Genomic DNA, 56,268 nt, shown 5'->3' with positions numbered 1-56,268 from the left:
ACTCACCCCCGGCCCACTCACCCCGCGCGAGGGTGCGACTCTGCGGCCGACGGCCCGGTTCCGCCGCACAACGACACCCTCAGGCCACAGCCCGGCGAGGTTGCGACCGTCGAGCGTGCGATCCTGCGGCCGACGACCCGGTTCCGCCGCACAACGACACCCTCAGGCCACAGCCCGGCGAGGTTGCGGCCGTCGAGGGTGCGATTCTGCGGCGGACGGCCCGGTTCCGCCGCACGATGACACCCTCAGCCGCATCCCCGACGGTCGCGGCCGCCGAGGGTGCGATTGTGCGGCCGACGGTGCCGATGCGCCGCACGATGACACCCCGGCGGGTGGTCGGGCGACGTCGGCGGTCAGCCGCCGGAGACGCTGAGCTCGGCCTCGGCGAGCATCGCGCGCAGACCGGCGTCGATGGCGCGCGAATCCAGCCAGCCTTCCGGCACGTGCGGCACCTTCGGGGTGCCGGCGCGGCCGCGCGGCCCCTCGGCGCCCTCGCCCGGGTACGGCTGCGCGAGCTCGAGTGCGCCGAGCCGCTCGTCGAGCTCGTCGAGGCTGGAGACCATGCCGAGCGCAGCCCTGGCCTCACCGCCCACAACGTAACCCTTGAGGTACCAGGACATGTGCTTGCGCAACTCCCGCAGCGCCTTCAGCTCCTCGCCGAAGTGCGCCACCATCAGCTCGGCGTGCCGGCGGACCACGGACGCGACCTCGCCGAGGCCCGGCTGGATCCGCGCGTCCGAGCCTGCGAACGCGGACACGAGGTCGGCGAACAGCCACGGCCGCCCCTGGCAGCCCCGCCCGACCACGACACCGTCGCAGCCGGTGTGGGCGACCATCGCGAGCGCGTCCTCGGCGGACCAGATATCCCCGTTGCCGAGCACCGGCACGTCGGTGACGGCCTCCTTGAGGGCGGCGATCGCGTCCCAGTGAGCGGTGCCGGAGTAGTAGTCGGCGGCGGTGCGCGCGTGCAGCGCGACGGCGGCCACGCCCGCGTCCTGGGCGCGTCGGCCGGCGTCGAGGTAGGTGAGGTGGTCGGCGTCGATGCCCATTCGCATCTTCACCGTGATCGGCACGTCCGACCCTTCGGTCGCCTCCACGGCGGCGCCGACGATCTTCGTGAACAACTCGCTCTTCCAGGGCAGCACCGCTCCCCCGCCCTTGCGGGTCACCTTGGGCACCGGGCAGCCGAAGTTGAGGTCGATGTGGTCGGCGCGGTCCTCGGCGACCAACATCCGGGTGGCCGCGCGCACGGTGGCCGGGTCCACGCCGTACAGCTGCACGCTGCGCACGCCCTCACCCTCGTCATGGGAGATGATCCGCATCGACTCCGGGGTTCGCTCCACGAGCGCCCGCGACGTCACCATCTCGGCGACGTACAGGCCCACCGGCGCCGGGTTGCCCTCGAGCTCGGCCGCCCGCTCCGACGGCAGCGCACCGGCGGCAGCGTCCCGGCACAGGGTCCGGAACGGAGCGTTCGTGACCCCCGCCATGGGCGCGAGGATCACCGGGGTGCCCACCTCGATGGGGCCGATCTGCAGGGACGTCACCTTCCGATTGTCTCAGGTGCCGTCGTCGATGCCCGACGGCGGTGGCCGGCACCTGCTGTGATGTTCGCCGCGGGCGGGGCTCGCCCCGGCGATCGTCCGCCCGCCGCCGGCTTCCCCCGGCACCGCCGTCCGCCTGCCGAGGCAGCGGGATCCTGGTGAACCAGAGCGGTGCAAACCGCTGGCTCACCCCGATCCCGCTGACTCAGGGCGCGACGCCAGGGTTCGGCGCGGACGCGGCGCCCGGCGCGGCTCGTCGCCACGCCGCACCCGTCTCAGCGGCTGATCGTGAATCCGCCCTCGACCACCCGGACCTGGCGGCCCGCTCGCATCTGGCCGCGCTGTCTCCCGGAGCCGGTGTACGCGCGGGCGGTGCCACCCGCAAGCGCGGGCGTCAGGGTGACCCGGTCGCCGGCGTTGACGTAGAGGACAGCGTCGGTGCCCGTGGTGGCGTAGTGCGCGGTCGTCACCAGGGGGCGAAGCAGCAGCGCGTCGAGGCGCAGGTCCCCGTCGCTCTCGCACCGGACGGTCACGACGCCGGCCGGGACAACGTCGTCCAGGCCCTGTGGCACGAGACTGCCTGGAACCTCGGTCAGACCCGCCGCGCCGGTGCCACCGTTGGCCGTGACGCCCAGTGCCGCACCGCCGACGACGCTCCACCGGGCGGTGCCCGCCTCGGCGTCCGTGCGCCACACGATCGGATACGCGAGCGCGGCCTGTTCGGCATCGAGATCGAACTCGACCCACTCCCCCGCCGGTACCTGCAGGTAGGCGCCACCGGAGAGGTTGCCCTCGCCCATCCAGGCACCGCCGCTGGGGGTCACCACCGTGCAGCCGGCACTGAACCGTGCGGTCTCGGCGTCGACGGCGCTGAGTCCTTCGAACGCGTGCAGGGAGGTGATCGAGCGGGCCAGGGCGGCGACGTCGGGGCGGGTGTCCAGGGCGAGCATGGTGAGCTGCCCGTGGATCGTGGACTCCGCGCCGGAGTTCCGGTTGATCCGCCCGTCCGTCTCGACACCGTCGAACGTGACCCCGGTCGCCGGGTCGTAGACCGCGGTGCCCGCGGTGTTCGCCCCGAAGAACCACCCGGCGGCCAGCCCGGCGAGCTCACGGAGCCCCGGTCCGCCGTCCGCGTCGGCCGCGGCCAGGGCGGCGGCCACCCGCCCGTGGGCACCATAGGCGATCTGGGCCTCGGCAGGCAGGGGCGCCCACGCGTTGTTCGGTCCCCCGCAGGCGAGCACCAGCGGGGTGAAGGTGCCGGCGTCCGTGATCGCGACGTCGATCAGGTCGTCGCGGCCCAGGGTCTCGCCCGCCCGGGCGAGGGCCTCCGGGGCGGCGCCACCCCACGCGTGCCAGAAGCCGAGCGACCCGGTCCACGGCAGGACCGCCCCGAACGGCCACCCAGCGGTTGCGGTACCCATCGCGGCGATCCCCTCGGCGTAGCGCTCGAGGGCGCTGCCGACCCGGTCGTCGGGCATGGCGGCCTGCGTCGCCGCCAGGCCGAGCACGGCCTCTGCCGTCGCGTCGGCGCCGCCGCCGATGAGCCATGCGGGCAGATCGACGCCGTCGCTGGTGACGAACTGTCCGTACCGCGAGAGTGACTCCTCATCGAGGGCATCCAGTGCCAGGTGCAGGCGTTCGGACAGGAACGCGGCAAAGCCGTCATCCTCGCCGCTGAACGCCGCGTAGCCCTCGCCCAGCGCCCAGACGGTGCGAGCCAGCCAGTAGGACTCCGCCGAGTCCGAGGGGTCGGGCAGCTCGACCGGCTCGGCGCTCGGGTTGAGCGAGCCGTCGAACTGCTGCCAGAGCACCACCCGGCCGGTGTTCGGCCCGTCGACGGTCTGCAGGTAGGCCAGCGCCCGCAGGTTCTCGTAGGCGTGGCCGCGGCTGCGCACGTCACCCGAGGCGTGCCAGTCCCGCAGGAACACGACGGCGGCACGGGCGATGTCGTCGGCGTTGAACGCACCCTGGCCGTAGTACCCGGTCGCCGGATCGAAGGCGCCGCCGCCCACCCGACGGAACGATCCGCCGTCGGCATCGGCGTACGTCCATGGCGCCAGAGCGACCGGCTCGGCGTCGATGCGGTAGGTGGTGTGCGCCGTCGACGGCGTGAGCGGCACCTCGCCGAGGAGGAAGCGCAGGTGGTCGAGGTTGGCGAGCCGGGCGTTGCCGCCGGCTCGCGTGACCGGAGCGGCGACGGCGGTCGGGGCCGTGGCCACGACGGCGCCGGCGGCGGCCAGCGCGCCCAGGAAGGCGCGGCGGGAGGTTCTCATCTTCGTGTCTCCTTCGACTCGAGTGCGGCGCGCACCTGCGCACCCCAGGGCTGGGCGGGGTCGTGCACGGCGACCGCGAGGGTGGTGTCGGACTGCCCGTAATAGGCGAACCACTTGCCGCGGAAGGAGACCAGGCCCTCGACGAAGGTCACGTTCGAGACGAGGCCATGGCGATCCTCGAAGGTCTGCGGCCGCAGCCACGGCACCTGCATCCGGGCGATGACGGTGGTCGGGTCCTCCGGGTCGATGGCGATCTGACCGCAGCGATAGTCGACGTCCACGCGCCCGTCGGAATGCACCGTTCGCGTCGCCCCATTGGTGAGGAAGACCAGCAGCCCGTTGGACGACAGGACCGGGGAGGTGCCGATCTCGACGAGGTCGGCATCGAAGGAACCGGGTGTGGGCGAATACATCGGTTCGGTGTCGGGCGTGCCGGGCGTCCAGTGGATCAGGTCGTCACTGGTCGCCCAGTAGATCGCGCCCTCGCCGAAGTACATCCACCACCTGCCCTGCATCTGCACCGGGACGATGACCCCGGCCTTGGACCAGTTGTGGCCGCGCGGGTCCACGGTCGCGAACGTGTCGAAGTCGGAGAAGATCGGGCCGTGCCGCGTCCAGGTGTGCAGGTCGGTCGAGGTGGCCAGGCACAGCTGCGCACTGTGGCGGTCCCAGCCGGTGTAGGTCAGGTAATACACGCCCTCGATGAGGACGATCCGTGGGTCCTCCGCGCCGAACCGCTCGTAGTCCTCCTGCGGAGAGAACACCGGGGCGTCCTCGCGTTCGAAGGTGTAGCCGTCCGAGCTCCGGGCGAGGCCGATGTGGGACACGATGTCCTCGGCGTGCGCCCGGTACAGGAGCACGACCTCGTCGCCGTCCACGAGGGCGGCGGGGTTGTACAGGTTGGACGACTCCCAGCTGTTGCCCTTCGGACGCAGGATCGGGTTCCCCTCGTACGGGACGAACGGTCCGAGCGGGAAGGTGGCATCGGTAAACATGGGTTCCTCTCAGCCCTTGACGGCGGAGCCGATCTCGGACGCGGTGAAGTAACGCTGGAAGATGCAGAACAGGACGACCACCGGGAAGGCCAGGGTGGTGGCGCCGGCCAGGATCGCTCCGTTCGGGTTCGCCGTGGACTGGGCGACGTTGCTGATGTAGTTCGCGAGCGAGACCGCCAACGGCTGCATCGTCACGTCCTTGGTGATCAGGAACGGCCACAGGAACTCGTTCCACGGCCCGATGAACGTCACCAGAAGCACGGTGACCAGGGCGGGGCGCACGAGCGGGACGGCGACCGAACGCAGGATCCGCAACTCACTGGCGCCGTCGATCCGGGCGGCCTCGAACACCTCCTGCGGGAGAGCGCGGAAGAACTGCGTGAAGATGAACACGGCCGTTGTGTTGATCGCGAACGGCAGGATCATCCCAAGGTAGCTGTCCCCGAGCCCGTAGGTCCGGGTCACCTGCACGTACAACGGGATCATCAACAGTTGGAACGGCACCATCTGGATGAGCAGCATCAGCACCCAGGTGGCCGCCTTGCCGCGGAAGTCGAGGCGGGCCAGGGCGTAGCCGGCGAGCAGGCCGAACACGACCGTGCCGAGCAGCACCCCGGTGGTGAAGATCAGCGAGTTCAGCAGCGAGCCGCCCAGATCCAGCCGGCTGTCGATGGCCGAGAAGTTCTGGGTGGTCCAGCCGTCCGTCGGGAACAGCGAGGACGGCGAGTTCGTCGGGTTGACCTGGAACGCACCGACCACCATGAAGTAGAACGGGAACGCGAACACGAGTGCGGCAAGGGTGAGCGGCAGGTAGCGCCACCAGCGGATCTTCGTCCTCATCTCACTTCTCCCGGTTCAGTCGGCTCGCGGCCATGGACAGCAGTCCGACAACGATCACCAGGAGCATCCCGATCGCCGATGCGGTGTCCGGGTTCTGCTGCTGGATGCCCTTCTGGTAGACGAGCAGCACCGGCGTGGCGCTGGCGCCGTCCGGGCCGCCTCCGTTGGTGAGCAGGTAGGGCTCGGTGAACAGGTTCGCACCGAGGATGATCGCCAGGATCAGCACCAGGGTGGTCGTGGCACGGACGCCCGGCACGGTCACGTTCAGGAACCGCTGGCGCAGGTTCGCGCCGTCGGTGGCCGCGGACTCGTACAGTTCCTTCGGGATGTTCTGCAGCGCAGCCAGGTAGAGCAGGATGTAGAAGCCGAGCTGCTTCCAGGTGACGTACAGCGCGATCGTGGGCATCGCCAGGCCCGAGTTGATGAGCCAGGACGGGCTCGGCGCGAGCGGCCCGAGGATCGTGTTGATCAGTCCGTTCTGAGCGAACAGCAGCATCCAGACGCCGACCAGGGACACGCTCGCGGTCAGGTACGGGACGTAGAACGCGACCCGGAAGGCCGAGACGAACCGGATCCCCGCGTTCAGCGCCGTCGCGAGGATGAGGGAGAGCACCACCGTGAGCGGCACGAAGATGACGAGGAACACCCCGGTGTTGCGGAACGACTGGAGGACCTTCGGGTCCGTCAGGACATCGGCGAAGTTGTCGAACCCGACGAACGGCGTGGGAACCGAGACGCCCGGAGCCGTGAAGATGTAATCGTGGAAGGCGATGTACACCGCGAAGCAGAGCGGGTAGACGAACACCACGGCCACGAACACCAGGTACGGCAGCGCGAACAGGGTACCGATCGGCTGCACACCCCACCACGGACGGCGTGGGGTGCGCAGCTGGGTCGTGGTCACGTCAGTCCCCGACGAGGCCGTTGATCTCGGTCTCGGCGTTCGTGAGGAAGTCGTCCACGGACTGGCTCCCGAAGATCACGGCCGAGGAGTACTCGTCGCGGAACACCTGCCAGACCTCGACCGAATTGTCGATGCTCGGCACGTCGGCCACCCGCTCGGTCTGGCTGGCGAACGCCTCGTACATCGGGTTGGCCGCGAAGTAGTCGCTGAACGTGGCGGCCAGGTCGGTGCGGATCGGCATCTGCCCGGTGTTCTCCAGGAGCAGGCCGTCGTTCTCCTCGCTCGTGGTGAACTTCAGGAACTCCCAGGCCGTGCCCTGGTTCTCGCACGAGGTGAACATGGAGATGTTCTTGGAGTCGGCGAACGTGAAGACCTCGTCGGCGCCACCGGACGTCGGCACCGGCATGAAGCCGACATCGACACTGTCCGCGTAGGAGGCGATCGCCCACGGGCCGGCGAGCTGCATCGCGGTGGTGCCCGCGGACATCGCATCGTCGGTGGACGCCTCCTGTGGCGAGAGACCCTCGGAGTACATCGTCGCCCAGAACTCCCCGACGGCCCGGCCCTCGTCTGTGTTGAAGGTCGACGCGCCGTCCTCGACGAGCATCGTGCCGCCGGTCTCGGCCAGGTAGAGCGGGTAGAAGTCGAACCAGGGCTGGTAGAACTCGCTCGTCGGCGAGGGCCAGATCGCGCTGGCCGCCGCACCGGAGGAGACGATCTGCCGCGAGCCGTCGAGGAACTCGTCGAAGGTCGCCATCCCCGGGTTCTCCGGGTCGAGCCCGGCCGCAGCGAAGACTGTCTTGTTGTACATCACCATCACCGGGTTGGACTTCCACGGGAGCTGGTAGTACGAGCCATCGGTCTGATAGCTCGCGACGTTCTCGCCGCCACGGTCCTCGATGTAGGAGGCACCGTCCTCGAATTCGGACAGGTTGACCAGGCCGCCCTGGCGGACCCAGCCCGACACCGCGGCGTTCGCGATGTTGTACACGAGGCAGGGTGCGGTCCCGGCCGTGATTGCGGCGGTGATGGCCTCCTCCGAGGAGGCACCGGCGGGGATCTCCTGGGCGGTGACCTGCTCGTCCGGATGCTCGGCGTTCCAGGCATCGACGACTGCAGTGGCCCAGGCGAGCTCGGCCTCGTTGTTCGACGTCCAGATATCGATCGGGCCGGTGGCGCCGGCGGCGCCGTCGCCACCTCCACCTCCACCTCCGCCATCGTCGCCGTCGCCGCCTCCGGAGCATCCAGCTGCGAACAGGGCCACGGCCCCGATCACCGCGAGGGTACGTGTGGTGGTCTTCATCGGTCTCCTCCTTGAGCGATTGATGGTGCTGGTGCGGCTGTGCTGGCGCGCAGCCGCAGTTCGTTGCAGTCGATCTCGACGGACCCGGGGGTGGCCCCGTCGATGTCGGCCAGGAGTACCTCCGCCGTGATCCGACCGCGCCGGAACGGGTCGGTCGCGACGGAGGTCAGGGCCGGGGACAGGTGCGCGGAGAGGTGGTCGTCGTCGAAGCCCGCGAGGGCAAGGTCATCGGGCACCCGGAAGTCCCGGCTGCGCGCGAGGGACAGGCCCGCGATCGCCATCGTGTCGTTCGCGTACAGCACCGCGGTCGGCCGGTCCGTCAGGTCGAGCAGCTCGCCGGTGAGGTCGCGTCCGCTGGCCGCTCCGAAGTCACCCTCGCGGAGCAGTTCCTCCGATCCGATCTCCTCGACGTAGGCGCGTGCGCGGGCGTGGGAGTGCACGTAGCCGAGCGGGCCGGTGACGTGGGCGATGCGCTCGTGCCCGAGACCACGCAGGTGCGTGATGAGGTCTCGCATCTGGACGGCGTCGTCGCTGCGCACGCAGGAGAACGGGCTCTCCTGCTCGTAGGCGCCAAGGAGCACCGCAGTGAGTCCGAGTTCGGCGAGGAAGGCCACCCGCCAGTCCGAGCGGTGCAGGTCGATGACGATCACTCCGTCCGCCTTGCCGTGCGCCATCGACCGGTAGGCCCGCTCCTCGGCGGACCGCGAGGCCGCCACCTGCAGCAGCAGAGCCACCTCGGCATCGGCGAGACCGGACTCGAGACCGGCGATGAAGGCCGGGAAGAAGGAGTCCGAGGCGATCACGCCCGGATCGCGGGCGATGACCAGGCCGACGGCGTTCGCGCGCCGGGTCGCGAGGGCACGAGCACTGTGACTTGGCACCCAGCCGAGCGACTCGGCCGCCTCGAAGACCCGGGCCTTCGTCGGCGCCGAGATCGAGCGCTTGCCGCTGTAGGCGTGCGAGACCGTGGCACGGGTGACCCCCGCGACACGTGCCACATCGCCGATCGTCGGCTTCGCCATCTGGATTCCCTCGACTCTGAGTTCGACCTGAGGGCCTCAGGTTAACCGGTTTGACGATGGAAGGTCAACCGGTTTGACGATGAGAGTTCGACGAAGACGTTCGACGACGCCGGGCACCCACTCGCCGCCCGCCACGTCCGCTCGCCGCCCCAGGCACAGCCGCTCGCCGCCGCGGGCACTGCCACTCGCGGCCGCCTGCCGACCGTTGCGTTCGACACCGACGCGCACGACCTCGGGTCCCCGCAGTGGCGCAGCCCCTCGCGAACTACCGGTCGACGGCGTCCGGTCCTGGTGGGCCCGCGGCCGCACCATCGTTGCCGGTCGGCTCGGCACGGTGCGCGCCAGCAGTACCACCGCGGTCGCGACGCCGCTCGCGAACGGCGCCACCGCCGTCGGACGTTGTCTCGCGACCCGCACCACCGCCGTCGGACGTTGTCCCGCGAACCGCACCACCGCCGTCGGCGAGCTCTGCTGGAACCGCACCAACACCGTCGGGCGTTGCGAGTACCGCGAACCGGTCGCGCGCCCTGGACGAGGCGACCAGGAGAGTCGCGATCGCCGTCGTGGCGGGGATGGCGAGCACGAGGCCGATCGAGGAGACCAGCGTGCGCACGACCTCCTCGGCGATCTCGCCCGCGGTCAGCGTGCTGCCGAGCGAGCGGTCGTAGAGCATGACGATCATCAGGACCGGCAGCGCCGTGCCGACGTAGGCGAACGCGAGCGTGTAGACGGTGGAGGCGATGTGGTCGCGACCGATCCGCATGGCGCGGCCGAACACCTGCCGCAGCGGAGCGTTCGGGGAGGCGGCGCGCAACTCCCAGACGGCCGACGCCTGCGTGATCGTGACGTCGTTGAGGGCGCCGAGGCCGGCGATCACGATGCCGCAGAGCAGGATGTCACGCAGGTTCACCCCGGGCAGCACCGAGCTCAACACGAGCGAGGAGTCGGAGTTCGCCCCGGTGAGGCTGGCCGCGCCGGTGGCCCACGCCGCCAGGGCCGTGGTGGCGGCAAGGCCGATGAACGTGCCGAGCAGTGCCGTCGTGGTCCGGATCGAGATCCCGTGCGCGAGATACACGGCGAAGAACATCATCGCGCTGGTGCCCACGAGCGTCACCAGCAACGGCGGGCCGCCGCCCATCAGCGCCGGGATCAGGAACACACCGACCACGCCAAGGCTGGCGAGCAACCCGACGATCGCCATGAATCCACGCAACCGGGCGACGGCGAGCACCACCAGCGCATAGACGATGCCGAGGATGATCAGCGGCACATCACGGACGAAGTCCACGAAGACGTACGGACTGCCGGAGCCGAGCGCACTGGCGGTGAAGAAGACCCGCATCTGCGAGCCGACCTCGATGCCGGACTCGACGATCTCCGGCGGCACCTGGACCGGGACGATCCTGCCGGTGCCGTCGTGCAGCTCGGCGCGGACCTCCTCGCCGATGACGCCGGTCACCTCCACCACGGTGGCCGTGGTGAAGTTGGGGCCCTCGACCGGGTTCTCGAGCGAGCCGATCGGGGTGTCGCCGCCGGGCCAGAGCGCGATCAGGCCGACGATCGTGGCGATGAGCAGGGGTAGGACGCACGCCGCGAGGATGCGGCGGGCCCGACGAGCACCTAGGACGCCGAGGTCGCGATCAGGATCGAGTTCGGTGTGCTGGTGGCTCATCGGGCCCGGGTGCTCAGGCGCCGACGAGGCGCGCTGCGAGGTAGCCGGAGACCTGGTCGAGCGCGACCCGCTCCTGCGTCATGGAGTCACGCTCGCGGATGGTCACGGCCTGGTCGTCCGCGGTGTCGAAGTCCACCGTGATGCAGAACGGGGTGCCGACCTCGTCCTGGCGGCGGTAGCGGCGACCGATCGCACCGGCGTCGTCGAAGTCGACGTTCCAGTTCTTGCGCAGTTCAGCGGCGAGGTCCTTGGCGACCGGGGAGAGCTGCTCGTTGCGGGACAGCGGCAGCACCGCGGCCTTGACCGGCGCGAGGCGCGGGTCCAGGCGCAGGACCGTGCGCTTGTCCACGCCGCCCTTCGCGTTCGGGGCCTCGTCCTCGTAGTAGGACTCGACCAGGAACGCCATCAGCGAGCGGGTCAGGCCGGCCGCGGGCTCGATCACGTACGGCACCCAGCGCTCACCGCTGGTCTGGTCGAAGTAGGACAGGTCCTGGCCGGAGTGCTCGGTGTGCGTGGTCAGGTCGAAGTCCGTGCGGTTCGCGATGCCCTCGAGCTCGCCCCACTCGCTGCCCTGGAAGCCGAACCGGTACTCGATGTCCACGGTCCGCTTCGAGTAGTGGGAGAGCTTCTCCTTGGGGTGCTCGAAGTGGCGCAGGTTGTCCCGGGCGATGCCCAGGTCGGTGTACCAGTCGGTGCGGGCATCGATCCAGTACTGGTGCCACTCCTCGTCCGTGCCGGGGGCGACGAAGAACTCCATCTCCATCTGCTCGAACTCGCGCGTGCGGAAGATGAAGTTCCCGGGGGTGATCTCGTTGCGGAAGGACTTGCCGATCTGGCCGATGCCGAACGGCGGCTTCTTCCGGGCGGCGCCCATCACGGTCGCGAAGTTCACGAAGATGCCCTGGGCGGTCTCCGGGCGCAGGTAGTGCAGCCCGGACTCCTCCTCGACGGGGCCGAGGTAGGTCTTGAGCATCATGTTGAAGTCGCGCGGCTCGGTCCACTGCCCGCGCGTGCCGCAGTTCGGGCAGGCGATGTCCGCGAGGCCGTTCTCCGGGGCACGCCCCTTCTTCTCCTCGAACTCCTCCTCGAGGTGGTCCGCACGGAACCGGCGGTGACAGGACATGCACTCGGTGAGCGGGTCGGTGAACACGCCGACGTGACCGGAAGCGACCCAGACCTGCTTGGGCAGGATCACCATGGAGTCGAGGCCGACGACGTCATCACGGCCGCGGACCATGTTCTGCCACCACTGCCGCTTGATGTTCTCCTTCAGTTCGACGCCGAGCGGCCCGTAGTCCCAAGCGGACCGGGTACCGCCGTAGATCTCACCGGACGGGAACACGAACCCGCGGCGCTTCGCGAGATTGACGACGGCATCGAGACGGGACGGCTCCTTGGCCAACTGACTCACTCCTGGATGTGTGTCCGGTCCTGGCTGGTTCCGGACGTGCGGGCCCGAGCCTGGCTGGCCCGGGCGAGACCCATCGGACAGGCTACCTGCCGGTGGCGGAGTGTCTGGTTCTGCGGGTAGGCCGAGCAGTGCGGGCGACACCCGGCTGGGACCCACCCACCGGACCCCCGGCGAGCAAGAGGGATGCGGGTGAGGAAGAGGGGTGCATCCCTCTATCTCACCCGGAAGGCTCTGTGCCACGGTGCTCGGGATGTCAACGTCGACCGGGCGACGGCATGAGTGCGGGGCGCGGGTGCAGGTCAGGGCGAACCGGTGCCGGGAATGCTGCCCGCATCCGGGCCACCGCCGCGGCTGGATCCATGAGGTGATGGTGTACGAATCTCTCCAGGTGGACGCCTGCCCGACCGAGGGCATCTGCTCTGACCTTCTCGGCGTACAGGGCGTCGTCCCTGAACCCTTCGTGCCTGCGCTCCGAGCCCTGATCGGGGCGATACTTGGCCTTGCCGTCATACTCGGCGCCGACACGGTACCCGAGCCTGCGCCCGTCGGGGCTGTCCTGTACCCGCATCAGCCAGCCTACGTCGAGGTACTTCACACCCTGGTCCGTGGGTACGCGCATCTGAGTGATCGGCTCGGGAAGCCCACGGGCAAGCGCGATGTATCGCAGTATCGACTCACCAGGAGACTCGCTCAGGGGGTCGGCGTGAGTGAGGATCGCACGTGCGCTCACGAGCCCACGACGCCCCGGGGACTCCTCCAGTCGCTCCATCAGGCCGGCGCGGACCGCCACGAGCCGAATCGCATGACGTTCGGGGTGGTCCCGCCGCGGGTTCAACAGGATTCGGAGCAGGCTGTCCACGGCGGCGAGCGCACGGTCGGGCTGAAGTGCCAACGCGCAATCGATCATCGTCCGTTCGAAACTGGTCACCGGAAGTCCATGGATCTCGACCACGTCACCGTTCCTGAGCCAGGGCGCGTGGTGCCGGCGCAGGTCGGAACCCCTCACGATGTTGGGCGATGACCACTGGCTGATGTGGACGAGATCGTCAGGATGGTCGATCCAGCCGCCGTGGAGGAGGACGGCCGTCTCATGGCTGAAGGCGAAACGGCAGGACAACTGTGCAGCCACGGCGGCACAGCGCGCAAGGGTGAGGTGATCAGCCCGTTCCCATGAGGCCCCCGACTCACTCGTCCGGACGAGCGCTCCGCGCCGTACCCGCGTGTGTGCACCGCCGCGGTGGAACGTCGCCAGATTCTCGGCGCCACGTTCGTGCGCCAGGACGACTTCCGGTGGGGTAGGCGGGCCGGGCAGCGTGGACATCTCCCCACCATTGACGACATTGGTCCCGTCAACGAGTTGCGCCGACCGATCTGGGGACAACTTGGCGTAACGCGAATCTGTGCATGAGCATCCGAACCCTCGGGACCCGTCCCTGCCGCCGCCCTGTCCGGCTTGAGCCAGCGGGTTCCGGGTGACCCAGAGCACCGGAACCCTCTGGCTCACCCGGAACCCTCTGGCTCACCTCCGGGCCGGTCACGAACGGCGCCAGGACGTGGGCGGCACGTACCGGCGTGACGAGGACCACTCGTGACCGGCACCCGCAGTCTTTGACACCACCCCGCCCGCAAGTGAGAATGGTTCCCATGCACAGACTTCCCCGCGGGTACGTCCTGACCGCTCTGACCGCCGTGACCGCCCTCGCACTCGCCGGGTGTGCCGGTTCGTCGGACGGGGACGAGAGCTCGGCGGGCGGTGGCCTGACGGTGCTGACCACCTTCTACCCGCTGCAGTTCGTGGCGGAGCACGTCGGTGGCGACCTGGTCGAGGTGTCCAACCTGACCCCGGCCGGCGCCGAACCGCATGACCTGGAGCTGTCCCCCGTCGACGTGCTGACCCTCGAGGACGCGGACGTCGTGGTGTACCTGTCCGGCTTTCAGCCCGCCATCGACGATGCGCTGACCGGGACGTCCGGACCTCTGATCCTGGACACCGCCGACGCCGCCGACCTCGTGATCCATGGCGGCGCCGAGTCGGAGGGAGCCGCCGGCGATGAGCACGACGAGGCCGAGGACGGCCACACCGAGGACGACGGTCACGACCACGGCCTCGAGGGCGAGGACCCGCACTTCTGGCTCGACCCGACCCGGGTCGCGGCCGTCGCCGAGGTCGTCGCGGACACGTTCAGCGAGGCCGACCCGGACAATGCCGACACCTACACCGCGAACGCGCAGGCCCTGACCGCCGAGCTGACCGGCCTGGACGAGGAGTACACGGCGGCGCTTGGCACCTGCGAGCGCGACGTCATCGTGGTCTCACACGCCGCGTTCGGCTACCTCACCGACCGGTACGGCCTGACCCAGGTGGGCATCTCCGGCCTGGACCCCGAGAGTGAGCCCGCCCCCGCCCGGCTGACCGAGATCGGCCACATCGTCGAGGAGTCCGGCGTCACCACCATCTTCACCGAGACCCTGATCAGCCCGAAGGTCGCGGAGGTCCTGGCCGAGGATCTCGGCATCGACGTCGGCGTCCTGGACCCGATCGAGGGCCTGACCGACGCCGAACAGGACTATCTTTCGGTGATGCGGACCAACCTGGACGAACTCACGGGGGCGCTCGGCTGCGCATGAGCGACCTCATCAGTGTGACCGATCTGCGGGTCGACCTGGGCTCGGCGACCATCCTGCGCGGCATCGACCTGACCGTCGGCGAGGGGGAGGTCGTCGCCCTCCTCGGCGCGAACGGGTCCGGCAAGTCCACGCTGATGCGCGCGATGCTCGGCCTGGTCCCGATCTCCGGCGGCGACGCCAGCCTGTTCGGGATCTCCGTGCGCAACCAGCGGCGGCAGGTCCCCTGGCCGCGGGTCGGCTATGTGCCGCAACGCGCGTCCGTCGGGTCCGGCATCCCCGCCACCGCCCTTGAGGTGGTCCTGACCGGGCTGCTCAACGACCGCCGCTGGCACGTCCCACGCGGTGGCCGCACCCGAGCCCTGGACGCCCTGGCGGCGGTGGACCTGGCCGACCGCGCGAACAGCCCGCTGCACCAGCTCTCCGGCGGGCAGCAGCAACGGGTCGCCATCGCCCGCGCGCTCGTACGGGCGCCGGACCTGCTTCTGCTCGACGAGCCGATGGCGGGCGTGGACCGCCCCACCCAGGCCACGTTCGCCAGGCTCCTGACGACCCTCCAGTCCGAAGGGACGACCGTGGGCATCGTGCTGCACGAGCTCGGCCCGATCCGCCCGCTGATCCAGCGGTGCGTGGTGCTGCGCCACGGCGTGATCGCCCACGACGGTGGCGCCCCGGCCCCCGCACCCGGCCACGGCGCCGCGGATCACGAGCACGTCCACCTCGACCACGGCCGCCACGAGCCGACCGATGTGCATGAGACCGTCACCCCGAGGTCCCTTCCATGAGCCTGATCGACAGCCTGATCTCCGTCGTCTCCAGCCCGATGCTGCAGCGGTCCCTGATCGCCGCCCTGGTGGTCGGCCTGGCCGCACCCGTGATCGGCACGTACCTGGTGCAGCGACGGCTCTCACTGCTTGGCGACGGCGTCGGTCACGTCGCGCTCACGGGCGTCGCGATGGGCTGGCTGGTCGGCTCCTGGACCGGCGCCGAACCGAACGACGCCTACGCCGTCCTCGGCGCGGTCATCGCCGCCGTGATCGGCGCCATCCTCATCGAGGTGGTCCGCTCCCGCGGCCGCACCAGCGGCGACGTCGCGCTCGCGCTGCTCTTCTACGGCGGCATCGCCGGCGGCGTCGTGATCATCAGCCTCGCCGGGGGCACGAACGCGAACCTGACCGCCTACCTGTTCGGATCCCTCGCCACCATCACCACCGGTGACCTGGTCATGACCATCGTCATGGCGGCCGTCATCATGGCCGTCGGCATCGGGCTGCGGACCGCTCTGTTCGCGGTCTCCCAGGACGAGGAGTTCGCCCGCTCCACCGGGCTGCCGGTGCAGGTGCTGAACATCCTGATCGCGGTGGTCGCCGCGCTGACCGTGACCGTCTCGATGCGGGTCGTCGGGCTGCTGCTGGTGAGCGCGCTGATGATCGTGCCGGTCGCCATCGCGCAACTGGTCACATCCTCGTTCCGGCGCACCATGTTCACGGCGATGGGCGTCGGCGCCGCCGTGTGCGTCATCGGCCTCGTCATCACCTTCTTCCACCGCCTCGCGCCGGGCGCGACGATCGTTGTCCTGGCGATCTGCGTCTACGCTGTGATAGCGGCCGTCCGCCCCCTGCTGGGCGCCGGGCGGGGGCGAGCCGCCGATCCTCATCCGGACATGGATGACGACGTGAACGTCAGCAACGCCGGTGCTCAGGAGTGACGATGCAACGCATGACCCGCCAGCGCGCGGCCGTGAGCGAGGTCCTCGCCGACACCGAGGACTTCCGCAGCGCGCAGCAGCTGCACGACATGCTCCGTGAGGCCGGCCACTCGGTCGGCCTGGCCACCGTCTACCGCACCATGCAGACCCTCGCCGAGAACGGCGACGTGGATGTCCTGCGCAACGCCGAGGGCGAGTCGCTGTTCCGCCGCTGCCGCAAGCAGGTGCACCACCACCACCTGGTCTGCCGGGTCTGCGGGCGGACCGTCGAGCTGGACGCCGGCATCGTGGAGCAGTGGGCCGCCGAGGTCGGGCAGTCGCACGGCTTCGTCGACGTCGAACACACCGCCGAGTTGTTCGGCACCTGCGCGGAGTGCACGGCCGCGGGGGCGGTGGGCACCCGGGATGCCTGACTTCCTTGCCGAACTGCCGTTCTGGCTCATCATGCTCCTTCTCAGCTGCGGCGCCATGCTGCGCGGGCAGGGCATGTACTGGGCCGGGCGGATCGTCACGGAACAGGCGCTGCGGCGCACCCACCCGACGCAGGGTTGGACCCTCAAGGCGCATGCCTGGCTACAGGCCGGCGGCGCGGACGCCGGCATCCGGGCGATCCGCCGCTGGGGCCTGTTCGCGGTGCCCGTGTGCTACCTGACCGTCGGGTTCCAGTCGATGGTGCAGGCCGGCGCGGGTGTGCTGCGGATCACCTGGTGGAAGTACACGCTGGCGCAGATCCCCGGCGCGATCGCGTGGGGAGCGATCTACGCGACGATCGGCTTCGCGGTCTGGGAGGCGGCCCTCGCCGCCGCCGCGGGCAGCCCGCTCGGGCTCGCCGTGATCGCCGCGCTCGTGGTCGCGGTCGTGGTGGCTGTGGTCGTGCGGCGGCGGTCGCGGCGCCCTGCCGGGCCGGCCGCCGCAATCCAGATGCCCGACGGCGGAGCGGACGACGGCGTCATCGACACCTTTGCCGAGGTGGTCGGGTCAGAGACGGACACCCCGGCGGTGCCGGCGGCTGAGCAGTCCGGAGCCGAGCGAGCCTGATCGGTCGCACGGATCGCGTGTTGCCTGGTGGAGGGACGCCGGCCCCGCCGCTGGCGCCTTCGGGTTCCAGGCAGCACGCAGCGGCGGGACGGGCGGTCACCCCTCCCGTGCCAGAACGGTGGCCCTTGCGGGCATCCGCCGGGCCACCAGCATGCCGATCCCGAGCCCTCCGCCGGCCAACACGGTGGCTACGAGGAACGGATCAGCGGCATGCAGGGCCGGTGCGAAGCCGATTCCCACGCAGACCGCCACGCCGGCGGAACCGCCGAGCTGGTCGGCCGCCCGTTGCACCCCCGAGGCTGTCCCGGCATCGTCATCGGTCACCCCGCTGACCGCCTGGTACTGCAGGCCCACCAGGCCGAGGCCCATCCCAGCCGCGATCAACAGCATTGCAGGGACCATCGCCACCGCGCCCGCGCCGAGGACGCTCACCACCGCGATCACGGCCAACGCGGCCGCGGTCAGCGCGAGGCCCGCCAGCACGCACGTTCGAACTCCCCACCTGGCCAACAGCCGCGGGACAAGCATCGTGAACGCGATCAGCGCGACCGCCAGCGGCAACATCGTCATTCCGGCACCCATCGGACCGATGCCCAGGCGATCCTGCAGGTAGAACGTGAAGAGCAGGAACGAGGTCGACAACGCACCGCTGAGCAGCATCGTGGTCACATTCGCTGCCACCCGTGCCCGGTTCGTGAAGAACCTCAGCGGAAGCAGCGGGTTGCGCGAGCGCGCCTCCACCAGCACGAAGCCGATACCGGCCAGCGTCGCACCGGCCAGTGCTGCCGGCGCGACCCACAAGGGCGTGCCCCGCTCGCCTGCTTCGACGACACCGAGGGTGAACAGCAACGGGCAGGCGGTCAACAGCAAGGCACCAGGAACGTCCAACAGTGCGGAACCGCGGGACACAGGCCGGTCGCGCTCGACCAGGAAGAACGCTGCCAGCAGCACAACAAGGATGAACGGAACCGAGATCAGGAAGATCCACCGCCACCCCAGGTGGGCGGTGACGATCCCGGACAGGACGAATCCGAGTACCAGCCCGCAACTGGCGACTGCGGCCCATACGCTCAGCGCCCGCGACCTGCGCGGCCCTTCGGGAAACGTCAGCACCATGCTCGCCATTGCCGCAGGCAGGGCGATCGCCTCACCGGCACCCTGGAGCAGACGTGCGAGTACCAAGATCTCGAAGGACTGGGCCAGGCCCGCCAGCAAGGACGAGGCACCGAACAGCGCCGTGCCCACCAGCAGCATGCGGCGGCGACCCAGCAGGTCGCTCAGGCGACCGCCGAGCATCAGCAACCCGCCGCCGGTGATGGTGTAGCCGACCACGACCCAGGTCAGGGAATGGGCATCAACACCGAGGTCGGCGCCGATCGAGGGCAGCGCGATATTGACCACGGTCACGTCGACCGCGATGAAGAACTGCAACATCGACATCGCACACAGAATCATCCATGCGCGTGCCGAGGCCGGGCCGTGCCCGCGTGAAGAAAGAAGACTTGAGAACACCAAGGTGGTACTCCGTCGCTCAGAGAGGTTCCGAGCGGCACGAAAGGTGCCGCTCCGGTCTGGTCACGGAGCGGCTGGACGTCTCGAGAGAGTCTGTGGGACGTCCCGCCGCTAGCGGGGCGTCCTGGTCACTGCAGCGCAGGCGGCTGCGGAAGCTGCTGACATGACACCAACGCTATCAGCGAGAACGACCGACGTAGCTGCCGGCCCCATTCCTCGGTGACCCGGCCGGCGCCTCAGCCCTGCGACTCGGCCGAGCCGCTCGCGCCCGGTTTGTCGACGGCCCCGCCGTAGCGCCGGTCCCGGCGAGCGTAGGTCACCACCGCGTCCCAGAGGTCGCGGCGGTCGCAGTCCGGCCAGGGCTTGTCGATGAACACCATCTCGGCGTAGGCGGACTGCCAGATCAGGAAGTTCGAGGCCCGCTGCTCCCCCGAGGTGCGCAGGAACAGGTCCACGTCCGGCATATCGGGTTCGTCCAGGTGCCGGGCCACGGTGCGCTCGGTGATCCGCTCGGGGTCGAGCCGGCCGGCGGCCACCTCGCGGCCGATGGCCCGTACCGCATCGGTGATCTCGGCCCGCCCGCCGTAGTTCACACACATGGTCAGGGTGCAGGTGGAGTTCCCGGACGTGAGGCGCTCGGCCTCCTCGAGTTCCTTGATCACGGACCGCCACAGCCGCGGCCGACGGCCGGCCCAGCGCACCCGCACGCCCCAGGAGTTCATCACATCCCGGCGTCGGCGCAGCACGTCCCGGTTGAAGCCCATCAGGAACCGGACCTCGGACGGTGACCGCTTCCAGTTCTCGGTGGAGAACGCGTATGCGCTGATGTGGGTGACACCCATCTCGATCGCGCCCGCGACGACGTCAAGCAGCACCGCCTCCCCCGCGGCGTGACCCTCGTTGCGGGTCAGCCCGCGGGCGTTGGCCCATCGGCCGTTGCCGTCCATCACGATGGCCACGTGCTTGGGGACGAGGGCGGCGGGCACCTGCGGCGGACGCGCCCCGCTGGGGTGCGCCGGCGGGGCGACGGGCGCTGCCCTCACGCGCGCTCCACGTGCCGCAACGACTTCAGCTGACGCTCCAGATGCCACTGGGTGTACACCGCGACCAGGCCGGAGGCCTCCTTGCGGTGCCGCTCGTGGCTGACGTCCGCGTGGCCCCAGTCCCCCGCGAGCAGCGCACCGAGCAGACCCACCGTCTCCGGGGCGGGTGCTGCGGCGCCGGGCGGACGACAGTTCGTGCAGATGATGCCGCCCAGCGGGGCGGAGAAGGACCGGTGCGGGCCGGCGGCGTCGCAGCGGGCGCACTCGGTGAACGTGGGTGCCCACCCGGCGATCGCGAGGGCGCGCAGCAGGTAGGAGTCGAGCACCAGGCTGGAGGGGTGCACCTTCTCGGCCAGGGAGCGCAACGCCCCGACGAGCAGCAGGTACTGCTGGGTGGCCGGCTCGCGCTCGATCTCGGTGAGCCGTTCCGCGGTCTCGACCATCGCCGTCGCCGTGGTGAACAGGCCATAGTCCCCGCTGATGGCGCGACCGTGCGGGGCGAGCGTGTCCACCTGCGTGACGACGTCCAGGTTGCGCCCGTTGTACAGCTGCAGATCGATCACGCTGAACGGCTCGAGGCGGGCACCGAACTTCGAGGAGGTGCGGCGCACCCCCTTCGCGACGGCGTGGACCTGCCCGTGCGTGCGGGTGAGCAGCGTGAGGATCCGGTCCGCTTCCCCGAGCTTGCGGGTACGCAGCACCACGGCCTCGTCCCGGTAGAGCTTCACCCGGACATTGTCCCCCATCGCGCCGACAACGGACCGTCCCGACGCGCCCCGTGGCCCAGCGGCGCACCGGGGCATGGCGAGAGCGCCGCCCGATGGCCGGATGGGCCGGGACGGCGCTCTCACGCGGGTTCCGCACGCGGGGCCCTGGGGTGGTAGGCCTCAGCGCGAGGAACCCGCACCGGTCCACCCGCCTGGATGCGACGGGTGCCGGTGGCTGGGTGGCGCGGGCTCAGCGCACGGCGCGGTTGACCGCCGAGATGATCGCCTTGAACGACGCCGTCGTGATCGAGGGGTCGATGCCGACGCCCCAGATCACCTGGCCGTCGACCTCGCACTCGACGTACGCGGCCGCGGCGGCGTCCCCGCCCCCGGAGAGCGCGTGCTCGGCGTAGTCCAGCACCGACAGCTCGACGGAGCGCTGCGCGAGGGCGGCGACGAACGCGGCGACCGGGCCGTTGCCGCGGGCCTGGACGGTGACCTCGTCCTCGCCGTCGCGCAGGGTGGCGGTGAGCACGTCGTCGCTGCCGTCGCCGGCGGAGGAGACCTGGGTCGCGTGCAGCGCGAACCGGCCCCACGCCGTCAGGCCGTTCTCCTCGGTCGCGGGCAGGTACTCGTCGGAGAAGATCTCCCAGAGCCGCTCCGCGCTCATCTCGCCGCCGTAGGCGTCGGTGTGCCGCTGCACGATCCGGGAGAACTCGATCTGGAGCCGACGAGGCAGGTCGAGGTTCCGCGAGCTCTGCAGCAGGTACGCGACGCCACCCTTGCCGGACTGGGAGTTCACCCGGATCACGGCCTCGTAGCTGCGGCCGACGTCCTGGGGATCGACCGGCAGGTACGGCACGGTCCAGACGACGTCCGCGTCGTCCCCGCCGGCCTGCTCGATCTCCTTCTCCCGGACCGCGAAGCCCTTCTTGATCGCGTCCTGGTGTGAGCCGGAGAACGCCGTGTAGACGAGGTCGCCGCCGTAGGGGTGGCGGGGGTGGACGTCCATCCGGGTGCAGTACTCGACGGTGCGGCGGATCTCGTCGATGTCGGAGAAGTCGATGAGCGGGTCCACGCCCTGGGAGTACAGGTTCAGGCCGAGGGTGACCAGGTCCACGTTCCCGGTGCGCTCGCCCTGGCCGAACAGGCAGCCCTCGATCCGGTCCGCGCCGGCCATGACGGCCAGTTCGGCGGCGGCCACGGCGGTGCCCCGGTCGTTGTGCGGGTGCACGGACAGGGACACGTTCTCGCGGCGGCTCAGCTGCCTGCTCATCCACTCGATCTGGTCGGCGTACACGTTCGGCGTGGCCCGCTCCACGGTGGCCGGCAGGTTCAGGATGATCTCCCGCCCGTCCTCCGGTCCCCACACGTCCATGACCGCCTCGCACACCTCGAGTGCGTACTCGATCTCGGTGTCGATGAAGATCTCCGGGGAGTACTCGTACCCGAACTCGGTACCCGGGTCGAGCAGCTTCTCCGCGTAGTCCATGACGTGCTGGGTGCCCGCCGTGGCGAGTTCCTTCGTGGCGTCCTTGTCGTTGCGGAACACGATGTCCCGGAACACCGGCGCGGTCGCGTTGTACAGGTGCACTGTGGCGTGGTGCGCGCCGATCACGGACTGCACGGTCCGCTCGATCAGCTCCTGGCGGGCCTGGGTGAGGACGGAGATCGTCACGTCCTCGGGGATCGCGTCGTCGTCGATGATCGACCGGACGAAGTCGAAGTCCGTCTGTGAGGCCGACGGGAACCCGACCTCGATCTCCTTGTAGCCCATCCGGACCAGGAGGTCGAACATCTTGCGCTTGCGCTCGGGGTCCATCGGCTCGATGAGTGCCTGGTTGCCGTCACGCAGGTCGGTGGACAGCCACCGCGGGGCCACCTGGATCCGCTTGCCCGGCCAGGTGCGGTCCGGCAGGTCCACGGCGTTCGTGTCGTGGAACGGGATGTACTTCGCTACGGGCATTCCGTAGGTGGTGCGCTTGCTCATGATGGTCCTGTCGCTCGTTCGGCTGTGGGGGCCGGGCACCACAACTCCGCGACGAGGATCGGCCTAGAGGGCCTCGCCGCGGCAGGGAAGGAGCAAGCGGACAACTGCGCGCATGTTCGGCAGTGTAACCCACCCGGCGCGCGGGCCGTCCGGACGTCTCAACCCGCCGTCTCGTCCAGCAGCACCGACAGCACCACGTGGCCGAACTGCACCTCGCCTCCGACGGGAACGAGCGTCTCCTGCCACGGTTCCAGATCGGACTCCTCGCCCCCGGGCCCCTTGACGGAGGTCCCGTTCGTGGACGCCCGGTCGGTGACCCAGACCTTGTTGCCCTCGATCCGCACCGCCAGGTGGGTCTTGGAGACGGCAGGATCGTCGACCTCGAGCAGCCCTTCCACCTCCTCGCTCGAGCGTGCCTGCGGCGCGCGGCCGAGCAGGGTGGTCGCGTTCAGCGGCAGGTGCCGGCCGTCGGAGAGGAGCACCTGGATCTGCGCGGCGCGCACGGCCCGGGTCGCGTCCTCCCGGACCGGGCCGGGCACGTTGCGGTGCACGAGGCGGGTGTGCTCGACGTCGTCGAAGTCGTCGTCCTCCATGGTCGGTCCGGCGGGCGGAACGGCCGCCGACGGCGGGGGCACCGGTACGCGCGGACCGTCGCCGTCCGTAGCGGGTTGCGCGGGCAGCGCGGCGGGCGGGGCCGCAGCCTCGGCGGGCGGCTGCGCCCAGGCTGCGACGCCTGGCTGCTCAGGATGGGTGGGTGGCTGGGCCCACAGCTGCGGGTCGGCGTGACCCGGCGGGGGCACCTGCCCTGGTTGCGGTTGCTGGGCCCACGGCTGCGGGTGGGCCTGACTCGGCGGGGGCACCTGCCCTGGTTGCGGCCGCTGCGGCCACGGCTGATCGGCCATCCCCTGTTGTGCCGGTGGTGCTGCCCACTCGCCCGGCTCAGGTGGTCCGGACTGCGGCGCCTGCGCCCATGGCTGCGCGTCCGGCTGCCCCGCCTGCGACTGCTGCACCCACGGCTGCGCATCCGAATGACCCTGCTGCGGCGACTGACCTGGCTGCTGCGGCCAGGCGCCCGCTCCGGGCGCGTCGGCCATGCCCGGGTGACCTGCGGGCTGCCCCCGATCGGGTTGCCACTGCTGTGGGTCGGCCACGGCAGACGGATCCGCTGGGGTGTACCCACCCGGCGCGAACTGGCCGGCCCCGGTCGCGGCCGCAACCGGGGCCGCCGGGGCGCGCTGGCCGAGCACGACCGCGAGCAGGGAGCCGAGCACACCGAGCCCGGCGATCAGCCCGGTCGCGATCACGGCGACGGCGCCGACGGTCGGCAGGCTCGTGTCGGGATTGATCTGCCGGACGATCAGGACGACCGCGCCGGCGAGGGCGAGCACGGCGCCGACCACCCGTACGGCGAACGCCGCAGTGAACAGGGTGCCGGGCGTGAGCACCCGATCCTGGGGCCGGATCCGGCCCCACGCGGACATGGCGGCGACCAGCCGCAAGCCGGTGAACAGCACGTACCCGCCGGCGGCCATCGCGGCGACGACGAGCACGAACCCGATGATCCGTTCGGCCAGCCCGCCCATGGTGATGGCGTCGTGTCCCAGGATCAGGAGGAACCCGCCACCGGCCCCGAGCAGGACGGCCAACGCCGCGGCCATGGTGCGGGGCCACCCGCAGTACACCCGCGCGAGCGCGCCGAGCGCGTCCCGGCGGATCCGCTGCAGGGTCCAGGTGTCCGGCCAGAGGCTGCGGTCCGCGGGCGCGGCGAGGTATTCGGCCGCCCCAGCGGTCAGGCTGAGGCGGGCGCGCGGGGTTCCGGGTGCGGTTTGCAGGGTCGGCCCGCCGTTCAGGAGTGCTGCTCGTGTTCGGCGCGCTGGGACAGCTTCTCCCGCGTGGCCCACAGGCCCGCCGACGGCGTCGAGATGTAGAAGACCCGTTCGCCGTCCGGCATCGTGTTCCAGCCGTCCTGCATCACCGCCGGGTCGTAGCGAGCCAGCGCCTCGGACAGGTCGAGGTAGCCGTAGCCGACCGACTCGATGTCCTCCTTGGTCAGGTGCCCGGGTGCGTAGGTGATCGTGAACCGGCCCTCGGAGGAGCCGTGCACCAGGTGTGCGGTGCCGTGCGGGATGTCCTGCATGTCCGCCTCGGTCTTGTACAGCTCGAGCACCTCGCTCTTGCTGAGGTAGCCGTACTTGCGGATCAGCGCATCCACCTCGGGCTGTTCCCCGAACCGCTCGACGCCGGGCGCGATCACCACCAGCTCACCGCCGTCGGCCATCGCCATCCGGGTGCGGTACACGGCCTTGTTCGCGACCCAGGTGGCCCGGAACTCGTCCTCCTGCATGACGGCCACGATCTTGTCCACCGGCTCGTCGAACTGGGTGATGTTCTGGCCAAGGCTGGAGCGCGCGGCCGCGAAGTAGGTCTCGACGTCGTCGCCGACGAACACCCCGGAGTGTGCGAGCGTGCCGTCCTCGGCGTAGTCCATGACGACCTGCAGGTACACGTCCGGCAGGTCGGCGAGGAAGTTCTCCTCCGCGTAGTTGAAGCAGGCTCGCACCGGGGTGAGCAGGTTGCCGAGGTTGTTCTCGATCCCGTACACGGCCGAGGCCATGTGCGAGGCGCCCAGGGTGCGCTTGCCGCCGAGCCCGATGAAGTAGTTCTTGTTGTGGTTCGCGAAGCCGAGCACCTCGTGCGGGACCACGTGCCCGATGTTGATGATCAGATCCCACTTCTCGGTGACCGTCATCGTGTTCAGGTCGACCGGGATCTCCCAGTCCACGGCACCTCCGGTGCGCTCGGCGACGAACTCCGCGGGCACCGTGCCGACGTTCGTGACGCCGTTCTTCCAGTCGTGGGCGTGGATGCGCTCCTCGGGGATGGACCCGAACATCCAGGTGTTGTCCTGTGGCGTGTGTGGCACGTGCTGGCCGAGCGTGGGGATCACGTGGACCTCGGCGCCGACCTCGTCGAGGCGGTGATAGAGGTACTCGGTCATCCAGCCGACGCCGGCGTGCGCCCGGGTGATGTCCGGCGGCAACAGCAGGACCCGCTGGTAGGAATCGATGCCGAGCCGCGCCTTCGCCTCCGCCAGAAGCTTGTCGCAGAGGACCTCGATCTCGGGACGGGAGATCCACCGCTTCTGAAGTTCGAACCACACCATGGCGCCACCTTAGCCGGACCGGCGGGGCCCGTCGGCGACGGTCCGGTCTCAGGTCCGACGGCGCAGCGAGCGTAGCGAGAAACGTGCCCGCAGGCGCTGGCGCCGGTTCACTCCGTGCCGGAGCCGGTCGGTGGCCGTGCCGACGTCCTGCCAGTACGCCACGGCGTCGGCGTCCTCGGCGGTTTCCGGCGCGAACACGCTCGCGTCCGCACGCCGGGCGAGCGCCACCGTCGCCGCAGCCGGGAAGGCCTCGTCGAAGCTCGCCGCGGCCTCGCGCCGGGTCGACCCGCGCCCGTGCGTGACACCGAGGTCGACCGCCTGGTCCTCGACCTCGGACCAGCCTCCGGCGATGCGCTGCACGGGTGCGCCGCGCACCCGACGGCGCTTACGCCGTCGGGCCTTGAGCGCAGCGATCACGAGGAACGGGCTGAGCAGCACCAGGATCGGCACGCCGACGGCGGCACCGATGAGGAGCCAACGCACGAAGGACTGCTCCTCCTTCATCTGCTGGTCCTCGACGTCGGCGTCATCCCGGTCCTGCGGCGGCACGTCCGGCGGCTCCTGGGGGGGCGGCGGCGGCTGGAGCACCTGCGGCTGCGGCCGGTCCACCGGGTCCGGGTCGTCACTCTGCGGGATCTGGTCCTCGTCCGGCGTCGGGAAGAACGGCAGCCAGCCGGCGCCGTCGAACGGCACCTCCACCCAGGCGGTCACGTCGTCACCGGTGATCGCGACGGAGCCCGAGTCGGACCCGGTGGGGACCTCGAAGCCCATCACCACCCGAGCCGGGTAGCCGAGCTCGCGGATCATCAGCGCCATCACGGCGGCGTACTGCTCGTCGTCGCCGACCATCTGCTCGCCCTCGAACATGCTCAGCAGCCGGGCGGCACCGTGCCCGGGACGGGACGGCACCTCCCCGACGAGCCCGTGCGAGAAGAAGCCCTGCGTGCTCAGGGCGCTCGCGATCGCCTCGACCTTGGCGTAGTCGGAGTTCGCGTCCGCGGCCCACTGACCGGCCAGGGACCCGATGATGTCCGGAACGTTGCGTGGCGCGGGCTGGGCGATCCGGGACGCCACGAGCTGGGTGACGTCCTCGGGCTCGGCGCCCGCGGGGGTGGAGAGCAGGTCGTAGGCGTCGCCCTCGGTCAGCCCCGCGGTGACCAGGCCGGTGTCGGTGGCGGAGTTGTAGTAGAAGGAGTCGGTGAGCGCGTCGGTGTCGCCGGCGGTGAAGTCGACGTCCAGGGTGTTGCCCACGTTCGGAAGCCACACGCCGCGGTAGTCGCCGACGGCCACCGAGGTGCTCGCGGCGTTCTCCGGCACGTCGACGGCGATCCGCTCGCCTGTGCGCATGAACGCGCCGGTGCCCGCACTGTCCCCGCCGGCGACGTTCCAGACCGTGCCGTTGTAGGCGTCCAGGGCGGCCAGGCGGATCCGTTCGGTGCCGCCGGGCAGGCCGTCCACCGTGAACACGGTGTCCTCGGCCTGGTCGTCGACGAAGTTGCGGAACCCGGCCAGGGGGCTGGAGTAGTCCTGCGGGTCCGGCGGCGGGTCCACGAAGTCACGCAGCACCACGCGGGGGGTGCTCGGGGCCGCGAACACCGACGCGCTCGTGCCACCGAGGGCGGCCAGGCCGAGCACGATGGAAGCCGCGAGCACCCGGTTCGGCTCGAGGCGGTCCGCGCGCCACGCGACCCAGGTCAACGAGATCAGCACCCCGGCCACGCCGAGCACCCCGGCCAGCACGGAGAGCCGGGTGCCGAACAGGATCGAGGCGATCAGCACCAGGGCCGGCGGGATCAGGGAGAGGCTGTAGTGCTTGGCGCGCAGCGAGATGGTGACCGAGATCAGTGCCCCGAAGAAAGCGAGCACGTAGGGCAGCAGGAGCAGCCCGCCACCGGTGCCCAGCGGAGGGTCCAGGGTGAGGACGGACTTCCAGACCGTGACCATGCCCAGGCCCATCACCCGCCAGGTGGTGGGGGTGGGCAGGATCCCGGCGATCGCGGTGGTCGGGGCCGCGAGCGCGCCGCACAGGAAGAACGCGACCAGCGCCACGGCGAGCACGGTCAGGGTGCTCAGCCGGCGCATCGCACCGAGGACGGCGATGCCAGCGCCGAGCACCAGTCCCCCGATGACGGTGATGTACAGGTGGCCGGTCAGGTAGACCTGCTGCAGCGGCGCCAGCGCCATCGCGAGCAGCACCACCGGGACGACGGCGTTGATCACCCTGGCTCGGGTGAACCAGTTGAACACGGGCAGAGGGCCGTTGCTCGGCTCGGGCTCGGCCACCTGGACCGGGTCCATCACGGGGGCGCTCATCGTTCGAGCTTCCGGAAGCCGCGGGGCAGGTCCTCCAGGGCGCCCAGCTCGAGCACGGTGACCGAGCCGAGCCGGTGCACGGACGGCTCGGCGCCGAGGCGGGCCTGGATCGCCAGCGCGCGCACCCCGACGGGCAGCACGGCGCCGGCAGCACGGATGTCCCGTGCGGACACGCTGGAGCCGCAGATCAGCACCGCGACCGTGGCGCGCAGGACGTCGCGGGTGATGGTGCGGGCCATCTCCACGACGGTGGTGGGCGACTTCACGGTCTCGAGCCGGGTCAGCTCGTCGAGGAACAGCCGCGGCGCGGAGGTGCGGAGCACCTCGTGGGAGGTCATCGCGGTGAGCTGCTTCTCGCTGTTGAGGGCCTGCAGGCCAAGGGACCCGACGGCGGAGATCGCCAGCTCGAACTCGTCCGGGTCCGCGTAGTCGCGTTCCTGGGCGGAGATCGCGAGGACCAGGTGGGATCGGCGGGTCTCCTCGAACTGGCGCACCATGAGGGTCCCGGTGCGGGCCGATGACCGCCAGTGCACGTAGCGGCGGTCGTCGCCGGGGACGTATTCCCGCAGGGCGTGGAAGGACAGGTCCGCGTTCGTGATCTCCCGGGTCTCGCGGCCCTCGAGGTCGTGCAGGAAACCGGCCGCGGAACCGCCCATCCGGATGGTGCGCGGGTGGACGTAGAGCTCCTCCGGCTCGGTCCACAGCACGGAGCGGCGGATCAGCCCGAGCGGGTCGCCGCGCACCGAGGACACCGGTCCCACGACGATGACGCCGCGGCGGGTGGTCGGGATCGCGAACAACTCGTCGTGCTCGCCCTCGGGCGGCAGCCCGGGCAGGGCGAAGCTCGCGCGGGTGGTCCCGACCGGGAGCTCGATGCGCGCCGGCAGAACCGCGGAGGTGGAGGTGTTGCGGATGTCGATGCCGCCCATGGCCCGTTCGCCGACCACCACGCGCCCCTCGCGCAGGCGCAGGCTGATGGCGTAGGGGTGCCGGCCGATCGCGAAGATCGCGGCCCCCAGCAATGCGAACACGAACCCGGCGCCGAGGACGATCAGCTCGATCCAGTTCAGCGAGAACCCCGCCACCAGTGCGACGATGCCGGCGCCGAGGACCACCCAGGCGGCCCGGGTGATCCAGGTGAGGACGCTCGAGGTCCGCCTGACCTGGGTCACCAGACCCGCCACCACCCGGGTGACCGAGCTGGTGGTGGAGTTGATCGAGCGCGGGGCGCCCTCGGTACCGAATCCGCTCACGTCAGGAGGTCACCGATGCCCGCTGCGCCGGCGGTGCCACCTCGGCGAGGATGCGGGTCAGCGAGGTCCCGGCCTGGGCACCCTCGAACTCGGCCTCGGCGTCCAGGACCAGCCGGTGCGCGAGCACGGGCTCGGCGAGGGTCTTGACGTCGTCCGGGATAACGTAGTGGCGGCCCTGCGAGGCGGCCCAGGTCTTGGCGGCGCGGACCAGTGAGAGCGCCCCACGCACGGACACCCCGAGGGCGATCTCCGGGGCACGGCGGGTGGCCTCGGCGATCTGCGTGACGTAGGAGAGCACGGCCGGGTCGACGTAGACCGAGGCGGCGAGGTCGGACATGTCCACCACGGCCGAGCCGGTGATCACCGGGCTCAGGGTGGCCGAACGGTCCCGGATCGCGCTCCCGGCCAGGATCGCGATCGTGGCGTCGGTGTCCGGGTAGCCGATGGAGGAACGCATCAGGAACCTGTCCAGCTGGGCCTCGGGCAGCCGGTAGGTGCCGGCCTGCTCGATCGGGTTCTGGGTGGCCAGCACGATGAACGGGCGGCCCACCTCGTGCGGGATGCCGTCGACCGTGACCCGGCCCTCCTCCATGACCTCCAGGAGCGCGGACTGTGTCTTCGGGGAGGCCCGGTTGATCTCGTCCGCGAGGACGACGGAGGCGAAGATCGGCCCCTTGTGGAACTGGAACTGGTGGGACTCCTGGTCGTAGATCGTCACGCCGGTGACGTCAGAGGGCAGCAGGTCCGGGGTGAACTGGATCCGGCTGTGCGAGGCCTGCACGGTCGCCGCGAGGGCGCGGGCCAGGGACGTCTTGCCGGTGCCCGGGTAGTCCTCCAGGAGCAGGTGCCCGCTGCTGAGCAGGCACGTGAACGCCAGGCGCACCACGTGCGGCTTGCCGAGCACCGCCTGGGAGACGTTGCCGACCAGCCGTTCGAAGGTCTCCGCGAACCAGCCCGCCTGTTCGGCGGTCAGGGGGGCGCGGGTATCAGTTGCGGTCATGAGTCCTTCTGAGGGTGATCGGTTGGTCGGAGCGGGTCGGGCGTGACCCAGCTACCAGTTGCTCGTGCCGTTGTAGTCGTGGCTGTTCCCGTTCAGGGTCCAGTGGATCTGCCCACCACAACCCTGCCCATAGTGCGCGCCCGGCACCACGTTGCCGGTGCCGCTCAGTGACCGCCCCGCGTAGTTGCGGTCGATGGAGCACCCGGTAGCACCGCTGGAGTAGAACGAGATTGCATAGTTATCGGAGGGCAGGTTCTGGTAATTGATGCGGATCTCATAGCAGCTGCCGCCACCTTGTTCGCAGGTGATCGGATTGCCATGCACGACGTTGATCGACACCGGCGGCGTCGGGTCCGCACCGGCCCGTTGGGTCTTCTGGGCCGTGTTCGTACTCCACTGCTGGTGTTCGTTCTGGACCTCAACCTGCAGGGTGTGTTCCTGCTCCCAGTTGCCCGTCCTGGTGGCGGAACCGGTGCGGCCGCTCACGGTGGTCCAGGCACCCGACGTTCCCCACCGCCACCGAGTCGCGGTGATCTGTGCGCCGTTGTCGGACGCGGGTGCCGTCCAGGAGAAGTTGACCCGTTGCCCGTTCGCGGAGGAGGTGATATTCACACCGCTGGCACTCGGCGGACCGTATGTCGAGAACGACCCCGACGCCGCGCTCCACGCCCCGCAGTAGTTGTTGCAGGCACGCACTCGCACCGTGTACGACGTGCCGTCGGCGGGCACGGTGATGACACCGCTGCTCGGCAGCGACTGGGCGCCGCCCCCGGAGAGGCTGTACTCGTACCGGCCGATCGCCTGCCCGTTGTCCGCCGGCACCCCGTGGCTCACCGTCGCCCGCTGATCCTGACCCGTGGGCGCCGCGCTGACCCCTGTGACCTGACCCGGCTGCCCGAAGGAGGTCACCCGGTTCGACGGCGCGGACGCCGGAGACGGGCCGGACCGGTTCTCCGCGACCACGGTGAACGTGTAGTCGTGGCCGTTGTCCACCTGCACCTCGCGGGAGGTGACCGAACCGGACAAGCTGATCGGGGCCCCGGGGTTCCCGTCCTGGATCACGGTCAGGTAATACGCGCTGATCGCGTCACCGTTGTTGTTCGGCGGCGTCCAGCTGACCGTCAGTCGACGCCCGTCGGGGTCGTCGACCCGGTTCGCCTGCGGGGCCGCCGGCTGCAGCGGCGGTCCGGACGGGTACTCGCCCTGGGACCAGCCGGACCAGTCGCCGGGATCGGGCGCGTCGTTGATGGCACGCACCCGGAACGTGTAGGTCTGGCCGTTCGTCAGCCCGGTCCACGTCATCGAGGTGCCGGTCACCGACTGCTGGCTGGTACCACCCGTGGCCGGGGAGATCTGCACGTCGTAGCTGGTGATCGGGGTGCCCTCGTTGACCGGCGGGGTCCAGTTCACCACGAGCTCGCCGTCGCCGTACTCAAGGGTCGGCGGTGCCGGCTGCTCCGGCTTCACGTCGGGGATGGCCTCCCGCGAGGCTGCGCTCGCGTCGGAGTCCCCCACCTCGTTGGTCGCCACGACGGTGAACGAGTACACGTTTCCGTTCGTCAGGCCACCGATGGTGCAGGTGGTGGTCGCGCAGGTCTGGCTCACCCCGCCACCGGAGACGGTGTAGCCAGTGATCGGCGCGCCGTTGTCGTTCGGGGCGGTCCAGGACAGGACCACCTCGCGGTTGCCCTCGGACTCCACGAGCGGCACGTACGGCGGGTCCGGCCGGCCGAGCACCGCGGCGCTGATCTGGGCCTCGACGACGCGGTCGGGGTCCCCCGTCACGTCCACCACGGTGTAGCTGGCGAGCAGCCGTCCGTTGTACTCGGGGGCCGGCGTGATGACCACCTGGTTGCCCGAGACCGTGGCCGTCCCGGAGCCCTGGATCACCTGCGCACTCAGGATCGTGCGCTCTTGGTCGGGGAACGGGTTCGAGTCGTTCGCCAGGACGTCCACGCCGGTGGACTCGCCCTGGTGGATCTCACCCGCGTCGTCGTCGTTGGCGACGATCAGCTCGCGGGTGCTCCCCGTCGCCGTCAGGGTGACGGTGCCGGTGACCGGCTCACTCTCGCCGTCGGTGACGCTGATGATCAGGTCGACGACCGCGCCCTTGGCGGTGTCGTCGTGGGCGCTGACGGTGAGGATCACGCCGTCGGTGATCTCGGCGTCGAACCCGTCGACCTGATCGACGATCGTGTAGTCGAGGAGCCCGGAGTCGCCGTCGGGGTCCTCCGCCAGCCGGGACAGGTCGAGCGAGACCTCCTCGCCGCCGACCTCGGCGGACAGGGAGCCGGCCCGCATCCGCGGCGGCTTGTTCTCGTCGGAGGTGACGGTGATGTCGAGCGTGAGCACCGACGTCAGGATGCCGTCGGCGTTGATGTCCGCGGCGTCGGTCACCTCGAACGTCAGGGACGCGGCGCCCACGTAGTTCGGATCCGACGTGTACTGCAGCGTGGTCGCGTCCACGACCGGGTTCGACCCGTCGGAGTTCGTGGCCCGTGCGTTGGTGGTGTCCGCGAGCTGCACCGGGTCGCCACTGAGCGCGACCACGTAGTCCTCGAGCGGCAGGTCGATACGCTCGCCGGCCAGCACTTCGATCGCCGGCGCGTCCGGCCGCAGCACCGGGCCGGTGTCGAGCAGCCCGGGTACGTCGATGAACGCGTAGGAGCTCAGTCCGTCCTCGTCCGTCACCTGGTAGGTGACCACCTGACGGCTGTCCGCGAGCTGGATCCGGACGTTGTTCCCGACGGCCTGGGCGGAGTCGTTGCCGGCCGGGATCGAGACGTCCAGGCCCTCGACGGACCCGTCCGGGTCGGTGTCGTTCTCCAGCACGATCACATCCACGACGGTCTCGCCGAGGATCGCACTGGCCGGGACCACGTCGTCGACCGCCACCGGGGGCTGCGGGGCGTGGTCGGGGTCGACGATCACGGTGAGCGCACCGGTGTCGGAGCCGCCGTGCCGGTCCGTCACGTTGTAGGTGACGATGTAGGTGCCGGGCTCCGTCGGGGAGTCGAACGCGACCCGGCCGTCCACGAGGGACAGCTCGAGCCCGCCCATGTCGGCGAACGCGGGGTCGTCGAAGTACAGCTGGTCGCCGTCGGGGTCGGTGTCGTTCGCGAGCGGGTCCGCCTGGATCGCACGCCCGGGTCGCACGGTGATCTCGTCCGGCACGGCCACCGGGTCCCGGTTGGAGTCCGGCGGCGGGATCACGCCGACCGTGATCGGCGCGGTCGCGACGAGGCCGAGCCGGTCCCGGACCGTGTAGCTGAAGGTGTCCGTGCCGGCGGAGTCCGTGTACGGCTGGTAGTCGAGGTAGGTCGGTCCGGTCGCCACGATCCGGCCGAGCTGGGGCCCCTCGTTGACGCCGAGCAGCTGCACGGAGTCGCCGTCCGGGTCGATCCCGTAGGTGTTGATCGGGATCCGGATCCGCTCCCCGGAGAACGCCCGGGTCTCCACCGGCTCGGGCACCGGCGGGCCGTTCGCGTCGTCGGAACGTGCCTGCACATAGATGGTGATCCGGGCCGAGCCGACCCGGCCGGCCTCGTCCACGATCGTGTAGACGGCGGTCACGGTGCCTGCCTCGGCCGGGGCCTGGAACCGGACCACGTCACCGGCCACGAACATCAGGCCCTGGCCCTGCGCCGGGGCCTCCTCGAGCTCGGGGACGAGTTCGAAGGTGAGGCCGTTCGGGTGGGTGTCGTTGGCCAGGACCGGGATGGTCACGTGGTCCCCGGCGCGGACCCGGGCGACGTCCTCCTCGGCCACCGGCGGCTGGGAGACGTCGGTGCCCGTCATCGGGAGCACCTGCACCTGGCCTGGCGAGCTGGCGAGACCGTTGGAGACCGTGTAGCCGATGGTGAACGGCGCGCTCACGGTCCGGGTCGCGGTGACCCGCAGGATCCGGTGCTCGAGCACGGCGACCTGCAGGCCAGGGATGTTCGGGACGTCGATCTGCTGCACGGCGAGCACCCCGCCGTTGGGGTCGGAGTCGTTCTGCAGGACGTCCACGAGCACGGAACCCAGTGGCGGCAGCAGGGCGGTGTCCGCCACCGCGATCGGCGGGGTCTCCTCCGGTGCCCGCACGTTCACGCGGATCAGGCCGGTGGACTGTTGGCCGTCGTCGTCGGCGAGGATGTAGGTCAGGTAGTAGTCCCCCGCTGCCTCCGCGGTGAACGTGAACGTGCCGCCGTCCATGTCCGGGACGATGACGGGGCCGCCGTTGTCCGCGGTCACGTTCGACATACGCAGCGGCCGGTTGTTCGGGTCGAGGTCGTTCACCAGGGGCTTGACCGTGATGGTCTCGCCGACGAACGCCGTGGCGAAGTCGAACACCGCCTGCGGTGGCGCCGGCGCGTCCGGGAGCACCTCGACGTCGATGGTCACCTCGGCGGTGTCCCGGCCGTCGCTGACCAGCACGACGACCTGCTTGATCCCGGTGGCAAGACCCGGATCGGTGATCGTGACCGAACCGTTCGGGTTGGCCAGCACCACGAGGCCGGCGGCCTCCCGCGTGCCCTCGACGAACATCGAGTCGCCCTCGGGGTCGCGCACGTCGTTCATCACGTTCACCGTGACGCTCTGCCCGGCGGCCACCCGCGCCGTGATCTCCTTCTGCTGCTCGGGAGCACTGTTCACCGAGTTCGGCTGCACGGTCAGCTCGACCGTGGCGGTGTCGGTCCCTCCGGTACGACCGTCGTCGGCCGTGTACTGGAAGCTCGCGGAGCCGCTGGCGCCGTCGGCCACCCGGATCTGCAGGGCCCGCCCACCGAGGATCGCCTCGACGGTACCGAACGTCTCCGGGACGGCGTCGAACGCCGACGCGATCAGCAGGTCACCGTCCGGATCGGAGTCGTTCTCCAGGACCGGCAGCACGACCGTCGCGCCGGCGCGCACCCCGAACGAGTCCGGCTCGGCCGACGGGGGCCGGTTCTCGGCTTCGCGGTCCAGTGGGACCTCCTGCTGCTCGAGGTCCTGGGACTCCTCCTCTTCCTCCTCCTGGTCCTGCGGAGGGGTGACGTCCTCCCAGTTGTCGACCAGGATGAGGGCGTCCTCGATCATCCAGGAGTTGCCGCTACTGAGCTCGTTGAGGACCACGTGGCCGCGGTTGGTGCGGAACTTCAGCTCGCCGCCGGTAACCCCGTCGATCGGGAGCTCGACGGGTGCCGCGTCGCCGCAGGTGCGCAGGTAGGTGCCCGCGCCTCCGGCCCAGGCGCCGTGGGTGCACCCGGAGATCTGCATCGGCGCGGCCGGCTCTCCCGGGGTCTCGACCGGCAGCACCACGGGGTCACCGCCCCGCAACGGAACCCGCACGAGTGCGTCGGAGGTGGCCAGGGCCACCGAGTCGCCGCTCGGGCTGACGCTCTGCAGCGTCGCGGAGGCCGCGTCGATATCCAGGCCGGACAGGTCGACGGCGTCCCGGCCGGGCTGCAGGAGGGTCAGGCTGCCGTCGTCCTCGGCGTAGGCGAGGATCACCGGGTCGGTGCCGACCGCGGTCATCTGCACGTCCGCGCCGCTGAGGAGTTCGGAGTCGATCTCGGCGACCTCGGGTTCGTCACCGGCGGCCCGGCCCTGCGCAGTGAACGTGTGCAGGGTGCCGTCGAGGACATCCAGGCCGAAGGCGGTGCCGTCGTCGGCCACGGCCTGCACGGCGCCCTCACCGAGGACGGCGGTCGGATCCTCGGTCGACTCCTCGAGCACGGCGAGCTGGTCCAGGCCGAGGACCCGGTACTCCCCGGTCTCCTCGATGAGCACGCCGAGCGTGTCGTCACCAAGGCCGACGGTCGAGCCGGACGGCAGCTGGACCACGCCGCCACCGACGGCCACGTTCGCGGTCGAGACCCGCTGCAGGGTGTTCGAGTTCAGGTCGCGCAGGAACACGACGTCCTCGCGCTGCAGCACATCGATGTTGGAACCCGGCGCCGCAAGGCTCGCGTCGATCGCCTCGATCGGGTAGTTCAGCCGGCCGACGAGGATACTGTTGTTGTTCGAGACCCAGACCCCGCCGTCGTTGAGCTCGACGTCGGCCGTGGCGACACCCTCGTAGTTGAGGCTGAGTGCGACGACCGTGCCGACCACGAGGGAGATCACGGTGGCGCTCGCGATCTGGCGCTTGTTGCGCGCCAGACGTGACGTCAGTCTCAAGGTTGTCCCCCCACAGGTACCGGATTCGTCGGAGACTGGCCGAGTCTCCGGGGCATAGGGTACCTGCCGCTGCTGAGTGCGCCCAAGGGTGAGACGCCCGATCGGGCGCGATCTCGGTCACACCGCGTCGAACCGGTGCCGAATCGGCCCGGCCCGGCGGTCGCGAAGGCTCAGGTGGCGCTCGTGGCGCTCGCCGCGCTCGCGGCCTTCTCCTTCTCGGCCTGTTCCGCCTTCTCGGCCTGCTCGGCGGCGTGCGCCTCGGCGTTCGCCTCGAGGAGGTCCAGGTCCGCGGCCACCACGATCCGGGATGCGACGGCGTGCTCGACGAGCCGGGCCCGACGGTTCACGGCCAATTGCTGCTGCCCGCCGCGCAGCCCGCGCACGCCGTGCCGGGACAGCTTCTCGCAGACGTTGTCGAGCTTCCGGTTGAACCGGGTGATGACCCAGCCGAGCCGGGCGGCCGCCTGCGCGGAGGTGGGGATGGACGCCGTCGAGCCCCTTCCGCGCAGCACCGGTTCGGCGAGCGCGATGATGAGCAGCTTCTGTGACTCGGTGAGCGTGACCGGCCCGATCGTGGTCTCGCCGACCTGCGTCCGCTCGGGAGTGGAGGACTCGAACGTGGGCGAGTCGCCGACGATGCCGAGCTCATAGGTGGTCGGTCCGGCCGTGAACAGCACCGTCGTGTGCGCGAACACCAGCGGCAGTCGCGCACCGGGCGCGAGCCAGGCCTGCATGTTGCCGTCGGAGTCGGACACGGTCGCCGAGAGCCGGCTGCCGACGTTCTCCAGCCACCACAGGTCATCGTGGTGGGAGATCGTCAGGAACCGGCGGTGCAGGTACGGGTTGTCGTCGATCTCGAGGTTGCCCTCGCGGCCGATCTGGAAGGTGTCATCCTCCTCGACGCCGAACCATTCGCCACAGAATTCCACCTGCATGCTCATCTGGGGCCCCCATCGTTGCGCCGCACTACGCGCATCCCTCAACACTCTCGTTCGAAACGGTTCGGGTCTCGGTGTATATCGAGATCACACTGATACAAACATAGTCCGCGGCTCCGGGCACGCTCACCGACGTGGCGCCGAACGTGTCACGTGTCTCACCGCTGTCGTCCGCAGGGGCGCCACGGGTGAACATCCAGGCGTAGGTGACCTCCGCGTCGTCCTCGACGGGCGCCCAGCTGAACGTGACGGTCCCATCCGCCTCCCGCGTCCCCTCTACGCCCGCCGGCGCGGGCGGGTGGGCCGCGGCGCTCGGTTCGTCCGGTGACGGTGTCGCGGTCACCGTGGGGGTCGGCTCCGGCGCATCCGGGGCGTTGAGGGCGCCGATGATGACCCCCGAGGCCACGATGGCGATGACGCCACCCACCGCGGCCCACACCGGCCAACGACGGCGGGTGCTGGGTGCGTTCGCGGCGCCCGGTCGGCCCGGGGTCGCCTCGGCGCCGTCGCTTCGCGCGTCCTGCTGCGGCCCCGTTCCGGGCTCGCCGTGCTGACCCGGCCCACCAGCCTGACCCGCCTGTCCCGCGTCCGGCAGGGCGTACCCACCCGCCCCCGCGCCCTGGTGCGGGGCCTGCGGGCGGCTCGTTCCGCCGTCGGGCGGGGTCTGCGGCACCACCTGCGGACGCAACACGGTGCGCTCCCCCGCGAGCGGGTCGCCCGTGGTGGCCGGGGCCTGCGGGTTCACCGTGACCACCGAACGGGCCCGGGTACGCAGGTCCTCGCCAACATTGTCCGGGACCTGGATCCAGGACGTGTCCGGCACGTCCAGCGTGGTCTGCGACAGGCGCAGTTCCTGCTCGACGCGCTGGATCGCGCGGGCGAGGTCCGCCGCCGTGGCGAACCTGTCCCGGGCGGACTTGGCCATCCCGCGGGCGAGCACCTGGCCGAGGGACTCCGGCACGTCGTCGCGGCCGATCGCCGGCACCGGATCCCGCTCGATCCGGGTGATCAGGTCGAGAGCACCGTTGGGGCCGCCCTCGCGCTCGAACGGCGACCGTCCGGCGAGCAGGGTGTAGATGGTGGCGCTGAGCGAGTAGATGTCGCCCGCGGGGCCGCGCTCGGCGCCCTCGGAGAAGAACTCGGGCGCAGCCCACGGGATCGACAGGCCGATGGTGTCCGTCTCCTCGACCGCGTCCGTGGCGACGGAGATGCCGAAGTCGGTCAGCGCGGGCCAGCCGTAGTCGGTGGTGAGGACGTTCGCCGGCTTGATGTCCCGGTGCAGGATCCCGGCCCGGTGCGCGGTCTCGATCGCGCCGGCGAGCCGGACCCCGATCCGCAGTGCCTCGGCGACCCCGATCCGCTCGGTGCGGTACCGCACGGACAGGTTCGGGCGCGGGCAGTACTCCATCACCAGGAACGGGCGCGCATCCGAGGCGGTGTCGGCGTGGTAGATCGTCACGATCGACGGGTGCGTGGACAGTTGCGCCATCACGTTCGCCTCGGCCACGAACTGCTCGCGTGCCTGCGGGCTGGTGGCGTGCGCGAGCATGACCTTCACCGCGACGGAGCGGCGCGGCAGTTGCTGCGTGTAGAGGAAGACGTCGGCGAAGCCACCCGAGCCGAGGAGGCGTTCGTGGGTGTAGCCCGCGATCTCTGGGGGTGGCGACGGCGGCCGGCGGCCCGCCACCTAGTGGCCCTGCCCGTGCGGCGGCCCGGAGCTCTCCACACCGATGGTGATGCCGTCGCCGAGGTCGATCAGGGAGCCCACCGGGACCGGCACGCCCTCGCCCGGGTGCAGCCGGCGCGGGTCGTTGCCGGGCACGGCGACCATCGTGCCGTTCGTGGAACGCAGGTCCGTGACCACCACATGGTCACCCTCGAGGCGGACCTCGACGTGGGTCCGGGAGATGTCCTGCTGCGGACTCGGCACGGTGACCAGGCGCGGCATCAGGGCGCCCGCGAACCGGGACGACTCGGGCGCGCGACCGATCAGCACGACGCGGTCCAGCGGCACCCGGGGGCCGCTGGAGACGGCGAGCATGATGACCGGGCCGGGCTCGTCGTACAGTGCGTCGTCGGCGACGCCGGGAACGATCGTGGCCGACGGCGGCTGGTTGGGTACGGCGTCGGCAGCGTCCTGCGCGTAGGCGGAGCGCAGGTGGGAGACGAGGATCGTCTCGCCGTCGTGATCGCCCTCGATCTCCGCGTCGCCACCGCCGGACGCCGCCGGCGGGACGGACGTGTGCAGGGGCGGCGGGTCGAAGGCCGGCACCGGGCTGGGCGCCGCGGGCCGCGCGTCGGCCGCGCGTGCGTTCGGCATGTTCCACGGGAGGGAGTCGATCAGGCCGCTGCTCACCGGGCCGACCTGCTCGTACTCGGCGGTCGGGGTGCCCTCGGGCGGGCGCGGCGGGACCGGGGACTCGTCGTCGCCCTGGTCGCCGGCCGCGTAGGCGTCGGCCGCAGGAACTTCGGCCGGGTCGTACCTCCCGGACGTGGTGGGGATGACGGTCCCGGACTCCGGTGCCTCGGACGCGGCGGGCTCGTCCCGAGGCTCCTGCGCGTCCCCGGACTCGGCCTCTTCAGGCAGCTCGGGCTCGACGGCGCCGCCAGGAGCGAGGTCGGGCAGCGGGCCGACGTAGGTCTCGTGATGAGCCAGGTCGTCGACGTCACCGTCGGAGCGCGGTGGCGCTTCCGCGGAGGCGCCTGCGTCGTCGTCGAGAGCAGATTCGTCCGGTTCGGCGGCGGCGTGCTTACCGACGCCGGACCCCGGCACCGGTTCTTCCGCCGGGGCATCCACGCCGAACGGGGGCACTGGCGCTTCAGCGGAAGCAGCCTCGGCTTCGACCGGCGGCTCCGGTGCTTCGGCGGAAACGTCCACGCCGAACGCCGACTCCCGCGCTTCCGAGGAAGCGTCCTCGGCCTCGAGTCCTGTCTCAGGCGCCTCCGCTGAAGCGGTCTCGTCCTCACCATGCGGCTCCGCCGCTTCCGCGGAGGCGGCGGCACGATCGGACTCCGCGTCCACGGGCTCGTCCACGCCGTCGTCAGCCTCATCGGCCAATGGGCCGAAACCGGCCTCTTCGAAGACGTCGACCGGCCCAGCCATCGACACCGACTCGTCATCACGGTGCTCCGGAACGTCGGCCACCGGCTCGTCCACGGTCTCAGCCGTGGGCGTGGGCAGTTCGATGTCAGCCACCGGCGCGGGCAGGTCGGTGGGCAGCGCAGGCGCCGCCTCCGCCGCGGCATCCACCGAAGGCACGGGCGCCTCGACGACCGCCGCTGGCGCTGCCGCGGAAGCACCGGCCCCGGCGACCTCCAGGACAGCCGCAACCGGCGCCGCGTCGGCGAGGTCCACTCGGATCCGTGCGGCCCGTACCACGCCGCCGAGCAGAGGCCAGGACTCGCCGACCGAGCCCACCAGGCTGCCCGTGCCGTTCATGCCGTCCGTGCCAGGCGTGCGCACCACGATGTCCGTGGCCGCTTCGACCAGCACCTCGCGCCACGTACTCATGCCGCGGGCGGCCACCTCGGTGCCATCCACGTCGACGACCACGTCACCGCGCAGAAGGACCCGGACGCCGTCGGGCGTGCGTTCGACGAGCGCGAACGCGGGAAGCGACGAGATCCCGCCACCGGCGATGATCTCCAACCAGTGCGTGATCGGCCGTCCGGCGGCGAGCGCGTCCCAGACGGCGCGCACCGTCGCGGGTGGCACCGTCGGGGCAAGGAGGACCACACCGGTCCCGGTGGCGAGACCGGTCCACTCCCCCGGCACGTACTCGAGGCTCACGCCCACCACCAGTTCCGGTCCGCGCCCTGCTCGCGGGGCACGGTGTCCTCGGCGCCGCCTGGCTCACCGACGCCCTCGCGTGGCGCCGTGGTCGCCAGTGCCTCGTGATCGGGCGTGAGGTCGATGACGATCACCGAGACGTTGTCCCGGGCGCCGCCGGCGATGGCCTCCGCGAGCAGTGCCGACGCCGCGTCCTGCGGGCCGAGGCCGGCGCCGAGCAGGCCTGCGATCCGGTCCTCGGTGACCTCGTTGATGAGTCCGTCGGAGCAGAGCAGGAGCCGCTCGGTGGCGCCCGCGTAGAGCATCCAGAAATCGGGCTCCACGTCGATCCCGCTGCCGACGGCCCGCGTGATCACGTTCCGCTGCGGGTGGCTGCGAGCCTGCTCGTCGGTGATGGCGCCGGAGTCCACCAGCTCCTGGACCACGGAGTGGTCCACGCTGATCCGGGTCAGCGCCCCTTCGGCGAACCGGTACACCCGGGAGTCGCCGACGTTGAAGACCAGCCAGTACGGGGAGTCCTCGTGCCGGGTGAGGATGACGCCCGCGGCGGTGCTCCCGGCGGTGACCGGATGGTCACCGACGGAGTCCTGGACGTCGGCCAGGGAGGATCGGATCCGCTGCTGGGCGGCGCGCACCACGGCCTGGATGTCCGTGGGCTGCACCTCGACGTCCGGCCGGACGGTATCGGCGTAGCGGGAGAACTCGGCGACCACCGCCCCCGAGGCCATGGCGCCGTGCACGTGCCCGCCCATGCCGTCGGCGACGAGGAACACCGACGGCGTCGCCAGCACGGAATCCTCGTTCGCCTTGCGACGCCCACCGGCATCGGTGGCCACGCCCCATACAGCTTGCACCCGCAACTCCTCGATCCGTCCTGGGAGGGAAATCTGAGCATGATCCTATGCAGCCCACCGGTGCCCGTCACACCCACGGCCGGTCAGCCGCCCGCGCGGGCCTCCGGGATCGGCCCGCAGCGGCGGTCCGGTGCCGTCACAGCACGCTCGGGAACACGCCCCAGTACGCAGCGATCAGCAGCACCACCGTTGCGCCGAGATGCACCCCCCACCAGGTGATCCGCCCGACGGCGCCGGTCGCCTCCGCGCCGAGCGTGCGGCGCGCGTTGATGCCCGCCGAGACCGAGCGGACCCCGACCGCGACGGCGAAGATCCCGACCGCCTGCAACAGCACCCAGCCGCCCTGCACGGCCAGGTCGTCGGTGCGGTAGTTCAGCGCCAGGTTCGCCACCTGCACGATGTAGGCGGCGAACACCACCAGCACCGCGGTGGCGGCCAGCGCGGTGGCCGCGCTGTACCGGGCCAGCGGCGGCGGCAGGCGGCGGCTCGGCCGGCGCACCAGACGGCTGCCCACCCACGCCACGGGGCCGATCAGCAGCAGCGCGAAGGCACCGACGATGGACCAGACCAGCATGTCGCCGTCGGCGTACCAGCGCGGATGACTGACCGGCGCGGCGCGGAACAGCTGCACCGGTTGGGCACCGGCGATCCGGGGCTCCGCCGTCGCCGTGTCCGGCAGCCCGAGCGTCCACCGGGCCAGGGCGTCGTTGAAGCCCGGAGCGAGCGCGTCGTCGATCCGGATGCCGTGGTTCGCGCCCTCGAAATAGCGCAGCGTGTACTGGGTGTTCCCGGTCTGGGCGATGTCGTCGATGAGCTGCAGCGGACCTTGCACCGTCGGCATCGAGGAGTCCGCGGTGCCGTACATGAGCAGCACCGGCTGCTCCATCTGCTGCTGGTACGGGCTCGCATCGAAGTCGGCGTACTCGAAGCCGCCGCCAGGCATGTTCGCACCCAGGCCGCGCGGGATGGCGCGCAGCAGCGCGGCCGGCACCCCGACCGAGCGCAGGTAGGAGTCCGCGGCGAACGCGAACTGCTCCCGGGGCGGCACCACCGGCGCCGAGACGAACACGACGAACGCGACGTCCGGTTCCTGCGCGGCGGCGACCGGCGCGATCCAGGCGCCCTCGCTCTCGCCGTAGAGCCCGACGGCCGCCGGGTCCACGCCCGGCCACTCGGTCAGGATGCGCCACGAGACCAGGTAGTCCTGGGCCATCTGCACGTAGTCCCGGTCGGTGGTGGTGTAGGTGTCCATCCGCTTCTCGGGGACCATCGCATACACCCCGGCACTCGCGAGCGCCTGCGCCTGATCGGCGAAGTTCAGGTTGGTGGCGGTGCCTGCGCCGTGCATGAACAGCATGCCGGGACGGCCGTCCGGCGCGCCCACCGGGTAGGTGATCGTGGCGAGCACGGTCGCGCCGTCGAGCTCGACCTCGATCGTCTCCTGGGCGGTCTCATACGTGCCGACCGGGTCCGTGACGGCATCCGAGCCGATGGCCACGTCCGCCGTCTCCGGCACCACGACCTCGGTCATCGGCTGGGGGCTCCAACCCGGCCCGGAGAGGGACCCGATCAGACCGAAGATGAGGACCAGCCCGAGGACGGCAGCCAGTTTCCGGTAGATCACCGGTCCAGGGTAGTTCGTCCCACCGACTGCCCCGTCGCCCACGCGCGCCCCGCCGTGCCCCTCGAGCGCCGCTCAGAAGCCGAGCCGGTGCAGGTACTTCGGGTCCCGCTGCCAGTCCTTGGCGACCCGGACGTGCAGATCCAGATATACGGCGGCGCCGAGCAGTGCCTCGATACCCCGGCGGGCCTTCGTGCCGACGTCCCGCAACCGCGCGCCCTTCGCCCCGATCACGATGGCCTTCTGGGAGTCGCGCTCCACGTACAGTTCGACGCGCACGTCGAGCATGCGCCGACCGTCCCGGTGCGGCTTCTCACGCTCCACGATCTCCTCGACCACGACGGCCAGCGAGTGCGGCAGCTCGTCCCGGACCCCCTCGAGGGCGGCCTCGCGCACCAGCTCGGCGACCATCACGGCGTCGGGCTCGTCGGTCAGCTCGCCGTCCGGGTAGAGCGGCGGCGACTCAGGCAGGTGACCGAGCAGCACCTGGATGAGCACGTCCAGCTGGTAGTCCTTCGTGGCCGAGACCGGGACGATGTCGGCCCACTCGCCGAGCTCGGAGATGTCCAGCAGGTGCTGGGCGAGCCGCTCCGGGGCGACCTTGTCCGCCTTCGTGGCGATCGCGATCACCGGGGTCCGGGCCTCGGCGAGCTGCCGGGCGATGAACCGGTCCCCCGGGCCGACCTCCTGATCGGCCGGCATGCAGAACGCGATCACGTCCACCTCGGCCAGGGTGCCGATGACCAGCTCGTTGAGGCGTTCGCCGAGCAGGGTGCGGGGCCGGTGCAGCCCCGGCGTGTCGACGAGGATGAGCTGACCGTCAGGTCGGTGCACGATGCCGCGCACGGTGTGCCGGGTGGTCTGTGGGCGGCCGGAGGTGATCGCTACCTTCTGGCCGACGAGGGCGTTGGTGAGCGTGGACTTGCCGGCGTTGGGGCGGCCGACGATGCAGACGAAGCCCGCTCGGAACTCGGGGGTGGCGGTCATGGTCGGTGTCCTTCGTCTGGAAGCTGGTGGGTCCGGCCGTTGCGGCCGGTCTCGTCGGGGTCGGGAGGTACGGGTTCGGCGGCTCGGACCCGCAGAGTGGTGATCTGCTTGCGCCGACCGGTGGCGTCCAGCGCCCGGATCTGGACGCCGTGGCTCACCGCGCGGGCACCCGCGATCGGGACCTTGCCGAGTGCCTTGGCGAGCAGACCGCCGACGGTGTCCACCTCATCATCGGTCACATCGAGGTCGAACAGGTCACCGAGCTCGTCCAGGGGCAGCCGTGCGGGCACCACGAACGCCCCGTTCCCCTCGTCCACGACCTCCATCTCGCTGGCGTCGTGCTCGTCCACGAGCTCGCCGACGAGTTCCTCGAGGATGTCCTCGATCGTGATCAGGCCGGCGATGCCGCCGTACTCGTCGAACACGATCGCAATATGGACGACGGCGTCCCGCATCTCGTCGAGGAGGTCGTCCACGGGCTTCGTCTCCGGCACGAAGACGGCCTCGCGCATGATCCGGTCGACGGGCGCCGTCGCCCGTTCGGGCTTCTTCGTGAGGTACCGCAGCGCGTCCTTGAGGTAGAGCACGCCGAGCAGGTCGTCGACGGACTCCCCCACCACGGGCACCCGGGAGTATCCGGACCGCACGAACAGCGTGATGGCCTTCTGCAGCGGCGTGCCGGAGGCCACGGTGACCATGTCGGTGCGGGGCACCATGACCTCCCGGACCATGGTGCGGCCGAGCTCGAACACCGAGTGCAGCATCTCACGTTCGTCGTCGTCGATCTGGTGGCTCTCGCTGACCCGGTCGACCATGTCACGCAGATCGTCCTCGTCGGCCTCGCGTTCCTCCAGCGTGGTGCGTCCGGCCCGCGTGCTGAGCGAGTCGGTCAGCCGTACCAGCGGGGCGTAGAGGGTCTCGAGGCCGAGGAGCAGGGGGCCCACCCAGGCCAGTACCCGCACGGGCTCGCGGCGGCCGATGGTCCGCGGGCTGATCCCGACCACGATCACCATGAGCACGGCGGAGGCCACCACCGAGCACACCAGTACCAGCCACCACTGGTGCAGCGCTCCGGCGAGGATCAGGGTCAGGCACACGGCCGCCGTCATCTCGGCGAGCACGCGGGTGAAGGTCGCCGCCCGGATCACGCCCCCGTGGTTCTCGGCGATCCGGACCGCCCGGGCCGCGCCGCGGGCGCCGGACTGCTCGGCCTCGTGCGCGGCCGCCCGGGTGATCCGCCCGGCGGCGGCCTCCCCGGCGGACAGCAGCGCCGCGAGCCCGACGCCGGCCAGCGTCAGCAGAATCAGGAGCGGCAACGGCCCCGCGTCGCTCACCTGCGCGCCAGGAACGTCAGCAGCAGCCGGCGCTGCAGGTCGAACATCTCCTTCTCCTCCTCGGGCTCGGCGTGGTCGTACCCGAGCAGGTGGAGGATGCCGTGGGTGGTCAGCAGGAGCATCTCCTCCTCGGCCGAGTGCCCGGCGACGCGGGCCTGCTCGACGGCGACGTCCGGGCACACGACGATCGAACCGAGCATGCCCTCCTCGCTGAGCTCCGTGTCGGTCCCGGGGCGGAGTTCGTCCATCGGGAACGAGAGCACGTCGGTTGGGCCCTCCTCCTCCATCCAGCGCACGTGGAGCTCGGCCATGACGTCGGTCGGCACGAACCGGATCTCGAGCTCCGCCTGCGGGTGCACGTGCATCTCGTCGATGACGAACCGGGACAGCGCCGCGAACTCCGCCTCGTCCAGGTCGTACCCGGACTCGTTGGTGACCTCCGTGCTCATCGGCTCCACCCCTCCCGCGGCGCGGGCGAGCGGGTCTCGAACCGCGAGTACGCGTCGACGATCTCCGCGACGAGGCGGTGGCGCACCACGTCGGCGCTGGTGAGCTCGCAGAAGACCACGTCGTCGATCTCGTCGAGGATCTCCTGCACCACCTTCAGGCCGGACCGGGTGCCGCCGGGCAGGTCGATCTGGGTGACGTCACCGGTGACCACGACCTTGGAGCCGAAACCGAGGCGGGTCAGGAACATCTTCATCTGCTCGGCGGAGGTGTTCTGGGCCTCGTCGAGGATGATGAACGCGTCGTTGATCGTGCGGCCGCGCATGTATGCCAGCGGGGCCACCTCGATCGTGCCGGCGGCCAGCAGCCGCGGGATCGAGTCCGGATCGACCATGTCGTGCAGCGCGTCGTAGAGCGGGCGCACGTACGGGTCGATCTTGTCGTTCAGGGTGCCGGGCAGGAACCCGAGCCGCTCCCCGGCCTCCACGGCCGGCCGGGTCAGCACGATCCGGTTCACCTGCTTGGACTGCAGGGCCTGCACCGCCTTGGCCATCGCCAGGTAGGTCTTACCGGTGCCGGCGGGGCCGATCCCGAACACCACGGTGTTCCGGTCGATCGCCTCGACGTACTCCTTCTGCCCCACCGTCTTGGGCCGGATGGTCTTGCCACGGTTGGACAGGATGTTCATCGTGAGCACCTGGGCGGGGCGCTCGTTGGTGGATGCGGTCAGGATCGCGATGGCGCGCTCGACGGCGTCCGCGGACAGCGGCTGAGCGGACGCGGCGATCTCGCTGAGTTCGTCCACGAGGCGCTCCGCGAGCGCCACCTCGCCGGGCCTTCCGGTGAGGGTCACCAGGTTGCCGCGCACATGCACGTCCACGGTCGGGAAACCGGACTCGATCGCACGCAGCACCTCGTCGCGTTGACCGAGCAGCGCCACCATGGGGATCGAGTCGGGGATCGTGATCTGGTGCTGGACCTGGGCCCCTGCCCCCTGCGCTCCGGCCGCGCCCGGGCCGTCGGCGGCTTCGGAGGGTTCTGCTGCGCTGGTCTGATCCATGAGCGGGGCTCGGAGCCCGTGCTTCCTTCCGGTCTCGGTGCGCGGCGCGCACACGTTGATCCCGATCCTAGCCGGGCCGGGTCGGCCACGGACCTCGAGATCGGGACCCGCGCGACGTCGCAACCGCGGCGGGATGCGACCGTCTCGCCGATCCCGTATTCCCGTCGCCAGCCGACCCGGTGTCACGGCAGGATGCCTGGGTGACGCCTACCGAACTCCTCACCGCCTACGACGACCAGCTGCGCACCGAGGCCGAGACGCCAAGTGCGGTCACGGTCGAGCGGCGCGGGCCGCTGCGACTTGCCACCTTCGTCGGTGGTCGGGGCTTCGTGTCCTACCGCGACCTCGAGGGCATCGACCCCGGTGCGATCGGTGACGTCGTCGGCGAGGTCCTGGACCACTACCGGGCCGACCCAGCGATCACCCGCGTCGAGTGGAAGACCCGCGGCCACGACCACGCGCCCGGACTGCACGAGGCCCTGACCGGGCACGGGTTCGTCGCCGGGAACCCGGAGTCGATCATGCTCGGCGAGCTGCGCGACCTGGTTGCGGACGTGCCGCTTCCGGCCGGGGTCACGCTGCGCCGGGTGACCGCCGAAGCAGACGTGCGCGCCATGTGCGCCATGCAGAACGAGGTCTTCGGCGACCCGCCGTCGGAGCGGACTGCCGTGGCCATCCTGCGCCGCCTCGCGCTCGACGACGGCATGGAGCTGTGGGTGGCCGAGGTCGACGACCTGATCGTCTGCGCCGGACGCCTCGAACCCGTGGCGGACACCGAGTTCGCGGGGATCTGGGGCGGCGCGACCCGGCCCCAGTGGCGGGGCCGCGGGATCTACCGAGCCCTCACGGCCGTCCGGGCGCGCTCGGCGCTCGCCCGCGGCAAGCTTCTCGCCCACAGCGACTCCACGGAGTTCTCGCGGCCGATCCTGGAACGGGCCGGCCTCGTGAAGGTGTCCACGACGACACCATACGAGTGGCGCAGGAGCGGCCGATCCGAGTAGCCCGCCGCACTAGGCTGCCGACATGGCAACCCGGGTGGCGATCGTCGGCGGCGGCCACAACGCCCTGGTGGCGGCCGCATACCTGGCCCGCGAGGGTGTCGAGGTCACCATCCTCGAGCGCAGCGACCACGTCGGCGGCGCCGCCGTGAGTGCCCGCCCGTTCCCGGGCGTGGACGCCCGGCTGTCCCGGTTCTCCTACCTGGTCAGCCTGCTGCCGCCGGCCCTGGCGAGTGACCTCGGACTGGACCTCGACCTACGGTCGCGCCCGACGGCGTCGTACACCCCGTACTCGACAGCCGGCAGCCCGGGTGGGCTCCTCGTCGAGACGCGCCCCGGCGCGGCGACCGCCGCCTCGTTCCGGGCCCGGACCGGCTCGGACGCCGAGTACGACGCGTGGCGGGAGTTCTACGCCGGCGCCGACGACCTGGCCGCGGCGCTCGCGCCGACACTGCTCGAACCGCTGCCGACGGCGGACCGCGCCCGGGCGCTGATCGGGCCACAGTGGTGGGCCGACCTGACCCAGGTGCCCATCGGGGCGACCTTGGAGCGACGGTTCACCGACGACCTGGTCCGCGGTGTGGTCGCGACCGATGCGCTGATCGGGACGTTCGCCTCGCTGCACTCGACGTCGCTGCGGCAGAACCGGTGCTGGCTCTATCACGTGGTCGGCGGCGAGTGGCGGGTGCCGGTGGGCGGTATGGGCGCCGTCACCGGCGAGCTGGAGCGGGTCGCGCGGGCCGCCGGGGCCACGATCGTGACCGGGGCGTCGGTCCGGTCCGTCGAAGCCGACGACGGCGGAGCACGGGTGGTCTGGGACGCGGGGGTTCTCGAGGTGGACTGGGTGCTCGGCGGGGTCGCCCCGTACACGCTCGCCGGTCTGCTCGGCGACGAGCCCGGACCGCGCCCGGTGGGCGCGCAGGTGAAGATCAACCTCGTGCTGTCCCGGCTGCCGCGGCTGCGGTCAGGGATCGACCCGGAGGTCGCCTTCGCCGGCACCCTGCACCTGGCCGAGTCGATGACAGAGCTCGAGTCCGCCCACGCGGCGATGGCTGCGGACGCACGCGCCGCCGTCGGCGATGACGGCACCCCGTGCCCGGGCGAGATCTACTGCCACACCCTGACCGACCCCTCGATCCTCGGTGCCGAGCTCGCCGCTTCCGGCGCACACACGCTCACCTACTTCGGACTGCACCAGCTCGAGGAGGGCCTCGCGAACGAGGAGCTGCGCGAGCGAGCCTGGCGCCGGTTCCTCGGCAGCATCACTCCGCACCTGGCCGAACCCCTGGAGCCGCTGCTGCTGCGCGACTCCGCCGGCCGTGAGTGCGTGGAGATCCGCGGCCCCGGGCAGATCGAGACGGAACTGGGCATGCCCGGCGGGAACATCTTCCACGGGGATCTGAGCTGGCCCTGGCTCGAGCCGGGCCGAGCGGGCGAGCCGGGCTCGCCGGCGCACCGGTGGGGTGTGGCGACAGATCACGAGCGGGTCCTGATCGGGGGCAGCGGCGCCGTGCGTGGGGGCGCGGTGAGCGGCATCGGCGGGCACAACGCCGCGCACGCGCTGCTCGAGATGCTCTGACTCAGGTGGAGCTGGAGTAGAGCGTCGGGCCTGGGCGGCCGTCACCGTCGAAGTCCGGCGCGTCCGCGCCGAGGTCCTGCCAGACGAACTCGGGGATCCGCGTGAGGAACCCGTACATGAACGCGACGGTGTGGTCGATGACGGCCAGGTCGTGTTGCGGGACCGCCACGCGGATCCGCCCGCCCCCCATCGAGAACGGGATCGGCTGGACCTGCATGAGGTACTCGATCTGGCGGGGGTGGATCACGTCGGAGGCGAACTTCGGCACGTCCGAGCGCACGTCGAAACGATCGTTGAACGCGGCCAGCTCGGACTCCACTCGGTCCCCGCGCCCGAACCACTTGCCCAGGGCGCGGTTCCCGGTCACCTCCAGGTACGGCGTGGGGACCCCGAGGCTCATGTCGAAGATGGACTCCTCGTGGTTGTCGGTCTCCGTGCGGGTGGTGGTGTGACCGTTGGAGTCGGTGCTGGTCACGGTCCGGGTGGTCTGCCAGTGGTGCTTGAACGCGACGAACGGCAGCGGTCCGACCTCGCAGCTGACCACGTTGACGATCCTGTGGTTCTGGCCGCCCTGGGTCACCTCGACGACGCTCATCAACGTGTCGTCCCGGTCGCGGAACTGCCAGTGCGGCCGCCGGTAGAAGCCGACCCACCGTTCCGGTTCCGGGCGGCGGAAACCGTCGAGCGCGCGGGGGTCGAGGGCGCGCGCGATGGCCACCATGGCGTCGAGGAACCGTTCGAGCTCCGCGGCCTCCTTCGGCGCGCCGAGCACCACGAGCTGGTCACCGTCGATGGAGAGGTCGATGCCACCGTTTGCCTGCGCGAACGCGGTCACCGGCTCCCCGGCGCCGGCCTGGACCGCCCGGGCGAACTCGGCGTCGTCGCTGAGCACGTGCCACTGTCCGGTCGACTGCTGCTGGGCCGCCTGGGCACCGGGACGCGCGCCGGTGGTGGTCAGGAACAGTTCCGGCAACGGCAGTTGCAGCCGCATCGCCGCGACGCGGAACCTGCCGACCTGGCACTTGTACTCGAACACCTGGAAGGGGACACCGTGGCGCTCCCCGGAGATGTGCTCGTCGGTGCTCCGGTCGAACCCGAGCCCGAACGGCGGCACCGTCAGCCCGTTCGCGATCGCAAGCGTGGGGCTGGACTCGAACGCCCAGCCGCGGTCGGTGAGCGACTTGATGTAGCCCACCCGCCGGCGCCAGAAGAAGACGCCGATACCGATACCGAGGACCAGGATGACGCCGATGACGATCAGGAAGGTGGGCGGGTTGTCGTTCACGGACCCGATGATGCCGCATCAGGCTCGCCGCGGCCGGTACTCGGCAGGTGAGATCTGCCCACGTGGGCGGCCGGCGCACTCGCGACGCCGCGGCGCGCCGCCGACCTGGTCGCGGTCGCCTCGGAACCGGCCACCGCAAGCAGTGGGCTCGAAATCGTGGCGACCACCTCGAGCCCACCGAGGGAAGGGGTCCGGTGCGTGCTCGCCCGGCACGTGCGGTGGTCCGGTGCTGAGCAGATCTGGTGAAGCTCGCCCCGTTGTGGGACCAGAGGCCCGGCACCTGCGATTCGATCGTGCCGATGGAACACCCACCTGAGGCCTCTGCGAGCGCGCCGCGCCGGCGGACGGTCGTCGCCGCGGCACTCGTCGTCGTGATCGTGGTGGGACTCGCCCTGCAACTTGTGCGGCACCTGCCCGGTTCGGGCGTCGCGGGCACGGCGGCCTACGCCGTGGCCGCCGTCCTCGCCGTCGCCCTGGTCTGGCCGAACTGGTCGACCGCGTCCGTGGCGAGCGTTGGCACCGGCGCGTCGTGCGCCATGGAGGTCGCACAACTGACGCCACTGCCCGGCATGATCTCGGGAACGTTCCCAGCGGCTCGGCTGCTCCTCGGCGCGAACTTCGATCCGGTGGACCTGGTCGTGCTGGCCATCGCCGGCGCACTCAGCGGGCTGCTGCTCGCGCGTGGACGACGGCGACTCTGAATCCTCACTCGCCCGCCACCGGCTCCCCTGCGAGGGCGAGAGTGCGCATGTGCGGCGCATCAAGCCCGTCCGCCGCAGAACCGCACGCTCGCCACGGGACCTGGACGAGCACGGTGCGATTGTGCGGCGCATCGGCCCCATCGGCTGCAGAACCGCACTCCCGCCGCAGGCAGGAGCGAGGCGGTGGCGAGATCAGTCGGCAGTCGCGTCCCAGCGACCGAGCCGCTGCGCCAGGACCGCGACCGCGATGGGCCCGGCCGTCGAGGTGCGCAGCACGTGCGGACCGAGCCGGACCGGCTGCGCGCCGGCCTCCTCGAGGGCTGCGATCTCGGCGTCCGAGAGGCCACCCTCCGGGCCCACCACGAGGAGCACCTCGGGCGCACCCGCACCGATGGCCGCGTCGGCGACAGGCACGGTGGCGCCCTCGTGCAGGACGAGCACCGCACCGCCGTCGGCGACCGCCTGCTCGACCCGCCGCAGGAGCGCCGCGCCGACGACGAGCTCCCCCACCGCGGGCACCCGCGCCCGCCGGGACTGCTTCGCGGCGGCGACCACGATCTGCTGCCAGCGTGCGCGGCCCTTGGCCGCCTTGTCCCCACGCCACTGCGCGACGGATCGCTCCGACTGCCAGGGAATCACGCCGTCGAGCCCCACCTCGGTGCCCGCCTCGATGGCGAGTTCGTCCCGGGATCCCTTGGCCAGGGCCTGCACCAGCACGATCGCCGGGACCGGCTCGTCCTCGCGGACCACGGCACTCACCTCGAGCGCGACCGCGGCGTCCGACCCGCCGCGGACGTCGGCGACCCTCCCGCGGACGCGCACGCCCACGCCGTCGACCAGGTCGATCTCCTCCCCGGCACGCAGCCGGCGGACCGTGGCGGCGTGGCGGGCCTCGGGGCCGACCAGCGTGTACCGGGCACCTGGGGTGAGCGCGTCGAGTTCACCGGCCGGGGCCAGGAACACCGCCGCGGACACCTCAGCGGCCGCCGAACTTCTCGCGCAGCCGGTGCAGCATGCCCGGGTTCGCTGCGGCGAGCCGGGCCTCGGGGCGCTCCTCGCCCCGGGCCGTCGCGAGCTGGCGCAGCAACTGCTCCTGCGCCTCGTCGAGCTTCGTGGGGACCTCCACGTCCACATGCACGTGCAGATCGCCGCGGCCGTTGCCGTTCAGGTGCCCGACGCCGAGGCCGCGCAGGGTGACGACCTCCTCCGGCTGGGTACCCGGGCGGATGTCCACCTCCTGCGGGCCGTCGAGCGTGTCCAGGTTGAGCATGGTGCCCAGCGCGGCCGCCGTCATGGGCAGCGTGGTGGAACAGTGGATGTCATCGCCGCGACGGGTGAAGACGGGATGTGGCTTCTCCCGGATCTCCACGTACAGGTCCCCGGGGGGACCACCGGCCGGGCCGACCTCGCTCTGCCCGCTCAGCTTGATCCGGGTGCCCTCGTCGACGCCGGCCGGGATGTTCACGCGCACGGTGCGGCGGGTCCGGACGCGGCCCTCGCCGGAGCATTCGGTGCACGGGTCGGTGATGATCGTGCCGTAGCCCCCGCAGACGGCGCAGGCGGCCGTGGTCATGACCTGGCCGAGGAAGGAGCGCGCCACCCGCTGGACGGAGCCGCGGCCCTGGCAGGTGTCGCAGGTCTTCGGGTGGGTGCCCGGCTGGCAGCAGGTGCCCTGGCAGGTGGTGCAGACGACGGCGGTCTCCACCTCGAGGTCCCGGGCCACGCCGAACGCTGCCTCGGACAGGTCGATGCTCACCCGGAGCAGCGCGTCCTGGCCGCGGCGCGAGCGGGGCGCCGGGCCGCGCTGGCCGGTGCCGCCGGCCGCCGCCTGGAAGAACGTCTCGAAGATGTCGGAGAAGCCACCGAACCCGGCGCCGCCCATCCCGGGCGTGCCGCCACCCATGTCATACGCGCGGCGCTTCTCCGGGTTGGAGAGTGTGTCGTGCGCTGCGGTGATGTTCTTGAACTTCTCCTCGCTCGCCACGCCGGCCACATCGGGGTGATGCTGGCGGGCGAGCTTGCGGTACGCGCGCTTGATCTCCTCCGTGCTCGCGTCGCGGGACACGCCGAGGATCTCGTAGTAGTCGCTCACAGGTCACTTTCGTCGCTTGGGGATCGGAGACGTGCTGGGGCGGCACGGGGCCGCCGGAAGATCAGCCGGACAGCAGCCGGGTGAGATAACGGGCCACGGCTCGCACCGAGGCCATCGTGGTGGGGTAGTCCATCCGGGTGGGGCCGACGATCCCGATCTGCGCGATCGCTTCGGGACCCTCCCCACCGTAACCGCTGGCGATCACGGAGGTCTCGGCCAGGTTGGCGTGATGTGTCTCATGCCCGATCCGTACCGAGAGCGGGCGCTCGCCGTCCTCCTCGGCCATCTCGGACAGCAGCCGGAGCAGCACCACCTGCTCCTCGAGGGCCTCCAGGACGGGGCCGATGGTGCGGGTGAAGTCCAGGTCGGCTCGGGCCAGGTTCGCGGTCCCGGCCATCACGATGCGCTCCTCGGTCTCCTGGGAGACCTCCTCGACCACCGCGTTCGTGACCGCGTCCACGAGCGGTCGGTCCTCGGGGCCGAACACCTCGGCCAGGTCGCCGAGCACCTTCGGCAGCCTGGCGGCCTGGCGCCCGGCACCCGCGGCGTTGAGGCGGGCGCGCAGCTCCGCGATGAACGTCGGGTCCAGGTCGGTGAGCGACTCGACCGTACGCTGCTCGACGCGGCCGTTGTCCGTGATGATCACGACCATCAGGCGCCGCTGCCCGGTGGGCACGAGCTCCACGTGACGCAGCGTGGACCGCCGCAGCGACGGGTACTGCACCACGGCCACCTGCTGGGTGAGCTGGGCGAGCAGGCGCACGGTGCGCTCGAGGGCGTCGTCGAGGTCCACCGCGCCCTCGAGGAGCTCGGTGATCGCGCGCCGCTCGGCGGCCGAGAGCGGCTTCATCACCGAGATCTGGTCGACGAACAGCCGGTAACCCTTGTCCGTGGGGATCCGCCCGGCCGACGTGTGCGGCTGCGCGATGTACCCGTTGTCCTCCAGCGCGGCCATGTCGTTGCGGATCGTGGCCGGGGAGACGCCGAGGTTGTGGCGCTCCACGAGGTTGCGCGATCCGACCGGCTCCCGGCTGCGCACGAAGTCCTGCACGATCGCACGCAGCACATCCAGCTGCCGCTCCGAGCTCATCCGGGTCCTCCTCCCGATCTCCACGCGATTGTCCGCGACCCTACGTCAGCGCGCCCGTTGGCCCCGACGTCAGCACTCCCGTGCCATGAGTGCCAATTCTACGCGTCGGTCCGACAACTCCCGGCGGCACGTGCGTAACCTCACTCGGGTGAGTTCCGACCGGTATGGCAGATATGGCCCAGACGTCCTGACCAGCGACCCGCACGCCGGACGCAGACCCCGCACCGTGGACACCCCCGCCGAGCCGGGCCTCGTGGTCGAGGACGTCGAGACCGGGTGGGTCGGGGCCGTGGTGCGGGTCGAGAAGAGCGGCGGCACCCACGTCGTGGTGCTCGAGGACAACCGGGGCCGCACCCGCACGTTCGGCCTCGGGGCCGGGTTCTGGGTGGACGGCAAGCCGGTCCGTCTGGTCCCCTATCGCAAGCCGCAGGCGCCGCCGACGGCGCAGCGCACCGCGAGTGGGTCCCTCGCCGTTCCCGGTGCCCGCGCCCGCGTGGCTCGGGCGTCCCGGATCTGGGTGGAGGGCCGCCACGACGCCGAGCTGGTCGAGAAGGTGTGGGGCGAGGACCTGCGCCTGGAGGGCGTGGTCGTCGAACTGCTCGACGGCGTCGATCACCTCGTCGAGATGCTCGCCGAGTTCGGGCCCGGGCCGGGACGACGCGTCGGCGTCCTCGTGGACCACCTGGTCCGCGGCAGCAAGGAGTCCCGGATCGCGGCGGAGGCGGTGCGCCCCCACGGCGCCGAACACGTGCTCGTGGTGGGCCACCCGTACGTGGACGTGTGGCAGGCGGTCCGTCCGGCCCGCGTCGGCCTGGACGAGTGGCCGCACATTCCCCGGGGCACCGACATCAAGTACGGCACCCTCGCCGCGCTCGGCTGGCCGGCGCAGGACCAGGCGGACGTCGCCCGCGGCTGGAAGCGGATCCTCGGCACGGTGCGTGACTACCGCGACCTCGAGCCGAGCCTGCTCGGCCGGGTCGAGGAGCTCGTGGACTTCGTCACCGCCCCCTGACATCGGATCCGCCCCCGCCT

Annotated in this window: 42 protein-coding genes; 9 read left to right on the top strand and 33 right to left on the bottom strand. The window is 71.0% G+C overall.

The annotated features are described in order from the left end of the window. Positions 1 to 353 precede the first annotated feature (353 nt). The 10 genes from dusB to HALOF300_RS22275 form a co-directional block, all read right to left on the bottom strand. Positions 354 to 1,547: a tRNA dihydrouridine synthase DusB gene (dusB, locus tag HALOF300_RS22320; protein WP_269455322.1), complete on the bottom strand. Its 1,194-nt coding sequence runs from the start codon at positions 1,545 to 1,547 to the stop codon at positions 354 to 356. A 272-nt stretch (positions 1,548 to 1,819) separates the two neighbouring features. Next, entirely contained in the window at positions 1,820 to 3,817 is a 1,998-nt protein-coding gene (locus HALOF300_RS22315; protein ID WP_156743099.1) for a hypothetical protein, read from the bottom strand. Beyond that, positions 3,814 to 4,812, bottom strand: coding sequence for a glycoside hydrolase family 130 protein (locus HALOF300_RS22310; RefSeq protein WP_156743098.1), 999 nt, complete (start codon positions 4,810 to 4,812; stop codon positions 3,814 to 3,816). Before HALOF300_RS22310 ends, HALOF300_RS22315 begins: the two co-directional genes overlap by 4 nt. 9 nt (positions 4,813 to 4,821) lie before the next feature. Further along, a complete protein-coding gene (locus HALOF300_RS22305) occupies positions 4,822 to 5,652 on the bottom strand; it encodes a carbohydrate ABC transporter permease (RefSeq protein ID WP_154794648.1) in 831 nt (276 codons plus the stop codon). Between the two features lies 1 nt (position 5,653). Then, positions 5,654 to 6,556, bottom strand: coding sequence for a carbohydrate ABC transporter permease (locus tag HALOF300_RS22300; protein WP_156743097.1), 903 nt, complete (start codon positions 6,554 to 6,556; stop codon positions 5,654 to 5,656). Between the two features lies 1 nt (position 6,557). Next, positions 6,558 to 7,859: an extracellular solute-binding protein gene (locus HALOF300_RS22295; RefSeq protein WP_156743096.1), complete on the bottom strand. Its 1,302-nt coding sequence runs from the start codon at positions 7,857 to 7,859 to the stop codon at positions 6,558 to 6,560. After that, positions 7,856 to 8,881 carry a LacI family DNA-binding transcriptional regulator gene (locus HALOF300_RS22290; protein ID WP_156743095.1) on the bottom strand — a complete coding sequence of 342 codons (1,026 nt, stop codon included), beginning with the start codon at positions 8,879 to 8,881 and terminating at the stop codon, positions 7,856 to 7,858. Before HALOF300_RS22290 ends, HALOF300_RS22295 begins: the two co-directional genes overlap by 4 nt. A 265-nt stretch (positions 8,882 to 9,146) precedes the next feature. Then, on the bottom strand, positions 9,147 to 10,553 hold the full coding sequence (locus tag HALOF300_RS22285) for a YibE/F family protein (RefSeq protein ID WP_156743094.1): 1,407 nt from the start codon (positions 10,551 to 10,553) through the stop codon (positions 9,147 to 9,149). A 13-nt stretch (positions 10,554 to 10,566) separates the two neighbouring features. Then, positions 10,567 to 11,955: a glycine--tRNA ligase gene (locus tag HALOF300_RS22280; RefSeq protein ID WP_156743101.1), complete on the bottom strand. Its 1,389-nt coding sequence runs from the start codon at positions 11,953 to 11,955 to the stop codon at positions 10,567 to 10,569. A gap of 262 nt (positions 11,956 to 12,217) precedes the next feature. Further along, positions 12,218 to 12,970, bottom strand: a complete 753-nt coding sequence (locus tag HALOF300_RS22275; RefSeq protein WP_156743093.1) for a hypothetical protein — start codon at positions 12,968 to 12,970, stop codon at positions 12,218 to 12,220. A 638-nt stretch (positions 12,971 to 13,608) separates the two neighbouring features. Between HALOF300_RS22275 and HALOF300_RS22270 the strand changes: the two genes are divergently transcribed. The 5 genes from HALOF300_RS22270 to HALOF300_RS22250 are packed head-to-tail and all read left to right on the top strand — an operon-like array spanning position 13,609 to position 17,335. After that, entirely contained in the window at positions 13,609 to 14,592 is a 984-nt protein-coding gene (locus HALOF300_RS22270; protein ID WP_156743092.1) for a metal ABC transporter substrate-binding protein, read from the top strand. Then, positions 14,589 to 15,374 (top strand): metal ABC transporter ATP-binding protein, encoded by a 786-nt coding sequence (locus HALOF300_RS22265; RefSeq protein WP_156743091.1) that lies wholly within the window; start codon positions 14,589 to 14,591, stop codon positions 15,372 to 15,374. Before HALOF300_RS22270 ends, HALOF300_RS22265 begins: the two co-directional genes overlap by 4 nt. Continuing rightward, positions 15,371 to 16,297 carry a metal ABC transporter permease gene (locus tag HALOF300_RS22260; protein WP_156743090.1) on the top strand — a complete coding sequence of 309 codons (927 nt, stop codon included), beginning with the start codon at positions 15,371 to 15,373 and terminating at the stop codon, positions 16,295 to 16,297. The genes HALOF300_RS22265 and HALOF300_RS22260 overlap by 4 nt, the downstream gene beginning before the upstream one ends. Positions 16,298 to 16,299: 2 nt before the next feature. Then, positions 16,300 to 16,710 carry a Fur family transcriptional regulator gene (locus tag HALOF300_RS22255; RefSeq protein ID WP_156743089.1) on the top strand — a complete coding sequence of 137 codons (411 nt, stop codon included), beginning with the start codon at positions 16,300 to 16,302 and terminating at the stop codon, positions 16,708 to 16,710. Further along, positions 16,703 to 17,335, top strand: coding sequence for a DedA family protein (locus HALOF300_RS22250; protein ID WP_156743088.1), 633 nt, complete (start codon positions 16,703 to 16,705; stop codon positions 17,333 to 17,335). Before HALOF300_RS22255 ends, HALOF300_RS22250 begins: the two co-directional genes overlap by 8 nt. Positions 17,336 to 17,431: 96 nt before the next feature. Here the strand turns inward: HALOF300_RS22250 and HALOF300_RS22245 are convergent, their stop codons facing one another. From HALOF300_RS22245 to HALOF300_RS22155, 19 genes are all read right to left on the bottom strand, one after another. After that, a complete protein-coding gene (locus tag HALOF300_RS22245; protein ID WP_156743087.1) occupies positions 17,432 to 18,775 on the bottom strand; it encodes an MFS transporter in 1,344 nt (447 codons plus the stop codon). 308 nt (positions 18,776 to 19,083) lie between these two features. Beyond that, a complete protein-coding gene (locus HALOF300_RS22240; RefSeq protein WP_156743086.1) occupies positions 19,084 to 19,890 on the bottom strand; it encodes an isoprenyl transferase in 807 nt (268 codons plus the stop codon). Continuing rightward, positions 19,887 to 20,618: a DNA repair protein RecO gene (recO, locus tag HALOF300_RS22235; protein WP_223402963.1), complete on the bottom strand. Its 732-nt coding sequence runs from the start codon at positions 20,616 to 20,618 to the stop codon at positions 19,887 to 19,889. Before recO ends, HALOF300_RS22240 begins: the two co-directional genes overlap by 4 nt. A 229-nt stretch (positions 20,619 to 20,847) precedes the next feature. After that, positions 20,848 to 22,587, bottom strand: a complete 1,740-nt coding sequence (leuA, locus tag HALOF300_RS22230) for a 2-isopropylmalate synthase (RefSeq protein WP_231955695.1) — start codon at positions 22,585 to 22,587, stop codon at positions 20,848 to 20,850. Between the two features lie 158 nt (positions 22,588 to 22,745). Beyond that, positions 22,746 to 24,488, bottom strand: a complete 1,743-nt coding sequence (locus HALOF300_RS22225) for an FHA domain-containing protein (RefSeq protein ID WP_156743084.1) — start codon at positions 24,486 to 24,488, stop codon at positions 22,746 to 22,748. Then, positions 24,434 to 25,750, bottom strand: coding sequence for a lactate racemase domain-containing protein (locus HALOF300_RS22220; RefSeq protein WP_156743083.1), 1,317 nt, complete (start codon positions 25,748 to 25,750; stop codon positions 24,434 to 24,436). The genes HALOF300_RS22225 and HALOF300_RS22220 overlap by 55 nt, the downstream gene beginning before the upstream one ends. A 48-nt stretch (positions 25,751 to 25,798) precedes the next feature. After that, positions 25,799 to 28,063 carry a transglutaminase family protein gene (locus HALOF300_RS22215; protein WP_156743082.1) on the bottom strand — a complete coding sequence of 755 codons (2,265 nt, stop codon included), beginning with the start codon at positions 28,061 to 28,063 and terminating at the stop codon, positions 25,799 to 25,801. Then, positions 28,060 to 29,316, bottom strand: coding sequence for a DUF58 domain-containing protein (locus tag HALOF300_RS22210; protein WP_156743081.1), 1,257 nt, complete (start codon positions 29,314 to 29,316; stop codon positions 28,060 to 28,062). The genes HALOF300_RS22215 and HALOF300_RS22210 overlap by 4 nt, the downstream gene beginning before the upstream one ends. Position 29,317: 1 nt before the next feature. Continuing rightward, positions 29,318 to 30,316 (bottom strand): AAA family ATPase, encoded by a 999-nt coding sequence (locus HALOF300_RS22205; protein ID WP_156743080.1) that lies wholly within the window; start codon positions 30,314 to 30,316, stop codon positions 29,318 to 29,320. Positions 30,317 to 30,367: 51 nt separating this feature from the next. Beyond that, positions 30,368 to 36,460, bottom strand: a complete 6,093-nt coding sequence (locus HALOF300_RS22200) for a fibronectin type III domain-containing protein (protein ID WP_156743079.1) — start codon at positions 36,458 to 36,460, stop codon at positions 30,368 to 30,370. 170 nt (positions 36,461 to 36,630) lie between these two features. Next, positions 36,631 to 37,395 (bottom strand): FHA domain-containing protein, encoded by a 765-nt coding sequence (locus HALOF300_RS22195; protein ID WP_231955696.1) that lies wholly within the window; start codon positions 37,393 to 37,395, stop codon positions 36,631 to 36,633. 31 nt (positions 37,396 to 37,426) lie between these two features. Further along, positions 37,427 to 39,085, bottom strand: a complete 1,659-nt coding sequence (locus HALOF300_RS22190) for a serine/threonine-protein kinase (RefSeq protein ID WP_156743078.1) — start codon at positions 39,083 to 39,085, stop codon at positions 37,427 to 37,429. Beyond that, positions 39,086 to 41,188 (bottom strand): FHA domain-containing protein, encoded by a 2,103-nt coding sequence (locus HALOF300_RS22185; protein ID WP_156743077.1) that lies wholly within the window; start codon positions 41,186 to 41,188, stop codon positions 39,086 to 39,088. Then, positions 41,185 to 42,042: a PP2C family protein-serine/threonine phosphatase gene (locus HALOF300_RS22180; protein WP_231955694.1), complete on the bottom strand. Its 858-nt coding sequence runs from the start codon at positions 42,040 to 42,042 to the stop codon at positions 41,185 to 41,187. The genes HALOF300_RS22185 and HALOF300_RS22180 overlap by 4 nt, the downstream gene beginning before the upstream one ends. A gap of 136 nt (positions 42,043 to 42,178) precedes the next feature. Continuing rightward, positions 42,179 to 43,666 carry an alpha/beta hydrolase family protein gene (locus tag HALOF300_RS22175; RefSeq protein ID WP_231955693.1) on the bottom strand — a complete coding sequence of 496 codons (1,488 nt, stop codon included), beginning with the start codon at positions 43,664 to 43,666 and terminating at the stop codon, positions 42,179 to 42,181. Positions 43,667 to 43,738: 72 nt separating this feature from the next. Further along, positions 43,739 to 44,650: a GTPase Era gene (era, locus tag HALOF300_RS22170; RefSeq protein ID WP_156743074.1), complete on the bottom strand. Its 912-nt coding sequence runs from the start codon at positions 44,648 to 44,650 to the stop codon at positions 43,739 to 43,741. Then, positions 44,647 to 45,984 (bottom strand): hemolysin family protein, encoded by a 1,338-nt coding sequence (locus HALOF300_RS22165; protein WP_156743073.1) that lies wholly within the window; start codon positions 45,982 to 45,984, stop codon positions 44,647 to 44,649. The genes era and HALOF300_RS22165 overlap by 4 nt, the downstream gene beginning before the upstream one ends. Then, entirely contained in the window at positions 45,981 to 46,433 is a 453-nt protein-coding gene (gene ybeY, locus HALOF300_RS22160; protein ID WP_154794676.1) for an rRNA maturation RNase YbeY, read from the bottom strand. The genes HALOF300_RS22165 and ybeY overlap by 4 nt, the downstream gene beginning before the upstream one ends. After that, positions 46,430 to 47,491 (bottom strand): PhoH family protein, encoded by a 1,062-nt coding sequence (locus tag HALOF300_RS22155; protein WP_156743072.1) that lies wholly within the window; start codon positions 47,489 to 47,491, stop codon positions 46,430 to 46,432. Before HALOF300_RS22155 ends, ybeY begins: the two co-directional genes overlap by 4 nt. A gap of 200 nt (positions 47,492 to 47,691) precedes the next feature. Between HALOF300_RS22155 and HALOF300_RS22150 the strand changes: the two genes are divergently transcribed. Beyond that, positions 47,692 to 48,492 carry a GNAT family N-acetyltransferase gene (locus HALOF300_RS22150; protein ID WP_156743071.1) on the top strand — a complete coding sequence of 267 codons (801 nt, stop codon included), beginning with the start codon at positions 47,692 to 47,694 and terminating at the stop codon, positions 48,490 to 48,492. Positions 48,493 to 48,514: 22 nt separating this feature from the next. Continuing rightward, the gene (locus HALOF300_RS22145; protein WP_156743070.1) at positions 48,515 to 50,068 is read left to right on the top strand and encodes a phytoene desaturase family protein; all 1,554 of its coding nucleotides are present in this window, start codon (positions 48,515 to 48,517) and stop codon (positions 50,066 to 50,068) included. A 1-nt stretch (position 50,069) separates the two neighbouring features. On the opposite strand, the gene HALOF300_RS22140 is transcribed toward HALOF300_RS22145, so the two are convergent. After that, positions 50,070 to 51,353 (bottom strand): hypothetical protein, encoded by a 1,284-nt coding sequence (locus HALOF300_RS22140; RefSeq protein WP_156743069.1) that lies wholly within the window; start codon positions 51,351 to 51,353, stop codon positions 50,070 to 50,072. Between the two features lie 299 nt (positions 51,354 to 51,652). On the opposite strand from HALOF300_RS22140, the gene HALOF300_RS22135 reads away from it, so the two are divergent. Further along, a complete protein-coding gene (locus tag HALOF300_RS22135; RefSeq protein ID WP_156743068.1) occupies positions 51,653 to 52,054 on the top strand; it encodes a DUF2809 domain-containing protein in 402 nt (133 codons plus the stop codon). Positions 52,055 to 52,246: 192 nt separating this feature from the next. On the opposite strand, the gene HALOF300_RS22130 is transcribed toward HALOF300_RS22135, so the two are convergent. The 3 genes from HALOF300_RS22130 to hrcA all read right to left on the bottom strand — a co-directional run bounded on the left by HALOF300_RS22130 (position 52,247) and on the right by hrcA (position 55,236). After that, on the bottom strand, positions 52,247 to 53,017 hold the full coding sequence (locus tag HALOF300_RS22130) for a 16S rRNA (uracil(1498)-N(3))-methyltransferase (protein WP_231955692.1): 771 nt from the start codon (positions 53,015 to 53,017) through the stop codon (positions 52,247 to 52,249). 13 nt (positions 53,018 to 53,030) lie between these two features. Next, positions 53,031 to 54,146: a molecular chaperone DnaJ gene (gene dnaJ / locus HALOF300_RS22125; RefSeq protein WP_156743066.1), complete on the bottom strand. Its 1,116-nt coding sequence runs from the start codon at positions 54,144 to 54,146 to the stop codon at positions 53,031 to 53,033. 61 nt (positions 54,147 to 54,207) lie between these two features. Then, positions 54,208 to 55,236, bottom strand: a complete 1,029-nt coding sequence (gene hrcA / locus HALOF300_RS22120) for a heat-inducible transcriptional repressor HrcA (RefSeq protein WP_156743065.1) — start codon at positions 55,234 to 55,236, stop codon at positions 54,208 to 54,210. Between the two features lie 148 nt (positions 55,237 to 55,384). On the opposite strand from hrcA, the gene HALOF300_RS22115 reads away from it, so the two are divergent. After that, positions 55,385 to 56,248, top strand: a complete 864-nt coding sequence (locus HALOF300_RS22115) for a DUF3097 domain-containing protein (protein ID WP_231955691.1) — start codon at positions 55,385 to 55,387, stop codon at positions 56,246 to 56,248. The last annotated feature ends 20 nt before the right edge of the window (positions 56,249 to 56,268 follow it).

It is taken from the genome of Occultella aeris (assembly GCF_902703175.1).
Classification (GTDB): domain Bacteria; phylum Actinomycetota; class Actinomycetes; order Actinomycetales; family Beutenbergiaceae; genus Occultella; species Occultella aeris.
This window is presented reverse-complemented; position numbering and strand designations above follow the sequence as displayed.

What these genes read in the sequence shown, in the direction of transcription:
- HALOF300_RS22145 (WP_156743070.1), top strand. Translation starts at nt 48,515, where the DNA reads ATGGCAACCCGGGTGGCGATCGTCGGCGGCGGCCACAACGCCCTGGTG.
- era (WP_156743074.1), bottom strand. Translation starts at nt 44,650, where the DNA reads ATGACCGCCACCCCCGAGTTCCGAGCGGGCTTCGTCTGCATCGTCGGC.
- HALOF300_RS22255 (WP_156743089.1), top strand. Translation starts at nt 16,300, where the DNA reads ATGCAACGCATGACCCGCCAGCGCGCGGCCGTGAGCGAGGTCCTCGCC.
- HALOF300_RS22220 (WP_156743083.1), bottom strand. Translation starts at nt 25,750, where the DNA reads ATGGTGTGGTTCGAACTTCAGAAGCGGTGGATCTCCCGTCCCGAGATC.
- leuA (WP_231955695.1), bottom strand. Translation starts at nt 22,587, where the DNA reads ATGAGCAAGCGCACCACCTACGGAATGCCCGTAGCGAAGTACATCCCG.
- HALOF300_RS22295 (WP_156743096.1), bottom strand. Translation starts at nt 7,859, where the DNA reads ATGAAGACCACCACACGTACCCTCGCGGTGATCGGGGCCGTGGCCCTG.
- HALOF300_RS22155 (WP_156743072.1), bottom strand. Translation starts at nt 47,491, where the DNA reads ATGGATCAGACCAGCGCAGCAGAACCCTCCGAAGCCGCCGACGGCCCG.
- HALOF300_RS22290 (WP_156743095.1), bottom strand. Translation starts at nt 8,881, where the DNA reads ATGGCGAAGCCGACGATCGGCGATGTGGCACGTGTCGCGGGGGTCACC.
- HALOF300_RS22250 (WP_156743088.1), top strand. Translation starts at nt 16,703, where the DNA reads ATGCCTGACTTCCTTGCCGAACTGCCGTTCTGGCTCATCATGCTCCTT.
- HALOF300_RS22315 (WP_156743099.1), bottom strand. Translation starts at nt 3,817, where the DNA reads ATGAGAACCTCCCGCCGCGCCTTCCTGGGCGCGCTGGCCGCCGCCGGC.
- HALOF300_RS22305 (WP_154794648.1), bottom strand. Translation starts at nt 5,652, where the DNA reads ATGAGGACGAAGATCCGCTGGTGGCGCTACCTGCCGCTCACCCTTGCC.
- HALOF300_RS22215 (WP_156743082.1), bottom strand. Translation starts at nt 28,063, where the DNA reads ATGAGCGCCCCCGTGATGGACCCGGTCCAGGTGGCCGAGCCCGAGCCG.
- hrcA (WP_156743065.1), bottom strand. Translation starts at nt 55,236, where the DNA reads ATGAGCTCGGAGCGGCAGCTGGATGTGCTGCGTGCGATCGTGCAGGAC.
- HALOF300_RS22205 (WP_156743080.1), bottom strand. Translation starts at nt 30,316, where the DNA reads ATGACCGCAACTGATACCCGCGCCCCCCTGACCGCCGAACAGGCGGGC.
- HALOF300_RS22135 (WP_156743068.1), top strand. Translation starts at nt 51,653, where the DNA reads ATGGAACACCCACCTGAGGCCTCTGCGAGCGCGCCGCGCCGGCGGACG.
- HALOF300_RS22265 (WP_156743091.1), top strand. Translation starts at nt 14,589, where the DNA reads ATGAGCGACCTCATCAGTGTGACCGATCTGCGGGTCGACCTGGGCTCG.
- HALOF300_RS22270 (WP_156743092.1), top strand. Translation starts at nt 13,609, where the DNA reads ATGCACAGACTTCCCCGCGGGTACGTCCTGACCGCTCTGACCGCCGTG.
- ybeY (WP_154794676.1), bottom strand. Translation starts at nt 46,433, where the DNA reads ATGAGCACGGAGGTCACCAACGAGTCCGGGTACGACCTGGACGAGGCG.
- HALOF300_RS22260 (WP_156743090.1), top strand. Translation starts at nt 15,371, where the DNA reads ATGAGCCTGATCGACAGCCTGATCTCCGTCGTCTCCAGCCCGATGCTG.
- HALOF300_RS22285 (WP_156743094.1), bottom strand. Translation starts at nt 10,553, where the DNA reads ATGAGCCACCAGCACACCGAACTCGATCCTGATCGCGACCTCGGCGTC.
- HALOF300_RS22195 (WP_231955696.1), bottom strand. Translation starts at nt 37,395, where the DNA reads ATGCAGGTGGAATTCTGTGGCGAATGGTTCGGCGTCGAGGAGGATGAC.
- HALOF300_RS22245 (WP_156743087.1), bottom strand. Translation starts at nt 18,775, where the DNA reads ATGTCGATGTTGCAGTTCTTCATCGCGGTCGACGTGACCGTGGTCAAT.
- HALOF300_RS22310 (WP_156743098.1), bottom strand. Translation starts at nt 4,812, where the DNA reads ATGTTTACCGATGCCACCTTCCCGCTCGGACCGTTCGTCCCGTACGAG.